46 protein-coding genes (1 of these 46 cut by a window edge) are annotated in these 57,671 nt (G+C 34.4%); 23 read left to right on the top strand and 23 right to left on the bottom strand.

Features of this window, described 5'->3' with window-relative positions:
- The 6 genes from ABEB31_RS07465 to ABEB31_RS07440 form a co-directional block, all read right to left on the bottom strand.
- Nucleotides 1–1,117 carry the 5' portion of a DUF2851 family protein gene (locus ABEB31_RS07465; RefSeq protein ID WP_347050719.1) on the bottom strand. The gene continues 155 nt to the left of window position 1, outside the view, so only the first 1,117 of its 1,272 coding nucleotides appear in the window; its start codon is at nucleotides 1,115–1,117; its stop codon lies beyond the left edge, outside the window.
- 75 nt (nucleotides 1,118–1,192) lie between these two features.
- Nucleotides 1,193–1,675 carry a 3'-5' exonuclease gene (locus ABEB31_RS07460; RefSeq protein WP_347050718.1) on the bottom strand — a complete coding sequence of 161 codons (483 nt, stop codon included), beginning with the start codon at nucleotides 1,673–1,675 and terminating at the stop codon, nucleotides 1,193–1,195.
- Between the two features lie 75 nt (nucleotides 1,676–1,750).
- Nucleotides 1,751–3,112 (bottom strand): pyridoxal-phosphate dependent enzyme, encoded by a 1,362-nt coding sequence (locus ABEB31_RS07455; RefSeq protein WP_347050717.1) that lies wholly within the window; start codon nucleotides 3,110–3,112, stop codon nucleotides 1,751–1,753.
- A gap of 39 nt (nucleotides 3,113–3,151) precedes the next feature.
- The gene (locus ABEB31_RS07450; protein ID WP_347050716.1) at nucleotides 3,152–5,137 is read right to left on the bottom strand and encodes a putative porin; all 1,986 of its coding nucleotides are present in this window, start codon (nucleotides 5,135–5,137) and stop codon (nucleotides 3,152–3,154) included.
- 230 nt (nucleotides 5,138–5,367) lie between these two features.
- Nucleotides 5,368–6,882: a SusD/RagB family nutrient-binding outer membrane lipoprotein gene (locus tag ABEB31_RS07445; protein ID WP_347050715.1), complete on the bottom strand. Its 1,515-nt coding sequence runs from the start codon at nucleotides 6,880–6,882 to the stop codon at nucleotides 5,368–5,370.
- Nucleotides 6,883–6,885: 3 nt separating this feature from the next.
- Nucleotides 6,886–10,173: a SusC/RagA family TonB-linked outer membrane protein gene (locus ABEB31_RS07440; RefSeq protein WP_347050714.1), complete on the bottom strand. Its 3,288-nt coding sequence runs from the start codon at nucleotides 10,171–10,173 to the stop codon at nucleotides 6,886–6,888.
- A gap of 439 nt (nucleotides 10,174–10,612) precedes the next feature.
- Here ABEB31_RS07440 and rnhB point away from each other — a divergent pair, with 439 nt between their 5' ends.
- Nucleotides 10,613–11,281, top strand: a complete 669-nt coding sequence (rnhB, locus tag ABEB31_RS07435; protein WP_347050713.1) for a ribonuclease HII — start codon at nucleotides 10,613–10,615, stop codon at nucleotides 11,279–11,281.
- A gap of 55 nt (nucleotides 11,282–11,336) precedes the next feature.
- Here the strand turns inward: rnhB and lipB are convergent, their stop codons facing one another.
- Both lipB and ABEB31_RS07425 read right to left on the bottom strand, forming a co-directional pair.
- Nucleotides 11,337–12,035, bottom strand: coding sequence for a lipoyl(octanoyl) transferase LipB (lipB, locus tag ABEB31_RS07430; RefSeq protein WP_347050712.1), 699 nt, complete (start codon nucleotides 12,033–12,035; stop codon nucleotides 11,337–11,339).
- A gap of 5 nt (nucleotides 12,036–12,040) precedes the next feature.
- Complete coding sequence (locus tag ABEB31_RS07425; protein WP_347050711.1) at nucleotides 12,041–12,793, bottom strand: hypothetical protein; 753 nt, start codon at nucleotides 12,791–12,793, stop codon at nucleotides 12,041–12,043.
- Nucleotides 12,794–13,132: 339 nt separating this feature from the next.
- Between ABEB31_RS07425 and lysS the strand changes: the two genes are divergently transcribed.
- The 3 genes from lysS (at nucleotide 13,133) to ABEB31_RS07410 (ending at nucleotide 15,456) form a co-directional block, all read left to right on the top strand.
- Nucleotides 13,133–14,836 carry a lysine--tRNA ligase gene (lysS, locus tag ABEB31_RS07420; RefSeq protein ID WP_347050710.1) on the top strand — a complete coding sequence of 568 codons (1,704 nt, stop codon included), beginning with the start codon at nucleotides 13,133–13,135 and terminating at the stop codon, nucleotides 14,834–14,836.
- A gap of 96 nt (nucleotides 14,837–14,932) precedes the next feature.
- Complete coding sequence (locus ABEB31_RS07415; RefSeq protein ID WP_347050709.1) at nucleotides 14,933–15,166, top strand: hypothetical protein; 234 nt, start codon at nucleotides 14,933–14,935, stop codon at nucleotides 15,164–15,166.
- Complete coding sequence (locus tag ABEB31_RS07410; protein WP_347050708.1) at nucleotides 15,151–15,456, top strand: type II toxin-antitoxin system RelE/ParE family toxin; 306 nt, start codon at nucleotides 15,151–15,153, stop codon at nucleotides 15,454–15,456. Before ABEB31_RS07415 ends, ABEB31_RS07410 begins: the two co-directional genes overlap by 16 nt.
- 36 nt (nucleotides 15,457–15,492) lie before the next feature.
- On the opposite strand, the gene ABEB31_RS07405 is transcribed toward ABEB31_RS07410, so the two are convergent.
- A complete protein-coding gene (locus ABEB31_RS07405; RefSeq protein WP_347050707.1) occupies nucleotides 15,493–16,092 on the bottom strand; it encodes a hypothetical protein in 600 nt (199 codons plus the stop codon).
- Nucleotides 16,093–16,162: 70 nt separating this feature from the next.
- Nucleotides 16,163–17,185 carry a 2-hydroxyacid dehydrogenase gene (locus ABEB31_RS07400; RefSeq protein WP_347050706.1) on the bottom strand — a complete coding sequence of 341 codons (1,023 nt, stop codon included), beginning with the start codon at nucleotides 17,183–17,185 and terminating at the stop codon, nucleotides 16,163–16,165.
- A 189-nt stretch (nucleotides 17,186–17,374) separates the two neighbouring features.
- Between ABEB31_RS07400 and ABEB31_RS07395 the strand changes: the two genes are divergently transcribed.
- Nucleotides 17,375–17,812, top strand: a complete 438-nt coding sequence (locus tag ABEB31_RS07395; protein ID WP_347050705.1) for a DUF4890 domain-containing protein — start codon at nucleotides 17,375–17,377, stop codon at nucleotides 17,810–17,812.
- Nucleotides 17,813–17,854: 42 nt separating this feature from the next.
- Here ABEB31_RS07395 and hemL read toward each other — a convergent pair whose 3' ends face one another.
- From hemL to ABEB31_RS07370, 5 genes are read right to left on the bottom strand one after another with little or no spacing between them, the layout of a single operon-like run.
- On the bottom strand, nucleotides 17,855–19,141 hold the full coding sequence (gene hemL / locus ABEB31_RS07390) for a glutamate-1-semialdehyde 2,1-aminomutase (RefSeq protein WP_347050704.1): 1,287 nt from the start codon (nucleotides 19,139–19,141) through the stop codon (nucleotides 17,855–17,857).
- Between the two features lie 46 nt (nucleotides 19,142–19,187).
- Complete coding sequence (locus ABEB31_RS07385) at nucleotides 19,188–19,439, bottom strand: hypothetical protein (RefSeq protein WP_347050703.1); 252 nt, start codon at nucleotides 19,437–19,439, stop codon at nucleotides 19,188–19,190.
- Nucleotides 19,440–19,457: 18 nt separating this feature from the next.
- Nucleotides 19,458–20,351, bottom strand: coding sequence for a glucosaminidase domain-containing protein (locus ABEB31_RS07380; protein ID WP_347050702.1), 894 nt, complete (start codon nucleotides 20,349–20,351; stop codon nucleotides 19,458–19,460).
- On the bottom strand, nucleotides 20,344–21,252 hold the full coding sequence (locus tag ABEB31_RS07375) for a 1-aminocyclopropane-1-carboxylate deaminase/D-cysteine desulfhydrase (protein WP_347050701.1): 909 nt from the start codon (nucleotides 21,250–21,252) through the stop codon (nucleotides 20,344–20,346). The genes ABEB31_RS07380 and ABEB31_RS07375 overlap by 8 nt, the downstream gene beginning before the upstream one ends.
- Entirely contained in the window at nucleotides 21,249–21,584 is a 336-nt protein-coding gene (locus ABEB31_RS07370; RefSeq protein ID WP_347050700.1) for a hypothetical protein, read from the bottom strand. Before ABEB31_RS07370 ends, ABEB31_RS07375 begins: the two co-directional genes overlap by 4 nt.
- Nucleotides 21,585–21,699: 115 nt before the next feature.
- Here ABEB31_RS07370 and ABEB31_RS07365 point away from each other — a divergent pair, with 115 nt between their 5' ends.
- From ABEB31_RS07365 to ABEB31_RS07330, 8 genes are all read left to right on the top strand, one after another.
- The gene (locus tag ABEB31_RS07365) at nucleotides 21,700–21,882 is read left to right on the top strand and encodes a C1orf53 family protein (RefSeq protein WP_347050699.1); all 183 of its coding nucleotides are present in this window, start codon (nucleotides 21,700–21,702) and stop codon (nucleotides 21,880–21,882) included.
- A 14-nt stretch (nucleotides 21,883–21,896) separates the two neighbouring features.
- The gene (locus tag ABEB31_RS07360; protein ID WP_347050698.1) at nucleotides 21,897–22,871 is read left to right on the top strand and encodes a 2-hydroxyacid dehydrogenase; all 975 of its coding nucleotides are present in this window, start codon (nucleotides 21,897–21,899) and stop codon (nucleotides 22,869–22,871) included.
- Nucleotides 22,872–23,221: 350 nt separating this feature from the next.
- Entirely contained in the window at nucleotides 23,222–25,198 is a 1,977-nt protein-coding gene (gene hutU / locus ABEB31_RS07355; RefSeq protein ID WP_347050697.1) for a urocanate hydratase, read from the top strand.
- Nucleotides 25,199–25,228: 30 nt separating this feature from the next.
- Nucleotides 25,229–25,768, top strand: a complete 540-nt coding sequence (locus tag ABEB31_RS07350; protein WP_347050696.1) for a DUF4136 domain-containing protein — start codon at nucleotides 25,229–25,231, stop codon at nucleotides 25,766–25,768.
- Between the two features lie 263 nt (nucleotides 25,769–26,031).
- Nucleotides 26,032–27,276, top strand: a complete 1,245-nt coding sequence (gene ilvA / locus ABEB31_RS07345) for a threonine ammonia-lyase IlvA (RefSeq protein ID WP_347050695.1) — start codon at nucleotides 26,032–26,034, stop codon at nucleotides 27,274–27,276.
- 62 nt (nucleotides 27,277–27,338) lie between these two features.
- On the top strand, nucleotides 27,339–27,755 hold the full coding sequence (locus tag ABEB31_RS07340) for a group III truncated hemoglobin (protein ID WP_347050694.1): 417 nt from the start codon (nucleotides 27,339–27,341) through the stop codon (nucleotides 27,753–27,755).
- An 87-nt stretch (nucleotides 27,756–27,842) separates the two neighbouring features.
- Nucleotides 27,843–28,289, top strand: a complete 447-nt coding sequence (locus ABEB31_RS07335) for a hypothetical protein (protein WP_347050693.1) — start codon at nucleotides 27,843–27,845, stop codon at nucleotides 28,287–28,289.
- A gap of 128 nt (nucleotides 28,290–28,417) precedes the next feature.
- Complete coding sequence (locus ABEB31_RS07330) at nucleotides 28,418–30,172, top strand: aromatic amino acid hydroxylase (RefSeq protein ID WP_347050692.1); 1,755 nt, start codon at nucleotides 28,418–28,420, stop codon at nucleotides 30,170–30,172.
- A gap of 160 nt (nucleotides 30,173–30,332) precedes the next feature.
- Here the strand turns inward: ABEB31_RS07330 and ABEB31_RS07325 are convergent, their stop codons facing one another.
- The 5 genes from ABEB31_RS07325 to ABEB31_RS07305 all read right to left on the bottom strand — a co-directional run bounded on the left by ABEB31_RS07325 (nucleotide 30,333) and on the right by ABEB31_RS07305 (nucleotide 40,598).
- On the bottom strand, nucleotides 30,333–30,962 hold the full coding sequence (locus tag ABEB31_RS07325; RefSeq protein ID WP_347050691.1) for a DUF4230 domain-containing protein: 630 nt from the start codon (nucleotides 30,960–30,962) through the stop codon (nucleotides 30,333–30,335).
- A 149-nt stretch (nucleotides 30,963–31,111) separates the two neighbouring features.
- A complete protein-coding gene (gene tamL / locus ABEB31_RS07320) occupies nucleotides 31,112–33,430 on the bottom strand; it encodes a translocation and assembly module lipoprotein TamL (RefSeq protein WP_347050690.1) in 2,319 nt (772 codons plus the stop codon).
- Nucleotides 33,414–38,525, bottom strand: a complete 5,112-nt coding sequence (locus ABEB31_RS07315) for a translocation/assembly module TamB domain-containing protein (RefSeq protein ID WP_347050689.1) — start codon at nucleotides 38,523–38,525, stop codon at nucleotides 33,414–33,416. The genes tamL and ABEB31_RS07315 overlap by 17 nt, the downstream gene beginning before the upstream one ends.
- 209 nt (nucleotides 38,526–38,734) lie before the next feature.
- The gene (locus tag ABEB31_RS07310) at nucleotides 38,735–39,685 is read right to left on the bottom strand and encodes a GSCFA domain-containing protein (protein ID WP_347050688.1); all 951 of its coding nucleotides are present in this window, start codon (nucleotides 39,683–39,685) and stop codon (nucleotides 38,735–38,737) included.
- A 136-nt stretch (nucleotides 39,686–39,821) separates the two neighbouring features.
- On the bottom strand, nucleotides 39,822–40,598 hold the full coding sequence (locus ABEB31_RS07305) for a hypothetical protein (RefSeq protein ID WP_347050687.1): 777 nt from the start codon (nucleotides 40,596–40,598) through the stop codon (nucleotides 39,822–39,824).
- Between the two features lie 367 nt (nucleotides 40,599–40,965).
- Here ABEB31_RS07305 and ABEB31_RS07300 point away from each other — a divergent pair, with 367 nt between their 5' ends.
- Nucleotides 40,966–42,711 carry an ABC transporter ATP-binding protein gene (locus ABEB31_RS07300; RefSeq protein WP_347050686.1) on the top strand — a complete coding sequence of 582 codons (1,746 nt, stop codon included), beginning with the start codon at nucleotides 40,966–40,968 and terminating at the stop codon, nucleotides 42,709–42,711.
- A 108-nt stretch (nucleotides 42,712–42,819) separates the two neighbouring features.
- On the opposite strand, the gene ABEB31_RS07295 is transcribed toward ABEB31_RS07300, so the two are convergent.
- Together ABEB31_RS07295 and alaS are read right to left on the bottom strand one after the other, a co-directional pair.
- A complete protein-coding gene (locus tag ABEB31_RS07295; RefSeq protein ID WP_347050685.1) occupies nucleotides 42,820–43,197 on the bottom strand; it encodes a GxxExxY protein in 378 nt (125 codons plus the stop codon).
- Between the two features lie 105 nt (nucleotides 43,198–43,302).
- Nucleotides 43,303–45,939, bottom strand: a complete 2,637-nt coding sequence (gene alaS / locus ABEB31_RS07290) for an alanine--tRNA ligase (protein ID WP_347050684.1) — start codon at nucleotides 45,937–45,939, stop codon at nucleotides 43,303–43,305.
- Between the two features lie 278 nt (nucleotides 45,940–46,217).
- Between alaS and ABEB31_RS07285 the strand changes: the two genes are divergently transcribed.
- From ABEB31_RS07285 to ABEB31_RS07245, 9 genes are all read left to right on the top strand, one after another.
- On the top strand, nucleotides 46,218–47,195 hold the full coding sequence (locus ABEB31_RS07285) for a peptidoglycan DD-metalloendopeptidase family protein (RefSeq protein ID WP_347050683.1): 978 nt from the start codon (nucleotides 46,218–46,220) through the stop codon (nucleotides 47,193–47,195).
- Nucleotides 47,196–47,242: 47 nt separating this feature from the next.
- A complete protein-coding gene (locus ABEB31_RS07280; RefSeq protein WP_347050682.1) occupies nucleotides 47,243–47,575 on the top strand; it encodes a MerR family transcriptional regulator in 333 nt (110 codons plus the stop codon).
- A 34-nt stretch (nucleotides 47,576–47,609) separates the two neighbouring features.
- Nucleotides 47,610–48,194: a LemA family protein gene (locus ABEB31_RS07275; RefSeq protein WP_347050681.1), complete on the top strand. Its 585-nt coding sequence runs from the start codon at nucleotides 47,610–47,612 to the stop codon at nucleotides 48,192–48,194.
- A 23-nt stretch (nucleotides 48,195–48,217) separates the two neighbouring features.
- The gene (locus tag ABEB31_RS07270) at nucleotides 48,218–48,655 is read left to right on the top strand and encodes a TPM domain-containing protein (RefSeq protein WP_347050680.1); all 438 of its coding nucleotides are present in this window, start codon (nucleotides 48,218–48,220) and stop codon (nucleotides 48,653–48,655) included.
- Between the two features lie 2 nt (nucleotides 48,656–48,657).
- The gene (locus ABEB31_RS07265) at nucleotides 48,658–49,485 is read left to right on the top strand and encodes a TPM domain-containing protein (RefSeq protein WP_347050679.1); all 828 of its coding nucleotides are present in this window, start codon (nucleotides 48,658–48,660) and stop codon (nucleotides 49,483–49,485) included.
- 155 nt (nucleotides 49,486–49,640) lie between these two features.
- On the top strand, nucleotides 49,641–50,054 hold the full coding sequence (locus ABEB31_RS07260) for an RrF2 family transcriptional regulator (RefSeq protein ID WP_347050678.1): 414 nt from the start codon (nucleotides 49,641–49,643) through the stop codon (nucleotides 50,052–50,054).
- Between the two features lie 248 nt (nucleotides 50,055–50,302).
- Complete coding sequence (locus ABEB31_RS07255) at nucleotides 50,303–52,864, top strand: TonB-dependent receptor (RefSeq protein ID WP_347050677.1); 2,562 nt, start codon at nucleotides 50,303–50,305, stop codon at nucleotides 52,862–52,864.
- A gap of 152 nt (nucleotides 52,865–53,016) precedes the next feature.
- The gene (locus ABEB31_RS07250) at nucleotides 53,017–53,763 is read left to right on the top strand and encodes a DUF2490 domain-containing protein (protein WP_347050676.1); all 747 of its coding nucleotides are present in this window, start codon (nucleotides 53,017–53,019) and stop codon (nucleotides 53,761–53,763) included.
- 115 nt (nucleotides 53,764–53,878) lie between these two features.
- Nucleotides 53,879–54,895: a hypothetical protein gene (locus ABEB31_RS07245; RefSeq protein WP_347050675.1), complete on the top strand. Its 1,017-nt coding sequence runs from the start codon at nucleotides 53,879–53,881 to the stop codon at nucleotides 54,893–54,895.
- Between the two features lie 4 nt (nucleotides 54,896–54,899).
- On the opposite strand, the gene ABEB31_RS07240 is transcribed toward ABEB31_RS07245, so the two are convergent.
- Entirely contained in the window at nucleotides 54,900–57,659 is a 2,760-nt protein-coding gene (locus ABEB31_RS07240; protein WP_347050674.1) for an outer membrane beta-barrel protein, read from the bottom strand.
- Between the last annotated feature and the right edge of the window lie 12 nt (nucleotides 57,660–57,671).

Here is a 57,671-nt window from a genome sequence, read left to right as displayed (position 1 = left end):
CAGATGCAACTTCATTAATAAAATCAATTAAATCTTCTGCGTGCGATTCTCCGATCATGTTTGAATAGGCAAACTGAAGCGGAATAATAGTATTTATAATGAGTAAATCTAAAAATGATTTTGACAGCGTTTTTGATTTCTTCGGACTTTCTTTATCAAACTGATAATGGCAATGCCAGTATGAACTTGCAGACACACTTAGCAAATCATACACACTTTTAACCGACTTTAAATCTATAATTTTCGAAAATAAATTTTGATATTTATGGTATAATCCAGCCAATTGTGATAGTCGGATTGTTGGAAAATTATCCGGACGGAGTTTAAAAAACTGCACAGGATCTATATAGGTTTTTTCGATTTGATATTTGTGAAGCAGATAAAAATAACGAAACTTTAAATCTTTATGATAGACATCTTCTTTTTCTGTTTCTAACAAACCCGAAATTCCAAAAAACAATGCTTCCAAATTCTCGTTTTCGAAACTTTCTTTTCTTATTACAGAGAACGGAATTGCCTTAGAAATCTGAAAAAAAGAAGTTCCGTTTGTATTTAGACCAAAATTCTTAGCCAGAAGGCAAAATAACACAGCTTCCCAATCCTGATTGGTTTCTTCCAGTAATTGAAATATAAATTTTGATTTACGCTCTAAACGTTCAAAAAACAATCTTTCCTGCCAGTTTTTAAAAACAAAATCATCTATTCTCTTTAATTGTCTTTCGCAGAAAATCCATGATTTTGGATAAACAAGTGCATTATAGCTGTCTATTGTCTCTTTGGAAACATAATCTTTAAGAACCAAAACCGGAATTTCGGTATTGTCTTCTCTAAAGATAGCCGTGTCATTTTCCCAAACAACATGTAAAATAACATTTGCATAGGCAGGATCTTTTTCGTGATTGTGTAAATACCAATCAGAAGATTTAAGATGGATTTCAATATTTCCAGCCCATTTCTGATTTCCTATTGTTATCAAAGAATTAAAAAAGTCAGGGCCTGAAAGCTCTAAATAATCACCGGTTTTAATAATGGTAATTAATTCTCCCTGAGCAGTTTTCAAATTTAAGGCATCAAATTTTCTGAATTTCCAGATGTAATGAAGGAAGTCTTCTTTCATTTAGATTTATGGTATAAATTTCAAAATCTAAAAATAATAAAAATTTAATACTATTCTTACAAATAAAGATAATTATTATCTCATCAAATATAATTTTGCACAGGCTCTGGCATCCGACAATGCTTCATGGTGATTTAGTATAATTTTCATTTCGCGACAACAATCGCTTAACTTTGTTGGTTTAAAACCTTTTGCTTTATAGATTTTGACGGTACACTCCCACTTCAAAGCAATATTTAAATCCTCATAACTTAAGCCATGAAGCAACATTGTTTTCATTAAAACATTTCGGTCAAAACTCTCGTTATGTGCTACAACCACGCGGTTTTTTAGTCTTTTTTCAATTTCGGGATATACCTGAAAAAAGGATTTCGCATTGGCAGTATCTTTAGGATAAATTCCGTGAACACGAATTGTAAACGGATTATATTCATTATTTGGAGGTTTAATTAAAGTGACATATTCGTCAACTATTACTCCGTTTTCTACTGTCACAATTCCAACCGAACAAGGATGATATCCGGTGGCCGTTTCAAAATCAATAGCGGTAAAATTCATTTTATGTTTTTAAAGAAAAATCCATAAACCTTACTATTACAATAAGATTTATGGATTAAATTTATTTGAAAAGGTTTATTTTATTGATCCAATAATATCATATTTGGTAATAATGTGATGATGACCGTTTCCTAAATCTACCAAAACAGCATCATTTTCTTTACTGAAAAGTTTAGAAACTTCTTCTATTGGAGTTCCCATTTTAACAATTGGGAAAGGTTTTCCCATTACTTCTTTAATTGGTTTCTCGGCTACATTTTTATCTGCTACATAACTTCTAAATAAGTCTGTTTCATCAACAGAACCAACAAAACCATTAATATCTACTACCGGAATTTGAGAAATTTTATATTTACGCATACGTTCAATTGCATGCGAAACCAATTCTTCTGTGCGAACCACAATCAGTTCTTTATCGATATGATCTTTAATAACGTCTTCTGCCTTTGTAACATTTTCTTCTAGGAAACCACGCTCCCGCATCCAGTCATCGTTAAACATTTTTCCGACGTAACGGCTTCCTGAATCGTGAAATAATACCACCACAACATCATCTGGCTTAAAATGCTCTTTCAATTGAAGCAGTCCTTTGATACAAGCTCCTGCAGAATTCCCAACAAAAATAGCTTCTTCAAGTGCAATTTTTCTGGTATAAACCGCCGCATCTTTATCGGTAACTTTTGTAAAACCATCAATCAGAGAGAAATCAACATTTTTTGGCAGAATATCTTCTCCAATACCTTCTGTAATATAAGAATAGATTTCATTCTCATCAAAAATCCCGGTTTCATGATATTTTTTAAAAACAGAACCGTATGTATCAATTCCCCAAATTTTAATATTGGGATTTTTCTCTTTTAAATATTTTCCAACTCCCGAAATGGTTCCTCCGGTTCCAACTCCAACAACAAAGTGCGTAATTTTTCCTTCAGTCTGTTTCCATATTTCCGGCCCTGTTTGTTCGTAATGTGCCAGAGAATTTGACATATTATCGTATTGATTTACATACCATGAATTAGGGGTTTCTTCTGCCAGACGTTTTGATACGGAATAATAAGAACGCGGATCTGTAGGCTCTACATCTGTAGGACAAACCACAACCTTTGCACCAACGGCACGGAGAATATCCATTTTTTCTTTGGACTGTTTGTCTGAGATTACGCAAATTAATTTATAGCCTTTTACAATGGCAACAAGAGCAAGTCCCATTCCTGTATTTCCTGAAGTTCCCTCAATAATAGTTCCTCCCGGTTTTAATCTTCCATCAGCTTCTGCATCTTCAATCATTTTTACAGCCATTCTATCTTTTACAGAATTACCGGGATTAAAGGTTTCGACTTTTGCCAATACTAACGCATCAATTTCAGCAACAATTTTGTTGAGTTTTACCAATGGCGTGTTACCAATTGTTTCTAAAATATTTTTTGAAAAGTCCATCTTGTTTAAGTTTTAATATGTGGTAATATAGTAAGTTTTTTATTGGAAGAAATTCCAAACTAAACCAAAACGCAATACAAAATCACGGTAAGGATTATTGGGCGCAGCATAATAGTTACTTTGCGTAAAAGCAGCATTAAAATGTTCTGCTTTCAGATAAAAACGGGTTTGACGAATTCTCGCATTTACGAAGAAATCGAACGTTGCAAAACCACCTATTTTTTTATCCTGCTGTACAAAAAATTCTGCAATAACAGGGTTATAATCATCTCCGTAGTATTTAGTTAGATAATTAAATACAAGGCCTGTTTGAATGTATAACGCTTTTTTAAAGAAATAACTGGAATAGTAAAAAGTGTTTCTGGTTACAAAATCAGGAACATTTAAAATTAAATCGGACTGATCTACTTTTTGATATAAAAGGGTGTTATCCAGAGCAAATTTTCCAAATTTAAATTCACGACTTGCCTTTATTTCCAAATAATTAATTGCGTTTCCGTACTGAAATGGTTTAACAATCTGCTCATTTGCCGCCAATTGCTCGGCATTTGCAGCATCTTTGAAATACAAATGATCTTTTAAAACCGTATACTGCACCTGACCCGTTAACCATGGAGTGGTAATTTCTGCGCTTAACGAATTTATTTTTTCGTTTTTAAAATCATTGGACCAATTGTATGAGATCCAACTGCTTTGATACAGATTATAGTTATTATTGGGTAATTTGTTGATGTTACGATACCTGAAGTCAAATTTAATCTTTTCGTTCATGTCGTATCTCAGCTTAGCATCTAAATCTGACAGGGACTGATTTGTTATAGATCTGGAATATAAAAATCTACCATTCCACTTGTTTTTCTGGTACTCGTACTGACCTCCAATATTATTAATCTGAAGAAACAAATTATCCGGAACAGCTTTGCCTAAACTATCAACAATAACTCTTGAATATTGATAGTTCGAACGGTAATCATCAACAAAAAATATAAATTTTCCTAACAGAACATTTTCGTAAGCTGCACCAACTTTATTATAAAGTCTTTCGTATTTAGTTTGATCGTTTATCCCGCTTACCACATACGAATCTCCAAAACGCTGGACTTGTGAACTCACATTATTATTGTCTGTAACTGTAGAGAGAACTGTTGGCTGTTTGTATTCGTAGCTTTTATTTTCGTAATTAAATTGATGTGTCAGGTACAAATTATTGCTTCCATCATTCGGGTTTATTCTAAAAGCATGATCAAAAAATAATCTTCTTCCTCTTAACATAGATTCTGCGTCTGTCAAATAAACCTGAAGTCTTTGTCTGTTTTTATAATCCTGATTATCACTTTCAAAATTCGAATCGTTTGTAATTCCGCCATTCTCTTCATTCAGAATATCCTGAAAAGCATAGTGGGCGTTTATCGCATAACGTTTATCAGTTGTAGCATAACTGGTTGTCATCCTGAAATTTCCGGCACTTACTAATTGATTGATATAATCACCTTCTGATCTAAGTCCCTTATAAGCAATCGAAAAATTAAGATTTTTAGATACATTTAATGTTAGAAAAGAATCAACATTTTGTCCCTTATTAATTGTTGTATTAAAAAACAGCTCTGTAAAAGGTGTCGCTGCAGAATAATATCTAATTTGATCTGCCTCCATATAATTAAAGTGCTTTCCCCTGAAACCAATTTCAGGGTAGGGAGAAAAACTCGTTAAACTATATTGTAATGTATTTAAAGGCTGCCCGATATTCGAAAATTCCAACAGTCCAAAGAGATCTTTCCTAAGATGGTTTTGCCTGTAAGCACTTTTAATTGTAAGCGAAGTATCTGCATAAATAGTATCATGCTCAAGTGTAACAATTTTATACTGATCTATTGTTGCTATTTTGGCCTTTTTCTTCTTTACGGTATCTGTTATGCTTGAATATTGCGTATTCATATCTAAATTATTTTTAGAGGCTGGCTTTTTTTCTTGAGAAAACAATAAAGTAGGTACTACTAATAGATATAAAAAAATGAATATTCTCATTTGATGGCTTTGTATAAATTTATTTTGACAAATTTGCTAAGCAAAGGTAAGATAAAAAGGTATAAACGAAAAAACATAATATAGAATATGAAACTGAAATAGTTTAGGTGTTTTAAAAACGAAAACCCCGTATACAAAAGTATACGGGGCTCTCAAAAAAAAATCAAAATATTTATTGTTCTTATTCCCAAACCGGGTATAATTTATCTTGAATGATTACCTTAAACTGATTAGAATTTATCCCAGAACAATTTAGTATTTAATAAATCTCCACCAATATCAGAAGCAGCTTTAGTATAATTTGCTTTGTTGATGTTTGCCTCTGCACCTGGATAAGTGTATCTGACAGGAACAGTAAAAATAAGTTTGTTAATAGCTGCCTGAGGCGCTTTCAAGACTGGGAAGTCTAATCTTCTGTAAGATGTCCATGCTTCGAATCCTCTATTGTACAGAGCAAACCAAGCCTGGTTACCAATTTTTTCTTTATAAGTTGCCCCACTTAATGGATTGTTGTAATCCACTTTTGGACTTGCAATATAAGCATCAATGGCAGTAGTGTTAGTTACTCCCCAATCTGCCATAGAAGCTCTAATACCAGCGTCGTAATACACTTTTGCCTGGGCAGAACCACCTGGAATTAAACTTTTCTCAGCAGCTTCTGCTAATAAAAACTGTAATTCAGCATAATCAAAGATAGTTCCAGGAAAAGCCGGATTGTTTAATGTTGCTGAAATTTGTGAATATGCTGTATAAACGTTTCCTGCACCATAAGTACCTCCTACAAAAGTTCTTCCGGCTGGAATAACAGGAGCTGGAGCAGTAAGGTTTGTAAAATACTTAGCCATTCTTGGATCTCCTCCTGGAACAATAGCGTCCATTGCAGAAACAAAAGGCTCAGCAGGAATAAAATCAAATCTCTGACTTGTCACTAAATCCGCATACAATGGATTTTGATTTCCTGATGTAGTTAAATAAGTCAACTTTGTATTATCAACATTACCAGCAAGAGCACCAGAAGCAAGAGCTGCCTGAACCTGAGTAGTTGCATAAGCCGGATCAACATCTGACATATTAACTGCCATTCTGATAATTAATGAGTTTGCAAATTTATACCATTTAACTGTACTTGCAGCAGTTCCACCATAAACAATATCTGCTGCACCAAAGTTAGCTGCTGTACTGTTTGCTTTTAAAACGGCAACATCTGCATTCAATCTTTTAATAAGATCCTGGTAAATCGTTTTTGCATCATCGTAAGCTGGTAAAGGATATTTTTCAATATCGATTGCCTGTGAATAAGGAACGTTTCCGAAGGTATCTACTAATACACTATAAGCATAAGCTTCCAGAATATCTATAAGAGCTAATTTATTTTGCTTAACCGCTTCATCTGCCGGAGTTGCAGGAGCAGTTGCTAAAATCATCACTTTTGAATCATGCAAATCGGCTAAAACATCTCTGTATAAAACAAGGAAATGCTGATCTGGAATTTTTCTATTTGTAATATTATACTGACTTTCATCCGGATAAGTGGTTTCTGTCCATTGCTGTGCGAATAATCTAAAAACGTTATTATTTACACTGGTACTCACCATTTGATCGACTAATTTTTTCTCAGCATTTGAAAACAAATATTCCGATCTGGTAATTATTGGTTTTTTCGGATCAACGTTCATATCTGTAATGTCCTGGCTGCACGAAACCGTCATAGCTACCATAGACATTAATAAAAGTATTTTTTTCATGATTTAGAATTTTAATGTTAGGTTACAACCAATATTTCTTGTTGTAGGAAGTGATCCTCCTGAATAACCTGCAGATAGATTACCTGAACTTAGACCACTTTCCGGATCTGCGTCTGGAAGGTTTTTGCTGATGATCCATAAGTTAGAACCTACCAAAGAAAAACGCAAGTCATTCAAACCTGCTTTAGCAATGAATTGTTTAGGAAAACTATATGTAATACTTACTTCTCTAAGTTTTACATAACTTGCATCGTAAACAAATGCTTTTTGTGGGTTATTATTATAACCATAGATACTTCCTGCTACTTCTGGATTTGGTGTCCTTGTAGTGTTTGGAGTTCCATCTTCATTTACTCCAGGCAATATAACACCTCCCCCATTAGCAAGTGTATTTCTTACAGGATTTCCAAGCTCATTATTTCCTGCTGTAGAAGCAAATAAACCAGAACTTTGTCCGTAATATTGATCAAGAGAGAAAATATCTCCTCCTTTTTGAACATCAATTAAGAAACCTAAAGAAACTTGTTTGTAAGTAAATTTGTTACGAACACCGCCAATCCAATCCGGAGTAACATTTCCAATTACACTTGTAGCAGTTGCAGTTTGTAAGTACACTCCATTTTTAGTTACTTTTTGTCCGTCCTCGTTATAGATATAATCTTTACCAAGGATATCTCCATAAGGATTTCCTTTCGTACCAACAATACTAACCCCTCCTTGTAATGAACCTAGTGTTAAAACATCAACCCCTGGTCTTAAAGCTACAACTGTGTTCTCATTTTTAGACCAGTTCAAGTTAATATCCCAGGAAAAGTCATTTGTTCTTACAGGTGTTATATTGAAGATTACCTCAACACCTTTGTTTTCAACTGATCCGGCATTTACATATTTAGAAGAATAACCTGTTGCTGTAGAATAATCTACAGGGAAGATTTGATCTTCACTTAAACTTTTATAAACACTCACATCAAAACCTAATCTTCTGTCAAAGAATTGCATTTCTAAACCTAGCTCTTCAGATGAAGTTTTTACAGGATGTAAATCTGGATTATTACCCGTGTTTGGTCTTGAATAAAGCTGATTTGAACCAAATGGATTAAATTTAGTATATGCATCTTGTAAGGCATAAGGATCAACACCTCCTTGTGGATTCTCAGCGTAACTTGCTCTTAATTTACCGAAAGTTAACCATGGTCTGTTAATATGCTGTGTAAAAACATAACTTCCAGAAACCGAGTATGTATTAACATCATTGTTCCCTTCTGGCAACACAGAAAATGCATCATTACGCACCGTTCCTTCTATAAAAAGAAAATCTCTAAATCCAACTGAAGCAGAAGCATAAACACTGTTCACAGCTGTATTTTCTTCAACCTCAACTGGGAATGGGGAAGCATTTACTGAATTTGATAATGCATAGATTCCCGGTATAATAAGTCCCCCATCTGTAGAAGCTAATGTAGATGTACGTCGGCTTCTTAAAGCATTATAACCAACCAAACCTGTCAGGGCGAAATCTTCTGTAATTTTTTTATTGAAGTTCAATGTAAACTGATAGTTCTGTTCAGAAAACATACCAGTATATTTTTGGTATCCGGACCCTACAGCCAAACGGTTAATTCCAAATGTTCCGGCTAAAGAACCTACAGCTTTTCTTTCTTCACGTAATTCTGAATAAGAATCATTACTGATTTTTCCTGTAGCGTTTAACCAATCTGTAAATTTATAATCTAACTGACCATAACCGATGAAACGATTTCTTTCGTCTGTCTGGTAATTTTTATATCTTGTAAAGTATGGGTTATCCCAATATTTAGGATTTGTATTTCCATTAGCAGGATCTGCCATATTCCATGAAATATTTTGTCCGCCTGAATTTTGAAAAGCTTCTTTTTGAGATTGAATATCTACGTTAGTTCCCCACCACTGACGGAACAGACCAGCAACGTTATCACCACCATAACCGGTAGTATTTCTACCTTGTGTAGTTTGTGCTAAATAATTTGCAAAAACAGTTGCAGATAATTTATCAGTCAATTTGTGGTTGAATTTAATACTTGCATTATTTTTCTTCAATTCACTATTTGGTAAAATACCTGTCTCTTTATAATTGTTATAGTTGATTACGAAGTTACTTTTATCTGAACCGCCTTCAAAAGATATAGAGTTATTGAATGTCTGAGCTGTTTGAAAAAATGTAATTGGACCATTTTTTGCAGCTACCCATGGAGATTTTTGCCCAAATTTTGAAGAATATGGCGAATAAGTTTCCCAAGTATTAACCATAAGATTTGGATCAAAAGCAACACCGTAAGAAGCATCATCTGTTGTGCTTACTACTTGGTTACCATTTTTATCGATAACAAAAAATGCACCTGTTGGCCCAACCGGAGTACCTTTTGGATTTCCCGCCTGATCATAAGTTGGCCCATAACCTTGTCCGTATTTATTTTGGTAATCAGGAAAAGTATTTTTATCAACCGAACCTACTCCAAACTGACTAGATATAGTCACACCCATACCTTTTTGAGCTCTTCCTTTTTTAGTTGTGATCATAAGTACGCCATTACCAGCCTGAAACCCATATAAAGCAGACGCAGCCGCTCCTTTTAATACGTTTACCGATTCGATATCATCAGGATTAATATCCATACCAGCGTTACCATAATCGTAGGTATTACGTGCTCCGGATGTTTGTAATCCATTGCTTGAATTAACATTTTTATTGTTAATTGGCATACCATCAACAACGATAAGCATTTGGTTATCTCCTGTAAGGTTTTTAACCCCTCTCGAAACTACGTTTGTAGATCCTCCAAAGTTTGTGTTTTTTCTAATATAAACTCCGGCAGCTTTACCAGAAAGATCGTTAAGGAAGTTACCACTTGCAACCCCTCCAACCAAATCTTGTCCTTTTATTTGTTGAGTAGAATATCCTAGGGCTTTTTTCTCTCTTTTAATACCCAGGGCGGTAACAACTACACCTTCTAATTCTGTAGTGTTGCTAACTAATTTTACATTTAATGTGGTTGAACTAGCTGCAACTTCTTGCGTTTTCATTCCAATGTAAGTAAAAATCAAGACTTCGCTTGATGCTGCTTTGACGGAGAATTTCCCATCAAAATCTGTTTGCGTTCCGGTTTTAGTTCCTTTAACTAACACACTAACACCTGGAAGAGGCATCCCTGCATTATCGGAAACCATACCCGAAACAGTTCTTTCTTGCGCAAAGGTTAGTTGCGTAATCAGCGCCACTAACAGCACTAAGAATCCATTTAACTTTAGTTTCATTTTTTAAAATTTTGAATTAGTATCCGGCAAACATCTTAATATTTTCTTAAAATTACAAGACACCTTTTTAACGCGATAACGATTTCGCTTTAAAGATAGTTTAAAATTCTTGCCAAAAATTAGAATTTATTTAAACAAACTACAACAATATCAGACACATACATAAAATCAACCAATTAAACATTATGTATAATTTAACAAATATTTAACTTTTATTTATTAGGGTGCATTTTTTATTTTATAAAAAATGTCGTATATAGTAAATTAAAACTGACAATTTGAAGATGATTTTCATGTAATGCTTTTACTTAATTGTTAATAAATATTACTTAAAAGCTAATTCTAAACTTTTTTAACATTTAATTAAACTTTTCTTATAATTAAAATATTTGTTTATTTGAATAAAAAAATACAATATTTGTCATTAAAAAATTTAAAAATGCTTCAGTTAAACCACTCCGGATTTGTTTTAGAAACTGGCACCGATGAAGCTGGAAGAGGCTGCCTGGCTGGCCCGGTAACTGCCGCTGCAGTAATTTTACCGGCGAAGTTTGAAAATAGCTTTTTAAACGACAGTAAACAATTATCTGAAAAAACAAGAGCATTTTTAAGACCAATTATAGAAGAACAGGCTGTGTGCTACGCTGTAACGCATTTGCATGCGGATGAAATTGACGAAATAAATATTTTAAACGCGTCAATGAAAGGGATGCAGGAATGCATTTTAAAACTAAAACATGTTCCCGAATTTATAATTGTCGATGGAAACCGTGCTATAAATGCAAAATTGGGGCTTAAAAATACTTTTGGAAGACAATTTTCTCCAGATGAGATTTCACTGCTGAAATCTATCCCAAATCAAAGTATCATTAAGGGAGACGGAAAATATCTGAGTATCGCCGCTGCTTCTGTTTTAGCTAAAACATATCGTGATGAATTCATGGATCAGATTCATGAAGAATTTCCTATGTACAACTGGAAACAAAATAAGGGATACCCAACAAGAGAGCATCGGGAAGCCATTAAAGAATACGGAACTACAAAATATCACCGAATGAGTTTTAGACTTTTACCAGAACAATTAGAACTCGATTTTTTAGAAATATAAAAAGAAACCCGAATAAAAGATTTTATTCGGGTTTTAATTTTTCGGAAAACTATATTTAAACAAATTCGGCTTCAAATAAATTAGTTAAATGTTTCAGAATTCTAGACTTTACTTCCTCCTGATCTACTTTTTCTACACCAAGCTCTACATTTAAGGAAGTAACTCCTTTACCGCGGATTCCACACGGAATTATATTGTCAAAATATCCTAAATCAACATTTACGTTTAAGGCAAATCCGTGCATGGTTACCCATCTTGAGGCACGTACACCCATCGCGCAGATTTTACGTGCAAAAGGTGTTCCGGCACCAAGCCAGACTCCGGTTTCACCGTCACTTCTGCCCGATTCTAAACCGTAATCTGCTAAAGTTAGAATAATAGATTCCTCCAGTAAACGCAGGTATTTATGAATATCCGTAAAGAAATTTTCTAAATCCAAAATTGGATACCCTACAATTTGCCCTGGCCCGTGATACGTGATATCACCGCCACGGTTGATTTTGTAAAAAGTTGCTCCTTTGGCTTCGAGTTGCTTTTCGTTTAATAATAAATTATCAAGATCTCCGCTTTTTCCTAATGTATACACATGCGGATGCTCTACAAATAAAAGGTAATTTGGAGTTGGCAGATCAAGTTCTTCTCTTCTGTTTCTGATTTTTAAATCGACTATGTCTTTAAAAATTTCTTCCTGATATTCCCAGGTCGATTTATAATCCTTATTACCCAGATCCTGAAGTTGGATTTTTTTATTCATTTTGGTTATTTTTCAAACTCAACATCAAAGTTAAGTTTTTCTGGATTCTCCATATAATCCGTAAAGGTGTATTGAATTGTAATTGATTTTCTGTCGTCGCTGAACAGAGCGTTTGAATTAGAAACTTTCTTAATCTTTTTTGGAAAATTGTATTTTATAACATAATTAGATGAGGCAAACATCATTTTTGACATGTCTCCCGCAGAATCTTTTTTTACCTGAGCCAGTTTCTGCTGATCTATTACGGCTTTTCGTGTAAATTTCTTTCCGTCGTAGGTATAACTCAGCTTACTTTTATTATCTCCAAAACCGTTTCCAAGAGGATTTGCTCCTGCAGGGCCCTCTAATTTTTGAAGTGCACTCGCGGTCTGTAAAATATCCTGCAGTTCGTTTACATTCTTAAAATCAGTTTTCATTGTCATTAAGAATTGTTTTTTTTCTGCACTCATTTTGGTTGTCACTACAAAATTCTCCAGCTTTTTTAGTTCTTTTTGTGCTTCTGGAGATAATTTTGCGATACTGTCTTTTTTCTCTTCAAAAAGTTGTTTAAAGGTAAAAGTAGAATCGATCTCTTTTTTTGCATCGGCTCCCATTTGATTTCCGATTTGGTCTCCGGCCATTTCCATCAAAGCAGATCCGTCAATGTCTACGGAAAATTTTCCGGTTCCGTTTTCATTAATTGTAATGTTTTCTGTAAAGGTACAGCTTGTTAATGTAGCTAGTAAAAAAGAAAAACTTAGTAGTTTGTATAATTTCATCGTAGTTATTTTTATCAAAGATACGAAGACTAATTTATTTTGAAGCCACTAAAGTTTTGAGATGCTGCTCTTAAATTTCGGATTGTTTTTTTGCTTGTTTAGTTTTAACACTCCAACCCCGGAGTCTTATGAAAATTAAAATCTCTGTCTAGCCCGGATCAAAGCGGTACCTCTTTGTGCCTTTTATAGGGAGAAAAAGATACAAGTGTTCCGAAGCTTCGGTAGCGAACCGAACCTCATTGAAATACAATAAATTGTTGCTTCAAAAAATCTAAAAACTGGATTCTAAAATCTACTTTCTTTTCTTTATCTTTGCGCACTTAAAAAACAGAGCACAAAATGGCATTATCAGAACAAGAAATCATTAGAAGAGAAAAACTTCAAAACTTACGCAACCTGGGAATCAATCCTTATCCGGCAAATCTTTTTCCTGTAGATCATACATCTAAGCAGATAAAGGAAACTTTTGAAGAGGGTAAAAAGGTCATCGTTGCGGGACGTTTAATGAGTGTTCGTGATCAGGGTAAAGCTTGTTTTGCTGAATTACAAGACAGCGAAGGACGTATTCAATTGTATGTTACCCGAGATGTTTTGTGTGAAGGCGATGATAAAACTTTGTACAATACGGTTTTTAAAAAGCTAACCGATTTAGGAGATTTTATTGGTATTGAAGGTGAATTGTTTACTACACAAGTTGGTGCACAATGTATTCGCGTTAAAGGTTTTACCTTCTTGAGTAAAACGTTACGTCCGCTTCCTTTGCCAAGAGTTGATATTGACGGAAATGTACACGATGCTTTTAAAGATGCTGAATTGCGTTACAGAATGCGTTATGTAGATTTAACTGTGAATCCGCAGGTTAAAGAAACTTTCATTAAACGTACAAAATTGTTTACTGCAATGCGTGGTTATTTTAACGACGCTGGATATTTGGAGGTTGATACTCCGGTTTTACAATCGATTCCGGGTGGAGCTTCTGCGCGTCCGTTTATTACCCACCATAATTCGCTTGATATTCCGCTTTACATGCGTATTGCAAACGAATTGTATTTAAAAAGATTAATTGTTGGTGGGTTTGAAGGTGTTTATGAATTCTCTCGTAACTTTAGAAATGAAGGTATGGACAGAACCCATAATCCTGAATTTACCGCAATGGAAATATATGTAGCCTACAAAGACTACAATTGGATGATGGAATTTGCTGAAGGTTTGCTTGAACATTGCGCTATTGCTGTAAACGGAACAAGTGAGGTTACTTTTGGCGAACACCAAATTAACTTTAAAGCGCCTTATGCGCGTGTTACAATGACCGATTCTATTAAACATTTTACTGGTTTTGATATTTCAGGTAAAACAGAAGAAGAATTGTTTGAAGCTGCCAGAGGAATGGGAATTGAGGTTGATAAAACAATGGGTAAAGGAAAATTGATTGACGAAATTTTTGGAGCGAAATGCGAGGGAAATTACATTCAGCCAACTTTTATTACCGATTACCCAAAAGAAATGTCACCGCTTTGCAAAGAGCACCGTGATAATCCTGATTTGACGGAGCGTTTTGAATTAATGGTTTGCGGAAAAGAAATTGCAAATGCATATTCTGAATTGAATGACCCAATTGATCAGAGAGAGCGTTTTGAAGATCAAATGCGTCTGGCTGCAAAAGGTGATGACGAAGCAAACGGAATTATCGATGAAGACTTCTTAAGAGCGCTTGAATACGGTATGCCGCCAACATCAGGAATGGGAATTGGAATGGATCGTTTGATTATGTATTTGACAAACAACGCTTCTATACAGGAAGTTTTATTGTTCCCACAAATGCGTCCGGAGAAAAAACTTTCTCAAATTGAATTAAATGATGAAGAGAAAATAATTATCACTCTTTTAAAAGCCAACGAAAATAAAATGGAATTGGCACAATTAAAAGTTGCTGCTAATCTAAGTGGTAAAAAATGGGATTCTTCTATGAAAAACTTATCTAAACACGGTTTGACTAAAGTTGCCGTTGATGGTGAGTTTAAGTTTGTGGAATTGGTGGGGTAATTTGTCTTATCTTATTATATTTATAGCCCGACAGATTAATTCTGACGGGCTTTTTTATTAACTTTACATAACTGCGAATAATCAAAAATTTTAATTATGGGTACTCTGGAAATAAAACTGGAAATATTTGATAAACTTAAAAATATTGAAGATGTAAGTTTGTTGGAAAAGATTAGAAACCTTCTAAAAACTGCAGATGCTTCTGATGTTTATGAATTTGAATCATATGAATTGGATATGCTTAAGGAAAGCGAAGATGATATAAAATACGGAAGAGTAATATCTCAAGAAGATTTAGACAAAGAAGATTTAGAATGGCTGTCAAAATAATTTGGACTAAAACTGCTTCTTCACAAAGAAGAAAAATTTTATATTACTGGAAAGAAAGAAATAAATCAGCAACTTATTCAAAAAAATTACTTGCTGAAATATCAGAAAGAGTTCAATTTTTAGTTAGTAATCCTGAAATATACATTAAAACAAGTTTTCCTGATATTAGAGCATCCACTTTGGGACATTATAACATTTTTTATAAGTCAACCTCAACAGAGCTTATCATAGTAGCATTTTGGGATAATCGTAGAAATCCAAAAACACTTTCTAAAATATTAAAGAAATAACATTATTTAAACCCTGTCAGGTTTTGTATTTTAATTCTAAAACGAATACCTCTCCAACTTATTCTCATAAATATCCAAAACCTTTGTAGTTTCTTTCGGAACTTCACCTTTCCATTTTTCTTCTATTGAAGGGTTTGATGGATATTTTCCGCTTTTTATTTTTACGAGATGATATAAACCCCCGCTTTTCATTAAAAGATCATAAAATTTTTCGGTAGAAGTTGTCGTAACTAAAATCGGAAAATCGGTTACTGTAAATTTGTTGATTAAACTTCCGTCATTATTTAAAATAAAACCTGAGCAACCGCCGCTTCCGCAGAAATAGGAATTAGAGAAGCCAACAAAATATTCGTCTTTTTTATCATTATTTAAATCGAAAGCTTCATAAAAGAAAAAACGATCTTCTTTTGTCATCGCTGAAAGATCATTTTTAAGTAAAATTAAAAGCTGTTTTCTAATCAATTTAACTGTTTTATTGTCATTTTCTTCAACCTCACTTAAATCAGCGGTTCCTGCAACTGTTTTAGAAAGCGTATCCAGTGCAATCGCTTTTACAATATTCTGTTTGGTTTTATCTTTATTTTGACAGGAAGAAAAGGCTAGAATTCCAACCATCAGCAAGATTATATTTTTCATAATTTGATATTTACATTTGCATAAAAAATTTCATCATTAAATTACAAAAAATATATGACAAACTCTTATGTTAAACCAACAGTGCTGCTTTATTGTCAATATCATTCTCAATTAGCAGTGATTTTATATTATTAAAAGTGACCAATGCGATCTGTGTTAAAGCTTCATTGGTAAAAAATGCCTGATGCGCCGTTACCAATACATTCGGAAAACTCATTAATCGCTGGATATTATCATCCTGAATAATATCGGCAGAAAGATCTCTGAAAAAAAGTTTTTCTTCCTGTTCATAAACATCAATTCCGAGATAAGCTATTTTACCTTCTTTAAGGCCTTCAATTACCGAAGAGGTTTCTATTAATCCGCCACGGCTTGTATTGATGATTATAACGTGGTCTTTCATAAAATTAATGGAAGTTTTATTGATGATATGTTTTGTCTGATCATTTAGAGGACAATGAAGCGAAATAATATCACTTGACTTAAATATTTCTTCCAGAGAAACAAAACTCACACCATCGCTAATCATTTCATCGTTTTGAACAATATCATAAGCCAAAACTTTACAGCCAAAACCTAAGGCTATTTTTGCGAAAGCTTTACCGATATTTCCGGTTCCGATAATTCCGATTGTTTTTCCAAACAAATCAAAACCCAATAAACCGTTTAACGCAAAATTCTGTTCGCGAACTCTGTTATAAGCTTTATGCGTTTTTCTGTTTAAGGTCAAGATCATTGCCATAGCATGTTCGGCAACTGCCTGAGGTGAATATGCGGGCACACGGCAAACTTTTATTCCGTATTTTTTTGCGGCTTCCAGATCGACATTATTAAATCCGGCACAACGCAAAGCAATTATTTTTACATCTTTTTCTGAAAGTTGTTTAATAACACTTTCATTGACGATATCATTTACAAAAACGCATACAATTTCGCATTTTTCGATCAAAGCCACCGTCTGCGGATTGAGCTGTGTTTCGAAAAAATCCAATTGAAAACCAAAGTCAGCATTATAAGTATTGAAAAAAGCTCTGTCATAAGGCTGAGTAGAGAAAAAAGCGATTTTATTGTTTTTTAAAATATTTAGTTCCATAATATCCTGTTTTCAATTGTAATTAGTTGATAGTCTAAAAATAAACAAATAAATACTTACTTTTATATTGTGATGTTATTTTAAAATATTAGCTTTCAATTTGTTAAATATTTTATAAATCTCAGCTTGTCATTAAACCAATTAATAGAGATAAAGTCTAATTGCTATAAACAATTAAAAAAACTTAAAATGAAAAAATTATTTATCGCAGCTTTGTTATTCGTTGGAATGGCAGGTTTTGCACAAGACATGGATCAAAAAGAGACCCGTGATCATAAAGAAAGAATGACTCCTGAACAAAGAAATGAAAAACAATTGCAAAAATTGACTTCAGAACTAACTCTGGATGCTAACCAACAAGTACAGGTAAAACAACTTCTGGCCGAAAGAAGCGCTAAAGCTGAAAAATTCAGAGAGGCCCGCAAAGACAGAAAAGACAACAATGTAAAACCTACTGCTGAAGAAAAAGTCGCTTTCAAAAAACAAATGGAAGATGAAGTTGCTGCAAACGATGCCAAAATGAAATCTATCTTAAAAGCAGACCAATATACAAAATGGAAAACTTTACAAGAGGAGAAAAAAGAGAAGATGAAGGATAAAATGAAAGAACGAAAAGAAAAAATCTAATAAAAAAGAGGCCTTGTAAGGCCTCTTTTTTTTATCATTAAATTAAAACGTTTTCGAAACTTTATCGATCGCATTAATTGTAAAGTCTAAATCCTCATAAGTCAGTGCATCTGTAATAAACCAGGTTTCATAAGCAGATGGTGCAATATAAACACCTTCATTTAATAATCCGTGGAAGAATTTCTTAAAGGTTTCGTTATCTCCTTTTGCGGCTGTTTGAAAATCGGTAACCGGATTTGCATCAAAATGTACAGAAATCATAGAACCTACCCTGTTAATCGTAAATTCAACATTATTGGCTTTTAAAACCTTGTCAATTCCTGCTTCAAGATATGCTGTTTTTTCTTCTAAACGGCTGAAGATTGCTGCATCATTATTTAATGCCTGTAACATTGCCAATCCAGCAGCCATCGCCAGAGGATTTCCAGACAATGTTCCGGCCTGATAAACCGGTCCTAATGGAGCAAGATGGTTCATAATCTCTTCTCTTGCTGCAAAGGCTCCAACAGGAAGTCCCCCGCCTATTACTTTTCCGAAAGTCACAATATCGGCAGCAATATTAAATAATTCCTGAACACCTCCTTTTGCCAGACGGAAACCCGTCATAACCTCATCAAAAATTAATAAAATTCCGTTTGCAGAACATAAATCCCTTAAACCTTGCAGGAAACCTTTTTGAGGTGGAATACAACCCATATTTCCGGCAACTGGTTCGATAATAATAGCAGCAATTTCGTTTTGATTCGCTTCTATTAAAGTTTTTACATTCTCTAAATCATTGTATTTTGCCAGCAAAGTATCTTTTGCAGTTCCTTCTGTAACACCCGGACTATTTGGAGCCCCAAAAGTTACGGCGCCACTTCCGGCCTGAATCAAAAATGAATCTGAATGTCCGTGATAACAGCCGGCAAATTTAATTATTTTATCTCTTTTTGTAAATCCTCTCGCCAGACGAATCGCGCTCATACAAGCTTCTGTACCTGAATTTACAAAACGAATTTTATCTATATTTGGAACCATTGAAACGGCCAAAGCAGCAATTTCAGTTTCCAGTTCCGTCGGCATTCCAAATGAAGTTCCCAGTTTTGCCTTTTCAATAACAGCATCTACAACTGGCTGATAAGCATGTCCCAAAACCATTGGTCCCCAGGAATTGATGTAATCAATTAATTTATTTCCGTCTTCATCATACAAATAAGCACCTTTGGCACTTTTTACAAAAATCGGAGTTCCACCAACAGCTTTAAATGCACGAACCGGCGAATTTACTCCCCCCGGAATAACTTTTTCTGCTTCAGCAAAAAGCTGACTACTTCTTTTATATAACATTTTTATTTTAGATTTTAGATTTATGAGCTTAGATTTTAGATTTATGCTATCTGCTTAAACCTTGATCTCGTACAAACTCATTAAAATATTTTTGTTCTATTTGTTCATTTTTAGAAAGTTCTTCAACTTTCATATCAGACATTCCTTTAGGAGAATAAAATCTCCATTTTAAAGTCGGTCGGTGTTTTATAAAAAAATGATTATCTGCAAATTCATCATGAACATAAACGCCGCAAAAAAGCCTTATACTTAAAAACAATACGAAAGTGAAAATTGCAATCGAAATTTTCTTTCTCATAACTTATAACTCATAACTCTACTTCACTTTTAATTTTTGCCCAATAGAAATTGCATTATCGGAGAGATTATTCTTTTGTTTCAAATCGTCGACTAGTAAGTTGAATTTTTTCGAGATCGAATACAAGGTATCTCCTTTTTGAACTTCATACAAATTAGGATCGTTAGAATTTGCTTTTGTATTGGAATATGACCCTGAAGATGAACTTTTTGACGGAGTCGTTTTGCTAATTGCAACATAAGTCTTTCCGGTAACCTGACAATCGTACTGGTGCAAATTATATCGTTCTATGTAGCTGATTAATTTATCCGGATAATTGGGATCGGTTGCATAACCGCAGGCTCTTAATCCTTTTGCCCAGGATTTATAATCGTCTTTTTCATAGGTAAAAAGCGATTCATATCTTTTTTTTCCAACCAAAAATAAAGCGTGATCTCTGTAAGATTCTGATGCCTGAGGATATTTTCTAAAACACTCCTGAGCCGAATCATCGTCATGACGAACACTTTCGCCAAGCCAGTCTTTATGACATTTTATTCCGAAGTGATTATTGGCTTCTACTGCCAAATCACCTTTTCCTGCACCCGATTCCAAAATTCCCTGTGCCAGAATAATGCTGGCCGGAATTCCGTATGTTTTCATATTGCCAACAGCAATGTCTTTGTACTGTAAAATATAATTATTGATTAAATCGCTGGTTACAACAGTTTTGGAAGTCGACTGAATAACCTCTGTTGTATTATTTGTAGAAGGATAATTTTTACCGATTGGTTTTACGGGAGTGCTTCTTTTTGTTGAGGCGGTTCTGGTCTGGACGGCAGCCGCTTTTTTAGTCGTCGCTATGGCAGGCTTGCTCGAAGAACAACTTGCTAAAGCTAATATTACAAGAAGTAATACAATTTTTTTAATCATTGGTTTTGAGTATTGGTAATTTCTTCTGCTTCAATTTCAAATTCATACCTTCAATTCCCTGCAGTCCGCCGGTGTGAATGAGTAAAATTTTTGAATTTTCAGGAAAATATTTTTTGTTTATTAAGTCTATAACGCCAAAAACCATCTTTCCTGTATAAATTGGATCTAAAGGCACATTTGTTTCTTCAAAAAAAGAATTGATAAATTCAATTAATTCTAAATTTACCTTGCCATAACCTCCAAAATGATAGTCAGAAATTAAATTCCAGTTATCTTTTTTTGCAAAAATACGAATTTCATCTTGTAAAAAGTCACCTTTTAACGCCGGAAAGCCTAAAATTCTCTGATTTTCCTTTGCGCTTTTTATCAAACCCGAAATTGTTCCGCCGGTTCCGACTGCACAGCAAACATAATTAAAATCTGAATCTTCCTCTGTTAAAATTTCTTCGCATCCTTTTACAGCCAGTTCGTTTGTGCCGCCTTCGGGAACCAAATAAAAGTCTCCAAACTTTTGCTTTAATTTTTCTATAAATGAAATTTCACTCTTTAATCGATAATCTTCTCTCGAAACAAATTCGAAATGCATTCCGTTTTCATGAGCAAATTTTAGTGTCGGATTTTCCTCCCATTTATCTAAAAGTTCGTCACCCCGAATGATTCCGATTGTTTTAAAATCCTGCTCCTTTCCCGCATACGCCACAGCGGCAATATGATTGGAAAATGCCCCGCCAAAAGTCAGAACAATTTCTTTATTCTCGGCTTTCGCCTGAAGTAAATTGTATTTGAGTTTTCTGAATTTATTTCCCGAAACAAAAGGATGAATCAAATCTTCCCGCTTGATAACCAGCGAAATATTATTTGGAAACTTAATATTTATTTTTTGATTGAAAACAGAATTCATTTTAATTTGATATAGTTTAAAAACTGAAAAAAAGTTCTGTTTTTTAAATATTGCAAGTTCGTTTCATTTGCATAAGCTTCTCTCTCAAAACTCAAATTTCTATAGGCAAGATCGGTATTTCTATATTGAAATAAACGAATGGCATATTCTAAAAAGTACCAAATAAAAAACGGGATTACAAGCATCTCTAACTGCTGTTGCAAATGTATTTTTTCATGATTAATAAAAACTTCGTTCTTTTTATCAAAATCATATTTCATCAAAACAAACGGAAATACAGCCATTCCACGATACCCTTTAGGAATTAAATATTTAGCAACAATCAGAAACATTAGCTGTAAAATTTATAAATTTGTAGTTATAAAATTGTTTGATTTCAATAAAATCACAATCAGATATTCTTATTTTTGATTTTAAATTTATTAAAATGAAACTTTAAAATGGTTTATGAAAGAGCAAAGTAATGAAAATAAATTAATCGAAGGCGAAGATTTCTACTATACTCCCGAAGGTTACAAATGCTTTACCGAAAAACACCACTTAAAACGGGGATATTGTTGTAAAAGCGGCTGCCGTCACTGTCCGTACGGATATGATAAGAGAACGGGGCAAATTAGAAAATCGTTATAAAGAATAAATCAATTATGAAGGTTTTTATAAATAAATATATACCCGAAGCAGGCTTAAAACTCCTTCAGAAAAAAGGAATTGACCTTACTATAAATCCAACAGAAAATATTTTATCCAGAGAAGAATTTATAAAAATCTGTCAGGAAAATGATGTTCTTTTAAATGTTGGAACCAATAAATTAGACGAATTTTTTTTTGAACAATGTCCGAATTTAAAAGGTATTGCCTTGTTTTCAGTAGGATTTGATTCAGTAAATATCCCATCTGCAAACAGCCGCAAAATTCCTGTTGGAAATACTCCGGATGTTTTAAGTCGGGCAACTTCAGATATAGCTTTCTTGTTGATGCAGAGTGTGGCGAGAAAATCATTTTTTAATCACAAAAAAATTTTAAACGACGAATGGGGAAGTTTTGATCCATTAGCACATTTAGGTCAGGAACTTTACGGCAAAACCCTTGGGATTTTTGGTTTAGGAAGAATTGGTTTTGAAATGGCTAAAAAGTGCAAAGCTGCATTTGAAATGAACATTATTTATCACAATCGTTCTCATAACGAAGAAGCTGAGAAAGAACTGGACGCAAAATATGTGGATTTTGAAACCTTACTTTCACAAAGTGATGTTTTAAGTGTTCATTCCAATTACACTGAAGAAAACAATGAGATTTTCAATAAAAAAACTTTTGCCAAAATGAAATCTAATGCGATTTTTATCAATACAGCAAGAGGAAAATTTCAAAATGAAAATGATCTATTTCACGCTTTAACAAATGATATAATCTGGGGCGCCGGACTCGATGTTAGCAATCCGGAACCGATGAAAGCAGATAACCCTTTATTGTCACTTCCAAATTGTTGTGTTTTACCACATATAGGTTCCGCGACATATGAGGCAAGAAATGGAATGGCAATTTGTGCTGCACAAAATATTATAGCGCTTTTTGAAAATAAAAAAATGCCGTTTTGTGTCAATGAAGAAGTTTATTCTTAAGTGATAACGTGGCAATTTGAGAATTAGAAAATTGAATTAAATTCCAATTTTATAATTCCAATCTAAAATCAGAAATCTAAAATATACAAAATGGATATTCGTTCAAGAAAATTTAGAATTACGATTCATAAATCGTATCATCGGTCGGATATCCGTTATCCTTAGTTTTTTTAATTGGAAAATGTGCCAATTTGAAAATTAGATAATTTAAATAAATTCCAATTTCCAATTTCATTAATTAAAATTTTGGTCGCATTTGAACCAAAGAACAGAAAAATTAATCTGCTGATAATCTGTCTAAAACACCTTAGCAACTCAGAATCTCAGTAACTTAGCACCTTGAAAAAAAAATGACCTTTCAACAAGAAATACAGCAGGGAATTCCTTCAATATTACCTCCTAAAAAAGAATACGATCCTACTATAAATCATGCTCCGAAACGAAAAGAAATCCTTTCGGCAGAAGAAAAAAAACTGGCATTAAAAAATGCTCTGCGCTATTTTGAACCTAAACATCAGGCCGAATTAATTCCTGAATTTTCGGAAGAATTAGAAAAATACGGACGTATTTATATGTACCGGTTTCGTCCGGAATACAAAATGTATGCGAGACCAATTGACGAATATCCGGGAAAATCGCTGCAGGCAAAAGCCATCATGCACATGATTCAGAACAATCTGGACTATGCTGTGGCGCAACATCCGCACGAATTGATTACATACGGAGGAAACGGCGCTGTTTTCCAGAACTGGGCACAATATTTACTAACGATGCAATATTTGTCTGAAATGACAGACGAGCAGACGTTAACAATGTATTCAGGACATCCCATGGGATTATTTCCTTCCCACAAAGAAGCGCCGAGAGTCGTGGTAACTAACGGAATGGTAATTCCGAATTATTCTAAACCCGATGATTGGGAAAAAATGAATGCTTTGGGCGTTTCGCAATACGGGCAAATGACCGCAGGAAGTTATATGTATATTGGCCCTCAGGGAATTGTGCACGGAACCACAATTACGGTTTTAAATGGTTTCAGAAAAATAAAACTGAATCCGGAAGGAAATTTGTTCGTAACTTCTGGTTTGGGCGGAATGTCTGGCGCACAGCCAAAAGCAGGAAATATTGCCGGTTGTATTACGGTCTGCGCCGAAGTGAATCCAAAAATTACTAAAATTCGCCACGAGCAGGGATGGATAAACGAGATTGTAACTTCGACCGAAGAATTAGTAGCCAGGGTAAATTCGGCGAAAGCCAAAAAAGAAACTGTCTCTATTGCTTATTTAGGAAATGTGGTAGATGTCTGGGAATGTTTTGATAAGGAAAACATCAAAATCGATTTGGGTTCAGACCAGACTTCGCTTCATAATCCCTGGGCGGGAGGTTATTATCCTGTCGGAATTTCTTTTGAAGAGGCTAACAAAATGATGGCCGAAAATCCGGCATTATTTAAAGAAAAAGTGCAGCAAACGTTACGCCGACACGCCGATGCAATCAACAAACACACTGCAAAAGGAACTTATTTCTTCGATTACGGAAATGCCTTTTTATTAGAAGCTTCGCGCGCCGGAGCTGATGTAATGGCTGAAAATAATATCGATTTTAAATATCCGAGTTACGTTCAGGATATTATGGGGCCAATGTGTTTTGATTATGGTTTTGGGCCTTTTCGTTGGGTTTGTACTTCTGGAAAACCGGAAGATCTGTTAAAGACTGATGCGATTGCTTCTCAGGTTTTAGAAGAAATGGCTAAAACCGCTCCATCTGAAATTCAGCAGCAAATGCAGGATAACATTAAATGGATAAAAGGCGCGCAGGAAAACAAATTGGTTGTTGGCTCTCAGGCACGTATTTTATACGCTGATGCAGAAGGCAGAATTAAAATTGCAGAAGCATTTAATCAGGCGATTTCTAAAGGCGAAATTGGAACGGTTGTATTAGGACGCGATCATCACGATGTTTCGGGAACGGATTCTCCTTACAGAGAAACTTCAAATATCTACGATGGCTCCCGTTTTACGGCAGATATGGCCATTCAGAACGTTATTGGAGACAGTTTTAGAGGTGCCACCTGGGTATCTATTCATAACGGCGGAGGCGTTGGCTGGGGAGAGGTTATAAATGGTGGTTTTGGTATGGTTCTTGATGGTTCTAAAGAAGCATCAAAACGCTTAGCATCAATGCTTTTCTGGGATGTTAACAACGGAATTTCAAGACGAAGCTGGGCTCGAAATCAAGGTGCTGTTTTTGCTATAAAACGTGCAATGGAAATTGAACCTTTACTAAAAGTTACCTTGCCGAATACGGTTGATGAGCGTTTGCTTTAACAGAATCGAGAACATTTAATATCTAACTATATGAGAACTTTCAAATTAATTCCAATCTTTTTGCTTTTGGTACTTGCCTCCTGCAGCAGTGTTACAGTATATTCTGATTACGATAAAAATGTAGATTTTGCGCCTTATAAAACTTATGCTTTCTTTAAGCCCGGAATTGATAAGGTTGAGATCTCAGATTTGGATAAAAGAAGAATTTTAAAAGCCATAGATACAGAAATGCAGGCAAAAGGTCTGACCAAAAGTGAAAACCCGGATTTACTGGTTAACATTTTTACTAAATCCCGCGAGCAGGTTAATGTAAACCAGTTTAATGCAGGATGGGGTTACGGATGGGGATGGGGCTGGAACCCATGGATGATGTACGGAGGCAACCAGACAACTGTTTCTACCTCAACCGAAGGAACTTTATTTATCGATTTAATCGATGCTAAAAAGAAAGAAATGATCTGGCAAGGCGAAGGTCAGGGTACTTTGACTAAAAACATCGATAAAAAAGATCAAAAAGTGGCAGAGTTTGTAAACAAAATTTTGGCACAATATCCGCCGGTAAAAAAATAATTTAAGTACATTTGTTTTTCAAACAAGAAAAAATGACGAATTTTAGTAACATTATTATCGCTATTATCAGCATTATTGCAATTGAGCAGTAATGGCGAGGTGTTATATAAATAAGTAAACATACAATTTATGAAACCTCCCAAAATGGGAGGTTTTTTTATTTTAAGCCGCTACGAATTACCCAAATAACTCGAATTTATGCTTTGTTTGAGCTAAAAAAAGTAGTGTTATTTTGTGTAATTCATGGCAAAAAACACACCATTATGGAATTATTTAACGAAGTACTCTCCGCCAAAAAACAACTGGAAAATGTAGTTGCTGCTACCCCACTTACGCAAAACCTTAATCTCTCAGACGAGTTTGAAGCAAATATTCTGCTGAAAAGAGAAGATTTGCAAATTGTAAGATCCTATAAAATTAGAGGAGCTTATAATAAAATTTCTTCCCTGAATGAAAAGGAAAAAGCAAACGGAATTGTTTGTGCTTCTGCCGGAAACCATGCGCAGGGTGTTGCTTATTCCTGTAATCTTCTAAATATCCATGGAAAAATTTACATGCCTAAAACAACTCCAAAACAAAAAGTAAAACAAGTTCAGTTGTTCGGAAAATCTTTTGTTGAAATTGTGCTGACAGGTGATACTTTTGATGATGCTTATGCCTCCGCAACAGCAGATGCAATCAAAAATCATAAAACATTTGTACATCCTTTTGATGATGAAAAAGTAATTGCCGGACAAGGGACTGTGGGTTTGGAAATTTTAGAAACTTACAAGGACCCGATCGATTTTGTATTTGTTCCAATTGGCGGCGGCGGACTTGCATCTGGTTTATCTGAAGTTTTTAAACACTTAAGTCCGCATACCAAAATAATCGGTGTTGAGCCAAAAGGTGCTCCTTCGATGAAAACTTCTATTGAAGAAAACAAAAATACTGTTCTTAAAACTATTGATAAATTTGTTGATGGTGCAGCCGTTAAACAAGTTGGGGATAAGACTTTTGAAATTTGTAAACTCAATCTTGAAGATATTATTCTCGTTCCCGAAGGAAAAGTCTGTACTACGATTTTACGGTTATACAATGAAGAAGCGATGGTTGTAGAGCCCGCCGGAGCATTGACTATCGCAGCTTTAGACTTTTATGCAGAAAAAATAAAAGGAAAAACAGTGGTTTGTATTGTGAGCGGAAGCAATAATGATATTGAACGAACGGCAGAAATTAAAGAACGCTCTTTATTGTACGAAGGTTTAATGCATTATTTTATGATTCAGTTTCCACAGCGTCCAGGCGCATTGAAAGAATTTGTAAATAACATTTTAGGTCCGGATGATGATATTACTTATTTTCAGTTTCATAAAAAAAACAATCGTGAAGTGGGTTCGGTTGTGGTGGGTTTAGAATTAAAAAATAAAGATGATATCATGTCCATCAAAATAAATATGACCCAAAACGGATTTGAATTTCAATATCTGAATGATAATCAGGATTTGTTTACGCAGTTAATTGGATGATAAATATCATTTAGAAAAAAAGAAGTTGTTGTATTTTTGCATTTCAATTTAATTACAATACAATGGAAGCGCTTAAGGATATCACCACAATAGACGACATTAAGCAAATGGTCGACAGTTTTTATGGAAATGTTAGAAAAGACGACCTCATTGGACCGATTTTTAATGACAAACTTCAGGGTCGCTGGGAACCGCATTTACAGAAAATGTATAATTTCTGGCAGACTATTTTGTTTGATGTTCGTGCTTATTCGGGCACGCCTTTTCCGCCGCACAAGCAATTACCAGTCGACAAAACACATTTTGACCGCTGGATTAGCATTTTTAATTCCACAATCGACGCGCAATTTTCAGGTCCGCTTACCGAAGAGGCTAAAATGCGCGCAACTAATATGGCTTTTATGTTTAGTCATAAAATTGAGTATTTTAGAAATGCCGAAAACGAATTAAAAAACCAAACCGGTAATCTTAATAATTAGTAACAGATTAAATTGGAATTTTCTTTTAATTAAATAAATTTGATTGGTTAAAACCATATAAGTCCTCAACCACTTAATATTTTATTTATGAAGAAAATAATCCTGTCTTTTTTAATTTGCCTGTCTTTTCTAAATCATTTAAATGCACAATCGCAAGCTCCTGTATCAAATTTATATAAAGGAACTCTTGACGGAAAAACACCCGTTACCATTTATATAAAAACAGAAGAAAATCCATGTACTGCAGATTTAATGTACACCGCAATGTATCGCTACAACAAATCTAACAATTGGATACAGCTGGACATTACCCAAAATATAAAAAAAGAAAATCAGTTTATAATGGTGGAACATGGTTTTACCGGAGTTTTAATTTTATCTAAAACCGGAAATACTTTTACAGGTTTATGGATAAGCCCTGATACAAAAAAACAGCTAAATGTTGATTTAAAAGAAGTTTCAATAACTAAAAAAGATGTTGAAAACTATGAAAAGATAATGGATAGCGTGAATTACAATAATAACGATTGTTAAATTCGCTCTTGGAGAAAAATCTATAAAAATGCAATAAATTATACTTTAGGATAAAAATATTGTGATGAATGATCCATTATAGGTTCATAAATTCGTAATTTTACATTTTAACCTACAACGTTTTCGAAATGAATCCAAATATTGAAACCAATCCGTTATTAGAAAGACTTCCGAAGCATTTAAAGCAATTTATCAAACCTCAGGATTATAGCGATTATACGCCAATTAATCAGGCCGTTTGGAGATACGTTATGCGAAAAAATGTCGATTATCTTTCTAAAGTTGCGCATCATTCTTATTTGGATGGACTAAAGAAAACCGGAATCGAAATTGATTCGATTCCAAGTATGTATGGTATGAACCGAATCCTGACCGAAATTGGATGGGCGGCAGTTGCTGTCGACGGATTTATTCCTCCTAATGCTTTTATGGAATTTCAGGCTTACAATGTTCTGGTTATTGCTTCAGATATCAGACAATTGGAACATATCGAATATACTCCCGCTCCGGATATCATTCACGAAGGTGCCGGCCACGCTCCTATTATTGCCAATCCCGAATATGCTGAATATTTAAGACGTTTTGGTGAGATTGGCTGTAAAGCAATTTCTTCTCATAAAGATTACCAAATGTACGAAGCAATTCGACTATTGTCTATTTTAAAAGAAGCTGAAGATACGCCTCAGGAAAAAATTGATATTGCCGAAAAAGCAGTTTCAGATTTACAAAATGATATGGGCGAATTGTCTGAGATGGCTCAAATACGAAACCTTCATTGGTGGACAGTAGAATACGGACTAATTGGTACAGTAGAAGATCCTAAAATCTACGGCGCAGGTTTGCTTTCCTCAATTGGTGAAAGTGCCTGGTGCATGACCGATAATGTAAAGAAAATCCCTTATGATATTTCGGCTGCTAATCAGAATTTTGATATCACACAACTGCAGCCACAGCTCTATGTAACACCAACATTTTCTCATTTGAGTTTGATTTTGGAAGAATTTGCCAACAAAATGGCTTTACGAACAGGCGGATTATCCGGAATTAAAAAACTGATTCAGTCCAATGCTTTGGGAACAATCGAATTAAGTACAGGATTACAGATTTCAGGCATTTTTACGAATGTTATTGAAGAAGACGGAAAACCGGTTTACATTCAGACCAATGGGAAAACTGCTTTAGCTTACCGCGAAAAAGAACTGGTTGGTCATGGAACGCTGACACATCCTCACGGATTTGGTAGTCCTATTGGTAAACTGAAAGGTTTTAATCTCGCAATTGAAGATATGAGCCCGAAGGATTTGCAGGCTTACAGTATCGTTGAAAATGAAACTGTAAAATTAGAATTTGAAGGCAATATTGTTGTCGAAGGTGAAATTATAACAGGTTCGAGAAATCTTCACGGAGAAATTATTTTAATAAGTTTTAGAAATTGTACCGTGACCCATGGCGAAACTATTTTGTTTCAGCCTGACTGGGGCAATTACGATATGGCAATCGGCAAAAAAGTTGTTTCGGCTTTTTCCGGGCCTGCCGATGTAAATAGTTTTGATTTAATAAACATTGTTCCGACATCACAAACCATTAAAGCAAAACATACCAACGAACGTGATGAATTGGAAAATTTATATGCACGTATTCGTGATATCCGTACGAATAAAAAATCCAAGGAAGAACTTCAGGATATCTTTATCAATCTAAAAGAAAACCATAAAAATGACTGGCTGCTTTCTGTTGAAATAGCAGAACTTTTAAAAGATTCTAATAGTTCTCTTTTAGAGGAAGTGGTAAGTTATTTAGAAGAGTTGAAAGTCAGACGTCCTGAAATTGCACATTTAATTTCCGGCGGTTTGGAGTTGATTTTTTCTACAGAAAAGGTATAACTGTTTTTTTTTGAAAACATATTTGTCACGAAGACACTAAGACACAGAGTGTTTTTCTTTTCTGCTGAGAGTAAAATTCAAACTAAATAAAATCCTTTTAATCCTAATAATCTTCGGATAAATTAATTAACCTTATTGTCTTAGCATTTTGTGGCAAAAACTAAAGCTTCAAATCATCAGTAAACTCTTTTTCAGACTCAACAGTTTTGCCATTGTATTGGAGTTTCCACCCCATAGAATTTGTCAATATAAGGATCTTCGACAATTCGCTTATTAAACGGTTTTGAGCGTTGGTTTTAAGCGATGATTTCTCGATTTTTTTTGCCAGATTTGCTTTCACCGATTTGTTGATCTTATTATAATCGTCTCCCGTAAAAGGGTTTAATTTACTTTGTTCGACGTCATAAAATTTGATATCGGGATTTATCTTAATTTCTTCTTTTGGAATATTCAGAATAGTTATTGTCTTATTTTTTTCGTCTATATCGTATTTCATTTGATGCAAATCGTACGCCACCGTAACATCAGCATTTACAACAATCAGGGCTTTTTTCTCAAAAGAAACCATGTTCATTAAATATTTTTGCTGATTTTTATAGGTAATTACTTCTGAAAAATGTCCTTCTGTAACAACGAGCTTCCCAACATTAAGAATCTGCTGCTGAATTAAACTGGTGTCGTATTCTATACCTGAATCATCATTTTTTTTGAAATCGCAATACTTAAATGCCAATACAATTAGTAAAACAATGACACAGACTCCTAAAACTCTTTTAATTAAATTTTGCATTCTCCTAAAATATTTTAGACCAATTTACTTCTTTTTTTAGTTTTGTCTGCCACGAATTGCGCTAATTTTATCTAATCTTTGATATTGTGCATTCAGTTCAGCGACAAATAAAAGTTCAGGCTAATTTGCGAAATTAGCTGTAAAGAAATTTAAAAAGGATATCCGATGGCAATATTCAGAATCAAATTGTCTTTTCTCCATGCACCGTCTCCAAAATCGATTTTATCAATTACCCATCTTTGTCCGTCTGGAAGAGCCGGATTTCTAAGCGGGATTGCCAAATCTGTGCGCAAAACGAGAAATGACAAATCGAATCTAAGACCAACTCCCGCACCAATCGCAAGTTCCTTCATAAAATCTTTGGAAATTTCTGCTCCGGGTTTATTCGGGTCAGCATTTAAAAGCCAGATATTTCCCGCATCAAAAAATACTGCACCTCTAACAACACTAAAAAGCTTTGCGCGATATTCGGTATTAAACTCTAATTTTAAATCTGCAGACTGGTCTGGTGTATAATTTTCGTTTGTTCCAGGCGGAATCACATAACTACCCGGCCCTAATGTTCGTGCCCTAAATGCACGAATACTATTGGTTCCCCCGACAACAAATTGTTTGGATGTAGGAAGGGTATTGGAATTTCCGTAAGCAAATCCGGCGCCGACAATTAACCTGCTTGCCAATTCACTTTCTTTACTCAGCTTTAAATAATGTCTAAAATCAGATTTAATCTTCACATATTGACTAAACGGAACATCAAATATGGTTTTTACATTATCTTTCTTATAACTTGCACCTGTTACCAAACCGGTAATATTACCTGCTAAATCTAATTCTCCATTAAAATAAATGGTGTTTTTTCTGCGTTTTTGCATCGTATTGGTATAGGTATACGAATACGTTGGTCCAAAAATCAATTGTTTTTCTATCACTTTTCCTAAAGCTGGATCTTTATCTATATCCGCGAGATATTCATCTGTTACATGATTCGGACTTACATATGTAATGTCAATTACATTTAACTGATGATCTTTTCGAATATTTTCTTTCCATAAATAGCCAAACGTACCATTAAAAGAATTTAAAGCATATAGTTGTGTTCGTTTTTGATATTCATAGCGCAAAGTTGCTTTTGTTCTGGGTACAAATTCGCTGTTTCCCTGTATATTAAATGGCGAAATAAACCGTGGCCAGGTCAAACTTGTTTCTGCTCCCAGTTTATAGATATTCTTTCCCCTGTTTACACCGCCCATTTGAAAATCTGCGCCACCAAAAACAGAAAATGTGAACAATTCTGCGCCTCTGAAAAAGTTTCTGTTATTCCAGTTTACATTTAATTCTGTTCCTGTATAACTGGCAGAATTTGTTTTTCCGATTACCTCTACCCTAATAAATTTCTTTGGAAGAAGTGTCAGGTAATAATAGGAATTTAACGCATTGTCAATACTATCAGAAGGTCTGAATTCATTTTTAACAAAACTGAAGGTTCCTAAATTTACAAATCGGTTTAAAGTTAAATTATGATCTTTTCTATTGTATAAATCTCCTTTTTTAAAGTAAATGGTTCTGTCGAAAATTCGCGGTTTAAAAGTATCCGCTGTATCAATAATGGTAAAATCTTTGTATTGTTTAATGTCTTTTTGTCGATACACCATGCTGTCATTTCCAAGCGCATAATTTGGATAGACAAAAATTTTATCAATTTTATAAGCTCTTAAAGCTTTTGCAGGCGTTTCATTTTTTATTACCAATCGAATTTTTACTTCATGATCGCCTTTGCTGCTGTCAACTTGTGCCAAAAGATAATCGGGATTAAAATAGTAATATCCTTTCTCTTTTAATCTTGCATCTATACGTTCTCTTTCTGCTTTTATTAAATCCAGATCATAAGGTTTGCCAACTTTTAGTAAGCTTCTGCGGCTGGATCTGCCAATTATTTTGGACATCTTAAGAGAATCATCCGGAAAGATGACGCTTTTAATTATATACCTTTTTTTAGGTGTAACCGTATATTCTGCAGTTACTCTTTTATTTCTAACGGTAGAATCTGCACTAACGCGGGTCTTAAAATATCCTTTATTTTCTGCATAATTTCGTAATACAGACGCATTATAATCCAGATCAACCTTGCTAAAAAGAACCGGTTCTTCTCCAACTTTATTGCGCAGCCAGTATCTAAAACCTTTTTGTTTTTTTGGCTCACCCGCAATATTATAAATCCATAATTTCGGACGTAAACCTAAAATCGATTTGTTGGGTTTTGGCCTTAATAAACCTTCTAATTCTTTTGCCAGTTCTTTTCTTTCTTTCTTTTTAAGAATGGAATCTTTTACTTCTACCGAACCACCTGTGTATAACAAATCTCCTTCAGGGAGATATTTTGTATTACTGCATCCTAAAACAAAAAACAGGCAAAGCAGTGTCACACACTTAATATAATAATGGGTTATATGATTATGTTTTTTGCTCATTTCCTTCAATTTGCTGTTCTTGCTGATCTTCCTGCTGTTTTTCTTTTTCTTTCTTTTCTTTATCCTTTTGTTTCTTTTTTTCTTTTCGGATTTTCTCTTCTTTTAATAACTCCTTTTCCTCCTCCGAACGATGAAATAATTCTCTGAATTTATTGTAACTCATCGTGATCACAAAAGCAACTCCTGTCTCTACAACCTGCCCTTCGACCGCGACCTGATATTGATTTTTTCTGTAGGCGCGAACCGTATAACGGCCATCTTTTGTTAATTGATAATCCAATGCAACATCGCCGGCAATATTCGTACTTTCTTCATTGGCGCGTTCCTGGCCTTCAACACCAAAACTGCTTCCTACTGTCACTTTTAATCTGTCGTCGAGTAATCTTTTGGAAACTGCCACATTCAGATCTGTACGGTTTTCCATAGTTCCCGTAGTGTAATCTTCTGTAGATTCTAAGTCAAAATTTACTTCAACACCTTTAATTAATTCGCCGGCCAGATTGTTTAATTGCTGCGAAAGAATTTTACTTACACTTTGTCGTGCCAGGGTCTCTGCGCTTGTTCCGCCGCTTTCACTGGCAAACGGATTTTCACCCACAAATCGACCTAATAATAAAAGTGCAAAAACCTGTTTATTTAACTCTGCCGGATCTTGTTCTAATTGTTTCAGTTTTGTCTGAGTAAGCTCTACAACGTCTGATGAAACATCGTAATTTCCTTCCGGCAATACAATTCCAAACGAGATTTCAGGCTTCATTAACTCCCCTTTCATTTTCAATAAAGTCTGAAATGGAAGTTTTTGCTTATATATATTTCTTCTCGATGCATCATCTGTTCCCAACTGATTGCCCAGCAAATCGATTGGAGCAGCACTTATTTTATAGATGGCTGTAATGTTTACGTTTGCCATTGTCGGCTCGCCATTCCAGGTAATAAAGCTTCCTTTCTGCAAATCGAATTTTCTTCTTATTCCATTGAAATTCATCTCATAAGCACCCTCACTAAACTCGTATTTCCCTGTCAAAGTCGTTTTCCCGGACTGGTCAATTCCGCCCACAAGTTCAGCTTCTCCCTTCAATTTCAAATAATCACCATTTCCTTTATCAATAATCAGATTCAGTTCGGCTTCCTTGTCAATTGTTATGGCTACATTGACATTCATGCCTTTTAATTCAGACTGATTCAGTTGATTCTGCATTGCTACAGTTTGTTTGAGATACATATTATCTTCGTCTACAAACTCTACAATACCTTCACGATCGGCAATCGAAGGATCTGATTGTGGCAATACAACAGAGAACTTGGTTTCTTTATTGATTTTAACAGTTCCGTCAATCACCGGACTATCAAGATTTCCTTTTATATTTAGTTTCGTATCTAAAAATAAATCTCCATAAAACAAATCGTTGTCTGCCGCTTTAGAATTTATAGCTCTAAAATCGTTAGCTTCTACAAGTAAACTAAAATCATAATTTCTAAAATCTGCCGATTTGATAGTACCGTCTACAAACAGTTCGTTGTCATTTTCGTCTAAAAGCGAGAATTTATCAAATGAAATTGTTTCATTGTTAAAAGTGATTTTTTCATTTTTTACTTTAAAATACGAGTTGAGCTGTGTAACCCTGAAAGCGGCATCATTAAAGACTAATTCACCATTAATTTTTGGCGCAGCAGTATTTCCTGTAATTTTAAAATTACCAGATAAGTAACCGCTTCCTTCTTTGATATTATCCATCGTAAAGCCCTGAATACTTTTTATATTCAGTTTGTTTATCGCTACATCAAAATCAAAAGTGCCGGCGTCTAATTTATAATCTCCGGTTAATTTTAAATCATTTCCTTCGTCGCTTAATGCTACATTCGCCGCAAGTGTATTGGCTGTTTTATTGTCAACTTTTATTTCAAGATCTCCAACTTTTTCACCTTTAAAAGTAAAATCATCAATTTTTAAATCTGAAGTAAACGTTGGGTTTGTCATTACGTTTTCTACCAGCGCATTACCGTTTATCAAACCTTTCATCAACAGCTCATCCTTTTTAACGATGTTCATAATGGTTTCTATATCAAAATTGACAAAGTCAACTTTAAGCGGCGCATTATTTCCTGTTCCCTCCGACTGCACTTTCAATTCGTTCCCGGCATTACTCAGGAAAAATTTATTGATGTAAAGTCTTTTATCTCCAAACTCAATACTATTTTCAGGGTCTACCGTCCAATTTTCATAATTTAAAAGAAAGTTTTCAGCATCTATTTTAAATATATTTTTAGCAGATTCATGCGTCAGATTTCCTGCAATATAATATTGTTGTTTTTCTTTTGCATCCTGAACCTCAAGAGCATAAGTCAGGATATTATTTTGTACGTTTCCGGAAAGGCTTGTATACGGGATTTTTAAGGAACCGCTTTCAATAGTCGCTACAGAAACCGAATATTCTAAAGCTTCTTCTTTTGCTTCAATATTTATTTTTCCGTCGGCAATTGTATTATTGGCATACACAATTCGCGGAATCGTTCCTTTTACAGACAGCGAATCTGTTTGGTTATTGTAATTTCCCGTAATCGTAAAAGGCTCTAAACCGGTAAGTTTTGGCAGGAGTTTTAAAAGAACAGGATCATTATCTACTTTTAAAGTAAATGCCAGTCTTTGCTCATCTGATTCTGCATTTACTTTCGGATTTTTAAGATCTATGTATTTTGATAAAGAATTCTGAATAGAATTGGCCAGAGTGGTTAACTTATATTTCCCTGTAACTTCTGCTTTTAAAAACTGAGATGAAATTTTTACGGAGTTGCTGTCCTTATCAGCAAAAGCAAAAACACGAATTGAATCTAAAACAATCGGTTCTGCATCTTTCAAAATTTGAATATTTGAAAGGAAAACTTTTCCGTTAAGAAAATCCGGATTACTATTTGCTACATCGGCATCTACATTTCCACGTAATTTCATTGGCCCTGCATGCAGATTCAGTTTTTCTAAATCGGCAATATCAAGATTCAGTTTTAATTTGATAGAAGGATATTTGTTTTTTGTACTTCCGCTTGCTACCAGATCAAAATTTAGATTTGGATCTTTCATTCCGGACTTTACTGCAAAAGAACCGTTATCTATATTTCCTTTTAAGGCTAAGTTTTTGTACGTATATCGATTAAAAACGGCTTTCTTTACCAAACCATTAATCGCTGCATTTGCCGTTTTTGGGTCAAGACCTGTTCCTTTTACTTTTGCTGTAAGCGAAATTTTACCAATTGAATCGTTTTTGATTAATCGTCCTAAATCAAAATCTGCAAAGCTTACTGTAGCGTCATAACGTTCTCGTTTTTTAACACGCTGGTCAAACATTCCGTTTACTTTTGCGTTTCCGAAACTGCTGTTTAATGCCAGATTTGTTTTAAAATTCTGCACAGAACCCTTAAATTTTCCGGTTAAACCGATTTGCGACGGAAGGTGAATATTTTTCGGAATTGTTCCCGAAGGTACCAACGAATTAATATCTTTTGAAGTGCTCGACAGCTTTTTGATATCCAGATCGTAATACGCTTTTTGTGCATCAGGAAGTCCTTTTATGTTCCCCGAAAGGGAAACTTTTGTAGATCCGAGTCCGCTCAATTCAAATTTGGAAATATTAAGGTCTTTGACTTTTCCATTCACGCGGGTATCAACCAGCAAAATGGCATTTGGATTGCTCTTAAACGGATTTTGTTTTTGAAGATCAGGCACAAAAAGTAAAATATCCTTAAAACCAATTTTTGATTGCTTTAAATTGGCATCGACAGTTAGATTTCCAAGATCTTTCTGAAGCGACTCCAGAGATTGATAAGACGCCTTAATTTTATCCTGAACCAAAGTTTGCGGTGTTTTGAGATACAAATTATCCAGCGACGCATTTTTTGGTCCGTAAAATAAATCTGTTTTTAAAGACTGAATTTGCAGACCGCTCTTATCATTGACAGTCAATTTCTGAATTTTTCCGGAAATAGTATCATTTCCATAATACAATTCTTCTGCTTTAAAATTGAATTTATTAAGATCCAAATGCTTGTAATCAATTCCCTTCGCAACGGGTTTTGACTGCATGTCATCAAATTTAAAGGCGATGTCCTGAAGATCAACTTCGTTGAGTTTAACTTTCCAGCCCGATTGCTTTATCGCTGTGCTGTCGAGGCTTGGGGCTTGGATTTGCTTATCTTTTGCACCCAGACGTAAATTTCCTTTAAGATTTTTAACTTCAAAAGTATCAAAATCCAAAAGCTGTTTTGTAAGATCGATTTCATTTACTGCTAAATTTAAGTTTCCTAAACGGATTCCGGAATCTAATCCGGAATCTTTATTATCATATAATATGTCAATTTTTGACAGCGCAATTTTGCCAAGTTTTAATTTAAAATCCTTTCTCTTTGAAATGGTATCAACTGTTTCCACCGATACCTGTGCAATTCTTTCGACCACATCCTGATTCAAAACCAATTTTAATCCGTCGAGATTTATGGTCGGAATATTAAAATCCATTTTATCCAGATCGAATTTTTTAAATTTAGTATCGAAATGTGTCAGGTTAACCCGAATATCATTTTTAGAATAGTCATCTTTAAAATTAAATTTGACATGATCTAAATTGACTTTTACAACCGAGATTTTAAATGGTTTGCTATCCGGATCTTCTACTTTCGGCTCTTTAGATTCAAAAGCTTTGATGATATAATCGAAATTAAAAACACCATCTTTATTTCTTGAAATGTTGGCTTTAACATTTTCAAGAGAAACCGAATTAATTTCCAGTTCGCTGCTAATCAATTTAAAAAGATCGACATCTACTTCTAAACGTTTACCTGCCAGCAAAGTATCTTTTTTCTGGTCTTCAAAATAAAAACCTTCCAGAACTACATCTTTTGGAAATTTAATTGCAATGCGATCTAAGGAAACTTTGGTTTTTATCTTGTTATGAAGATACGTAATCGCTTTGTCCTTAACGAAATTCTGAACAGAAGGAACCTGAATTAAAATAATGATAAGTAATAATAACGCAACCACAGAACCCACGCACCAAAGGAGAATACGAAGCGTCTTTTTTATATAATGAATGGGTTTCTTATTCATATTTCAATAAAAAAACTGGATTTAATTGCTACTGAAAAAGCATAATTTGACATTCTACAAAAATGTAAAATTTAAACTATAACAATTTACATAATTTTAGAGGATTATTCTAAAATTTTACGGACAAATGGAATTTTTCTTACTTATTTTTAAAAAATAATAGCTGTCACTAATTTTCTTATACAATCCCTAGTTGTTGTAAATAAAATTCAAAACTTTATATACGGCAGTTTTTCTCCTAAAAGATTTATTTTCTGATTTAGTTTGAATAAGAATTTTTGATGCTGCTCAGATTCGGGATTGAAGCTTCGATGACGCAGACTTTTCTGAATTTCGTCTACCTCTTTCATTGTAGAAATGCTACTTTCTGAGATATAATTTTCGCTAAAAAGCTTCCAGATATAATCGATCGCAATTTGGTTTGGATGCAGCATATCTTCTGTATAAAAACGATAATCGCGAAGCTCGTCCATCATGATTTCGTACGATGGAAAATACTCCAGATGCGAAATCCCTGATCTGAAATTGGAATGTAAACCTGCAAACAAATGCGACTTGCTAAGCTGATTTTCTATAAAACCGTCTTTAATATGACGCACCGGAGAAACCGTAAAAATGAAGTTGATATCAGAATTTAAATCCTGAATTAATTTGATCGTATTTTGAATACTTTTCTCAATGATTTCTATTGACAATAATTCTTTAGAAAATTGTTTTTGAGGGACTTTATGGCAATTTGCCACAATCTCGTTACTTTCCAGACTTCTGTAAATCCACGAAGTCCCGTAGGTAATAATGATATGAGTTGCTTCCTTTATTCGCTTATGAGTTTCTTTGATAGCTTTATTTAAAGATTCCAGTAATTCTTCGCGATCCGGATTACTTAAATCAGAATGCACTTCAAAACTATGCCAGCGTTCATTATAAAAAAACACATCTTTTTCTCCAAATAATTCCTGTTTACAAACTCTCTCCAATATTTTCTCAATCGAAACAGGATTAAAGATTATCCCGAATGGATTTGTTTCATTTTGAAATTTAAAAAAATCAAATTTCGCTGCCATATTCTCTGCAAAACAGGAACCGACAGAAAGTATTTTAGAATGATAATCAATCTGACTATTACTTTTCTGAATTGGGATTTGAGTTCTGAATTGCATTATATGTAGTTTTACACAAATTTCGTTTATTTTCTTCAACAAAAAAAAACTCAAATGCAATTGTTTAAATGCATTTGAGTTTTGATCCTAGCAATCATTAGCAGAAAACTAGGACACTTGAAAAAGTTTCAAATTATTAGTAAGTAATTTGAATTTTAAAAGAATCATTAGCATCTCCAGCGAATACTTCACTTAAAAAGTTGCTAGCGTTGTATTTATTTTTAAAGTCTACACTTGCGGTCTGAACAACTTTACCCTCTCCATCATAAGTTACTGTTACACTAGTTAATGCATTATTTGTAGAATAAAAATCAAATTCATTGTCTAAGTCTAATAGAAGTTTTAATCCAGTAATGTTAACGAAAGGACTCTTTTTATCATCAAATGTACTAGTAATTTTTTCTTTTACTCCATCATAATATTCAGAGGAAATCATGTTTCCATTTGCAAATGTATAAAGTGTCGTAGTATCGTATTTAATTTCCTGCTTGTTTATTATTTCTGACTGGTTTACGTTTACAGTTCCATTTGCGTTGTAAACAAATGTTAATTTTTCCTGAGATGTAGCATTAAAAGCGTTTGTTGTAATTTTAGAAATCAATTTACCATTTTCATATGCATAAACGTCAGTAGAAAATAAAACCCCTGATTTATAAGATTCTACCTTTGTAATTAAATCACCTGTATAAGTATATACAGATTTTGAAGCATCAGATAGTGAAATTTGTTTTAATTTGTTGCCATCATAAGTAAATGTGTAATCAAGACTTCCTGATTTTCCATTTTCAACGATAGTTTCAGTAATTTTTGTTGGCAATGCATTTGCAGTCCCTGGGTCAGAACTATTATCATCACTTGAACAAGAAGTTAGCGATAAAGCTAACGCTCCAAAAAGGCATAAAATTTTTTTCATTTTAAATAGGTTAAATTATTATTACCGCAAACGTAGTGTAAGGTTAATTCATAACCTTACGGTATTCCACATTGAGACAAATAATAGCATATAAAAAACAACTAAAATATTGTTAAACAACACAATAGATGCTAAAATATTTATAAAAAAAGTAAAACAAAACAAAAAAAACAAATCACATAAACACTTTTTTGCTTCTTTATTTTGAAATGTCTGAAAATATTGTGATGAAAATCTAAGTGACAGATTTTCAAAAACAGATTCGTAATTTCAATTACAGAAAATTTACATTTTTAATAACTAAAAACTAATTCACAAACCATAACAATTCCTTACTTTTGCATCTTCCATTTTTCTAAAAATTTATATGAAATTACTATATACTTACATTATCAAACATAAAATGCTTTTGTTTTTTGCTTTGATAATGGCTACTATCAACATTTGTTTCAGTTTATCAGATTCGGTTATTACCGGAAAATTAATGCAGGACTGCGGAGTTGGCCTTGCAAAATACAAAGGAAACGAACTGGGTTTCATCAAATCATTGGCTTTCTGGCTGGGTCTTTCGCTTGGAGCGGCAATGATTTCAAGAATTACTAAAAACTTTCAGGATTATTTCACGAACGTTGTCATTCAGAGAACGGGTGCTCAAATGTATACAGACGGTATCAAAAAATCTCTTGATCTGCCATATGCAGAATTTGAAGATCAACGAAGTGGTGAAACTTTAAGTAAACTTACCAAAGTCAGAATTGATTCTGAAAAATTAATTACCCTTTCGATTTCTTTGATCTTTCAAACCATTATCGGGTTTGTTTTCGTTATTGTGTATGTGGCAAGAATCGATTTGCGAATTTCTCTTATTTTTCTAATTACAGCGCCAATTATTGCTTTAATCAGTTTGTATTTAGGAAAGAAGATTAAAATCGTATCGAGAAAAATTGTCAATCAGACCAATGCACTGGCTGGTTCTACAACCGAAAGTTTACGAAATATAGAATTGGTAAAAAGTTTAGGATTAACTTACCAGGAAGAAAAACGTCTCAATTTAAATACGTTTAAAATTCTTCAGCTGGAATTGGAGAAAATCCGTTTTATCAGAAGTTTGAGTTTTATTCAGGGAACAACAGTTCACTTTTTGAGAACCTGTGTTGTTTTCGCTTTATACTATTTCTTGTTTGGAGGAAAAATTATCGTCGGAGATTTATTAACGATGGTATTTTTTACTTTCTTCATTTTCGGACCTTTACAAGAACTTGGAAACTTTATCATTGCGCTTAATGAAACGAAAGTCTCAATGGAGAACTTCAGAAATTTACTAAACGCTCCAAAAGAATTTCGTCCTCAAACTCCGGAACATGTTGGTGCTATTCAGAAATTACTTTTCAGGAATGTTAGTTTTCAGCACAGGACCGCAAAATTTAAAGCTGTAGAAAACATTAATTTCGAAATCAAACAAGGCCAAACTGTTGCTTTTGTTGGTCCGTCTGGATCTGGGAAAACAACTTTGGTAAAACTTTTGGTTGGATTGTACACACCAGCAGAAGGAGAAATTCTTTATAACGATATCGATTCCACCGAAATTGATTTATTAGATTTAAGAAAACAATTAGGTTTTGTCACGCAGGATGCACAATTATTTTCGGGTACCATTCGTGAAAATTTATTATTTGTTAAGCCAAATGCAACCGACGAGGATTTATATGATGCCTTAAAGCGTGCAAGCTGCGACAAACTTCTCAGACGTGCCGAAGATGGTTTAAATACCACAATCGGAGAAGGCGGAATTAAAGTTTCGGGAGGAGAAAAACAACGTTTATCTATTGCAAGAGCTATTTTAAGAAATCCAAATTTATTGATTTTTGATGAAGCTACTTCTGCGTTGGATTCTATTACTGAGGAAGAAATAAATGCGACAATCAGAAACATCTCAGATAAAAACAGAATCACCGTTCTAATCGCGCACCGTTTGTCTACTGTAATGCACGCTGACAGAATTTTTGTACTGGAACAGGGAAAAATTATCGAACACGGTAAACACGAAGATTTAATTGTAGAGAAAGGTTTGTATTACGCTATGTGGCGCCAGCAGATTGGAGAGCGTAAGTAAATTAAGTGATTAGATTTTTTCTTTGCGCAGAATTAATCTCGCAAAGTCGCAGAGTCGCAAAGTTTTTTTTAACACTTTGCGACTCTGCTTTTTATTTAAGTTTTTTTATTAGAGATTACATACTACTCTTTTTATACCAAATTTTATTATTGGCACATTAAAATTTATTAGTAAACCTAATTTCATTTTTGTGATTTTGAGATAAGTCAATACTTGTTTTGCGTGAATATCTGTCAGTTGTTCTATTGATTTTATTTCTAATATTACTTTATTCTCAACTATTAAATCAGCACGAAAACCAATATCCAAATTTATTTGATCCCAAATTACAGGTAACACTTTTTGTCTTTCTGCATTTAAACCTCTTTTAGTTAATTCGTGAAATAAAATAGCTTCATAAACAGACTCCAATAATCCAGGCCCCAATTTTACATGTATCTTATAACAAACATCAACTATAATAGCTGAAATTTCATTCTCATTCATAATTAATTTTTAAAGTATAAACTTACAAAATTTAAAAACTTAAAAATAAAAAAACGCAAAGCTTAAAAAAACTTTGCGCCTTTGCATCTTTGCGAGATTAAAAAATTATTTCACAAACTCAATTGCTTTATTAAGTGCCTCAGCAATTCCACCAGCATTTTTACCTTTACCTGAAGCGAAGAAAGGCTGTCCTCCTCCATTTCCTTCAATGTACTTTCCTAATTCCTTAATAACTGCATTTGCATTTAAGCTTTTGCTTGAAACTAATTCTTTAGAAATATAACAATGAATATTTGGCTGACCCTCTTCTACAGAAGCTAAAAACACAAACGAATCCGGTTTTGAACTTCCTAATGCAGAAGCTAATTCTTTCGTAGATGCCATGCTCAAATCTACTTGTTTGGCAAGGAAATTTACTCCGTTTACTTCTGTAAAATCTTTTTCCAATTCTGATTTTAATGCCCCTACTTTTTCTTTAAGTAATTGCTCAATTTGTTTTTTCAGTTTGGCATTATCATCCTGAAGCGAAGTAACAGATTTTAAAATATCCTGAGGATTTTTAAGCGTTTCTTTTATTTCTGCTAATGTATTTTCCTGATTTACATAGAAGTTTTTCACAGCATCTCCTGTAATTGCTTCAATACGACGGATTCCGGCTGCAACAGCACCTTCAGAAATAATTTTGAAATGCCAGATCTCAGCCGTATTTTTTACGTGAATACCACCGCATAATTCTTTACTATCTCCAAATTCGATCATACGAACATTATCTCCGTATTTTTCTCCAAACAAAGCCATTGCGCCTTTATCCAAAGCTTCTTTAATCGGAATATTTCTATGTTCAACCAATTGCAATTGCGCTTCAATCTGAGCGTTTACAGAAGCTTCAACTTGTTTAATTTCTTCATCAGAAACTTTGCTGAAATGAGAAAAGTCAAAACGTAAATAATTCGGATTTACCAACGATCCTTTTTGCTCAACATGCGTTCCTAAAATACTTCTCAAAGCCAAATGCATCAAGTGCGTAGCCGAGTGATTTTTTGATGTTGATGTTCTTAAATCTGTATTTACTTTTGCCACAAAACCTGCTTCAACATTTTCCGGAAGCTGTTTTGCAAAATGCAGGATTAAGTTATTTTCTTTCTTCGTGTCAATAATTTCGATTGTCTCGTTTGCAGAAACAAGCGTTCCTTTATCGCCGACTTGTCCTCCTCCTTCTGGATAAAATGGCGTATTGTCTAAAACAATTTGGTACAAAATACCATCTTTTTTAGAATCCACTTTTCTGATACGCGTAATCTTTACTTCGTTGTCCGTTTTATCATAACCAACAAATGTTTCCACATTTCCGGGAATCAAAACTTTCCAGTCTTCTGTAGAAACTTCAGAAGCGGCACGAGAACGCGCTTTTTGTTTTTGCAATTCAACTTCGAATTCTTCTTCATTATAAGAGAAACCTTTTTCTTTCAGAATCAAAGCCGTTAAATCTTTTGGAAATCCGAAAGTATCGTATAATTCAAAAACTTTAGCGCCCAAAACTTCTTGTCCTTTGGTTTCTGCAATTACATTATCCAGTAATTGTAATCCCTGATCTAAAGTTCTTAAGAAAGAAGCTTCTTCTTCACGAATTACATTCGTAACCAATTGTTGCTGTGATTTGATTTCCGGGAAAAATTCTCCCATTTGGTTTGCCAGAACTTCTACCAGTTTATTGATAAAAGGTTCTTTGGTTCCCAAAAATGTAAATCCGTAACGAATAGCACGACGCAAAATTCTACGAATTACATAACCCGCTCCCGTGTTAGATGGCAATTGTCCGTCTCCAATTGCAAAAGCAACCGCACGCACGTGATCTACCACAACACGAATTGCGATGTTAGTTTTGTTTTGTTCTTCGCTGATGTTTTTAATTTCATCAGACGTATATCTTAAACCTGTAATTTGTTCTACTTTCTCGATAAGCGGTGTAAAAACATCGGTATCATAGTTTGATGTTTTTCCTTGTAAAGCCATACACAAACGCTCAAATCCCATTCCGGTATCAACGTGTTGTGCAGGAAGTTTTTCAAGAGAACCATCTGCTTTACGGTTGAATTCCATGAATACATTATTCCAGATTTCAACTACTTGCGGGTGATCATTATTCACTAAACTTTTTCCTGAAACCAACGCTTTTTCAGCTTCCGGACGTAAATCAACGTGAATTTCAGAACAAGGTCCGCATGGTCCCTGATCGCCCATTTCCCAGAAATTGTCTTTTTTATTTCCAAGAATAATTCGGTCTTCATCGATTAAGGTTTTCCAAATATCCCAGGCTTCCTGATCAAACGGAACATTATCTTCTTTACTTCCTTCGAAAACAGAAACATACAAATTTTCTTTTGGAATTTTATACACTTCTGTCAATAATTGCCAAGCCCAGTTAATGGCTTCTTTTTTGAAATAATCACCAAAAGACCAGTTACCAAGCATCTCAAACATAGTATGATGATAGGTATCAAAACCTACATCTTCAAGATCATTATGTTTTCCTGAAACACGAAGACATTTTTGCGTATCGGCTATTCTTTTGCTTTTTGGAGTTCCGTTTCCTAAGAAAAATTCTTTGAACTGGGCCATTCCCGAGTTGTTGAACATTAAGGTTGGATCGTCTTTAAGCACAATAGGAGCCGACGGAACGATTAGGTGTCCGTTGCTTTTAAAAAAATCTAAAAATTGTTTACGTACGTCTTGTGATTTCATGTTTTATTTAAAAAATGTATCTGTTTTTAATGTGTCAATTTGATAATTAAACAATTAGAAAAATTGTCAATCAGAAAATGGGATAATTATATGATTTTAAATTAAAAAACTTTAAGTTAGCGACAATAAAATCATTGATTTATACATTATCTAATTATCTAATTGCCTCAATTATCTAATTAATTTTGTATTGTAAAAAAGTCTAAACCTCTGAAACATTTAACCGTTTTGCGCGTCTAACTGATTTTACAAGCTGCAAAAATAGCGTATTTTAAAATATGGCGAAAGTAAAATATTATTACGACTCAGAAAATCTGGCTTATACGAAAATTAAAACCAGAAAAAGAATTAAAATCGGTTATGCTTTACTGTTTTTAGTGGCTTCGGCCTTGTTTGGTTTTTTAGTTTTTGTGCTTTTACTTAATACACCCTATTTTGAAACGCCAAAAGACCGTTTGCAAGCCCGTGAAATTGAGAATTTAAAACTGCAGTATGCCATTTTAAATAAAAAGCTGGATGAAATAGATGATGCCGCAGACGCACTGGAAGAAAGAGATAACAATATTTACCGCGTTTATTTTAATAAAGCTGAAATTCCGGATTCTATCAGAAAAGCCGGTTTTAGAAATTCTGAACGTTATAAGGATTTAGAAGGATACAACAACTCGCAATTGGTATTAAACACAACAAAAAGAGTAGATAAACTTTCGAAGCAATTGGCAATTCAGTCGCAATCACTGGATGAAATTTTGAAATTGGCCGGGGCCAAAGAGAATTTACTTTTAGCAATTCCGGCAATTCAGCCGGTACAGAATGAAAATCTGAAACGTGTGGCTTCCGGATTTGGGTATCGCATTGACCCTTTCACGAAAGTGCGAAAAATGCACAACGGAATGGATTTTACCGCCAATACCGGTGCGCCAATCTACGCTACGGGAGACGGCGTTGTAGATAGAGCCGATAACACGGCATCAGGATACGGAAATCATATCGTAATCAGGCATGGTTTTGGATATGAAAGTTTGTATGCGCATTTAAGCAAATACAACTGCCGAGCGGGACAGCGGGTAAAACGCGGAGATGTAATTGGTTATGTTGGAAGCACAGGAAGATCTGAAGGTCCGCATTGTCATTATGAAGTACATAAAGATGGAAAAGTAGTGAATCCGCTGAATTTTTATTATGGAAATATTTCTGCTGTAGAATACGTGGCAATTTCTCATATGGCAAATCAAGAAAACCAATCATTAGATTAATCGCCCGAAAAATAGTATTTTTGAAATAAAATAGAAAAAAACAAACCATGCATATTGAACTTTCTAAAGATAAAAGATATTACAGTATTGGCGAAGTGGCCAGGGCTTTTAATGTCAATGCCTCTTTGATACGATTCTGGGACAGCGAATTTGATATTCTAAAACCTAAAAAAAATGCAAAGGGAAACAGGATGTTTACACCGGAAGATATTACAAATCTTCAATTAATTTATCACCTGGTTAAGGAAAGAGGTTTTACGCTTGAAGGTGCCAAAATACATTTAAAGGAAGGTCAGAAGAAAACGCTGGATAAATTCGAAATAATACGTAAATTAGAGTCGATAAAAATGCAGCTCAATGACATCAAAAACGAATTGTAATTAAAAATTGAAATAAACTTAAATTAAAACAAATATGAAAAAATGGTTAATCCCCGTAGGAATTATTGTGGCCCTAATTGCAATAATTGCTTTTTGGTCAATTGGTATTAAAAATACTGCTTTACAACACAGCCAGGCTGTAAATAAAGAATGGGGAAATGTGCAGACGGCTTACCAAAGACGTAATGATCTTATCGGGAATTTAGTAAACACGGTAAAAGGTGCGGCAGATTTTGAAAAAGGAACACTTACAGCTGTAATCGAAGCGCGTGCAAAAGCAACCTCTGTTACTATTGATCCAAGTAATGTTACACCAGAACAACTGGCACAATTCAACCAGGCACAAAGCGGAGTATCTTCTTCATTATCAAGATTATTGGTTTCTGTTGAACAATATCCGAATTTAAAGGCAAATGAAAATTTCCTGAAGCTGCAAGATGAACTGGCAAGTACAGAAAATCAGATTCTTACTGCGAGAACACGTTTTAACGAAGCTGTACAGGTTTACAATGGCTATATCTTGGCTATTCCTAACAATTGGTTCTTAAGCAAGTACAAAGAAAAACCATACTTTGAAGCGACTACAGGAGCTGATAAACCAGTTGAAGTAAAATTCTAAATCTTAACTCTAAAATAATTTCAATGTCAAAAGTAGAAGATTTTTTAACCAAAGAAGAAGAACAGGCAATTGTTGAAGCTATTCGCGTGGCCGAAAATAATACTTCTGGCGAAATTAGAGTGCATATAGAAAAAACATCTTCTAAAGCCCATTTTGACCGGGCTTTAGAAGTTTTTCATGAATTGCGAATGGATGAAACACATCTTAAAAATGGTGTGCTTCTTTATTTTGCTGTTGAAGATAAAAACTTTGTAATTTGTGGCGATAAAGGAATTAATGATTTGGTTTCTGATGATTTTTGGGATTGTACCAAAGATATAATGACCAACCATTTTAAAGCCGGAAATTTTAAACAGGGAATTGTTGATGGTATTTTGAATGCCGGCGAACAATTGAAAAAATATTTCCCTTCATCTGAAGATGATGTAAACGAATTATCTAATGAAATCTCTAAAGGTTAACTATGAAAATTTCCAATATTAAAACCCCAAATTCTAAAGGAATTTTTCGACTATCCTTTTTGTTAATCGCTTTTTTTACCTTCTCAAATGTATTTGCACAATTTGAGATTCCTAAGGTTCCGAGCCTGCAAACTTCTGTTTATGATTATGCAAATGTTTTAAGCACTACTGAAAAAGCCCAGCTTGAAGAAAAACTTATTCGTTATGCAGATTCTACCACAACACAAATTGTAGTAATTACAATTGAAAGTCTGAAAGGAGAAGACGTAAGTCAACTGGCGACAAAATGGGGACAAACCTGGGGAATTGGCGGTACAAAACAAGATGACAACGGAGTAATCATTTTATTGGCAAAAAACGAAAAGAAAATTGCTATTAATCCGGGATACGGTGTTGAAGATCGTCTGACCGCAGGAATTGGCGGAACGATTATAAGAAACATTATTATACCTGAATTTAAAGCGGGAAGCTTTTATAATGGTCTTGATAAAGGAACGGATGCGATTATCGACGTTTTTAAAGGAAAATTTAAAGGCGAACGTAAAGCAGCTAAAGGAAAAGACTTTCCTATTCTACCCTTTATTGTTATAGTTGTCATTGTATTAATCTTACTTGCCCGTAATAAAAAAGGCGGAGGAGGAAATTCTGGCAACAATGGCGGAGGAGGCCCAAGTCTTCTTGACGTTATTATTTTAAGTAATCTTGGAAGAAGCGGTGGTGGCGGTTTCGGAGGATCATCAGGAGGTGGTTTCGGCGGAGGCGGTGGAGGCTTCGGCGGCGGATTTGGCGGCGGAGGTTTCTCTGGCGGAGGTTCAAGCGGTGGCTGGTAATTCATTTTGTTTCAGGTTTCAGGTCCGAGGTTTACTGTATCGGAATTAACTATGATCAGCCTGACCAATTTAATCAGTGTCACATAAAAATCAACTGTCACTATTTCCGACTCCAGAGACAATTTATAATTTACAATTCATAATAAAAAAAATAGATGTTATCACATAAAGCAAAATACGCCCTTAAGGCCTTACTTTATTTAGCAGAACAAGACGAAAATCACATTTCAAGAACAATTGAAATAGCTGATGGAGCCAATATTCCTAAAAAGTTTTTAGAACAGATTTTACTGGATCTGAAACGTGGCCGTTTTGTAAGCAGTAAGCAGGGAAAATTTGGCGGTTATTATCTGATAAAATCCAAACACGACATTACGCTGGCAGAAATTCATCGGCTTTTTGATGGTGCAATTGCACTTTTGCCTTGCGCTTCCTTAAATTTTTACGAGCCTTGTTCCGATTGCAAAACCGAAGATGAATGCAGTCTGCGACACGGTTTAATGCTTATTCGCGACAAAACTCTGTTGGCAATGGAAGGCATTACAATTGCCTCGCTGGTAAAAAAATAAAAAAATATTTTATATACCCTAGTAAATCGATAGAATTTATGTTGTATGTTTGCAAAAACATTTAACTAATAATCATTTACTAAATTTTAACTCATGAAAGTACATTCTAGTCAATCAGGTGTAGCAAAGCTTTTAAAAATTACTCTTTCTCCTTTCACAACTGTGAAAACCTCTTCATTTGTAATGTGCATGTGCTGGTAAAAAAATTTTATTTTAAATTCTACTAATCACATATACTTACTATAAAAATGAAAACATCTATAAAAAATATCTTTACCATAATTGCCGTTTTAACATTCTCAATCTCATTCGCACAAAGCATTGAAGGTGTTGTAACAACTGATCAAAATGTACCTGTAGAAGCAGCCAATGTTGTTATTAAGGGAACAACGTTAAGCACCATTACAAACTCTGAAGGACGATTCACTATAGAATCTCAGGGAGAATTACCTGTTACACTTTTAATTCAGTACACAGGATATAAAACAAATGAATTGGAGATTACTGCTATTCCCGCTTCACCTCTATTGATAACATTACGCGAAGAAAACCAATTGGTTGAGGTTGTGGTTTCTTCAAGAAGAAGAATTGAAAAAGTTCAGGACGTGCCCATTGCAGTTTCTGTTATTACCGGAAAACAAGCGGAACAGGCAGGAGCTTTTAACGTAAATCGTATTAAAGAACTGGTGCCTTCTGTACAATTGTATTCTTCAAATCCAAGAAATACCGGAATTAACATCAGAAGTTTAGGTTCGCCTTTCGGACTAACAAATGACGGAATTGATCCTGGAGTTGGTTTTTATGTTGATGGTGTATATTATGCGCGTCCGGCAGCAACAACTTTAGATTTTATTGATGTTGAACAGATAGAAGTTTTACGCGGACCACAAGGTTCGCTATTTGGAAAAAATACAACTTCTGGAGCATTTAATATTACAACGCGTAAACCCAGTTTTACTTCTGGAGCCGATTTTGAAGTAAGTTACGGGAATTATAATTTCCTGCAGGCTAAAGCTTCTGTTACCGGTGCTTTAGGGAAAAAATTGGCCGGAAGAATTTCTTTCTCAGGTACACAAAGAGATGGTCTGATTGATAATGTAGTAACCGGAAGACCTACAAATACCCTAAACAATCAGGGTCTTAGAGGTCAATTGCTTTGGACTCCGACAGAAAATACAAATATTATACTTGCAGGTGATATTACAACACAGCGTCCGGATGGATATGCACAAGTAGTTGCAGGTGTCGCGCCAACGCAAAGAGCAGCGTACCGTCAATTTAATGCTATTATAGCTGATTTAAATTATCAGCTCCCAAGTTTAAATGCTTTTGATCGTAAAATAGATCATGATACACCTTGGCGTTCTAATCAGGATATGGGAGGAATTTCACTTAACATTGACACTAAAATTGGTGGAGGAACTTTAACTTCCACGACAGCCTGGCGTTTTTGGAACTGGGATCCGTCAAATGACAGGGATTTTACAGGATTACAGGTTTTGGCAAAATCTCAAAACCCTACAAGACAAACTCAAATTACACAAGAAGTTCGATATGCAGGACAGCTAAGTTCTAAAATTAGTGGGGTTGTGGGAGCGTTCTTCATCGATCAGACTTCGCAAACTGATGGTACAGAGGAATCCGGAAATGCACAATGGCGATTTGCACAAAGTTCTACAAGTTCACTTTGGAAAACTCCGGGTCTTTTTGAAGGATACGGAATCAAAACCGATGCAAACATCAGAGCTTCAAGTGCAGCAGTATTTGGACAATTAGACTGGGCAATTACAGAACGTTTCCACGTATTACCAGGGTTGAGATATAACTTTGACAAAAAAGATGCTCATTATTCCCGTACAACATACGGAGGTCTTCAAACAACAGATCCGGCTCTTTTGGCTTTAAAGAAATCCGTTTATTCTGATCAGGCATTTGATTCAAATACTGACAACACCGATTTTTCAGGAAACATCACGCTTACTTATAAGGCTTCAGATAAAATTAATGTTTACGGAACTTATGCTAAAAGTTACAAACCAGTTGGCGTAAATGTAGCCGGACTTCCAACAAATGCGGCAGGACAGCCATTAACTGAGCTTGCTGTTGTAAAACCAGAAAAAGTGAATCATTATGAAGTTGGTGTAAAAACATCTCCGTTTAAAAACTCCATTTTCAATTTAACGTTCTTTAATACCGAAATCAAAGATTTTCAGACCAACGTTCAGGCAGCTGAATTAGGCGTAAACCGCGGTTATTTAGCCAATGCAGATAAAGTACGTGTGAGAGGTGCCGAGCTGGACGCCAGCTTTGTTATTAGTTCTCACCTTACTATCAATGGTGCGGCAACATATACAGACGGCACATATGTAAAATTCACAAATGCACCACTTCCCCTGGAAGAAACAGGACAAACGATTGATGGAGTTCAGGTGGCTTTTAAAGATGTGTCAGGAACCGATCTTCCGGGGGTATCAAGATGGGCAGGTTCACTTGGCGGAGAGCTTTCAGACAGAGCTAAGTTTTTTGGAAATGCCGGAAAAATTTACTTTGCTGCTGATGGTTATGCACGTTCTGAATTTTCTTCAAGCCCTTCGGCTTCAAAATATTTGGTTGTTCAGGGTTACGCTATTTTCAACGCTCGTTTAGGTTTCCGCGCTTCGCAGGGATTATCTGTTCAGTTTTGGGGAAGAAACCTTTTAAATAAAGATTACTACGAGCAATTATTGCCTGCAGGTGGTAACACAGGTCAATACGCAGGAGTTATTGGTGATCAAAGGACTTACGGGGTTACACTTAAGTATTCATTGTAAGCGGTAGTTAGTTTAGTATTAAAAACGAGATGCATTTAAAAATGTATCTCGTTTTTATTTTATTCAAATCACAAAAAAAAAATTAAAACATATTTTTTAAGTGAAAACAATTGAGATCATTTGTATAAATTGGCAACCTGAATTTATATCGCTTGAAAAGATCTTTCATTTCTCTTATTGTTATATTCTGTGTTAGTCAGTTAATTACAGGACAAGGCCAAAGAAAAATCGACCAGCAGACTTTGACCTGGATCCGATATTATAATATAATTCCTTTAACTGAAAAATGGGCTATTCATTCTGAATTGGACAACAGAAATTTTGTAAATCCAATTCACGAGAATCTCTTCGTCATTCGCTCTCAGGCACGTTACAGAATCAATAAGATGATGGAAGCCGGCGCCGGTTTTGCTTACTTTAATGTAAATACTCAAAATCCGAAGGCAGATCCTGATTCTTCTGTACCTGAATATCGCGCACAGCAAGATTTGACCTTAATAAATGATGTTGCTAAAATTACCTTTCATAATCGTTTTCAAATTGAAGAACGCTTTATTCAAAAAACAGACATAAACGGACTTTTAAATGAATTCTCTTTTGCATTTCGATTTAGATATCGTTTACAATCTACCTTTACAATTTGGGAAAAAGAAAACCATAATATAAAAGGAACTGTTTCAGATGAAATTTTATTCAATCAGGGGAAAGACAATCGCAAAAATACTTTCGATCAAAATAGATTCTATTTTGCATTACGTTATAATTTTAACCCCAATATTGGTTTGGAATTAGGTTATTTGAAGAGCTTTCAGAGACGTTCCAGCGGCCTGGATTTTTACGATCGTGATATCATACGGTTTACATTCTATCATAGAATAAACCGAAACTTTAGAAATTAGAATGCTTAATTTAAGAAATTCTTTTAATTTATTTTGACTTACTTTTTTTATTTAAACTTTTAATGTCGGAAAGTTATCCTTAAATTCGTCTGATTTTAATCCTAAAACACTGACAATGAAAATCGTAAGGCGCATCTTATTTTTAATTCTATTTCAATTATCTTTTGTCCAGACTTCACAAGCGCAATTTGGCGGTTTAACCGATAAAATATTGGAGGCTGGAGCTTCTATGGCATCTAAAAAACTTGGGATTGATAAAATTTTAAAACAGCCGGCAGCCATTACAACTTCATTTGAAGATGTGAATATGGAAGGTTCAAAAATGCCTGACTTTTCAATAAGTGAAAAAGCGCAACCACTATATTTATTACCGAAAGCACCCGATGGTGGTTTTGTACTTTGTGCAGGTTTGTATGAAATGACCAGTAAAAGCTATTGCCTGCATGCCGGAACATTTGCCCCGTCTAAAGGAGATGGTTACATGTACGCGCCAGTTCTGGGTCCTAAAGAAGAAATTGTGACAGCAATTTTGAAAAGTGCAGAGCGTCATCCTGAAATTAGTCAGCATGATATCCAGATATTATTATGGACCATAATCGCGAGAACGAAATTTGCAGATTATAATGGAAATGTAAAACTAACAGCCATTGCATTGCTGACACCGATGCAGTTAACGCAACTTGAGGGTGGTGTATTGGGCGTGTTGCCAGGTAATTTAATGGAAAAAGCAAAAGATAAACTTCCTGATAATTTAAAGGCAATTTTTGAGGCCGAAAATAAAATTCGTCAACTGGTAGCTTCAGGAAATTATTCTTATGCAGAAATGGAACAATATGCCATAATAGCAGGAATTGCGCCTGCAAGAACCGATGTACCAAGTGGTATCTGGACGCTTCATCCCGATGGATATTATGTGCGATATTTCCCTTCGGGTTATTCTAAGACTCATGTTCAGGTATATGTTCCGAAACAATTAATGTTAACTCAAAATGGAAAGCGAATTATATTTGATGCTACAAATGATATTGCATGCCCTGCAAATGTTGGCTCTCAGAGATTAGCTCAAACAAACGAACCTCTGGAGCCGGATTATAGTATTAAATTGAAAACAATGTGTGTTGGAATAAAATAAACGATTATCCTCGCTGTCTCTTTCCTCCTTTTTCAGCTCCGGAAAAATTTCCAATTTTATACGCTAAAGAAAACATAACATAACGCTGTAAAACCGTATTTTCTTCATCCCGAATTGAGGTTGCAGATATAGTTCTTGTGGCACTAAGGTTTTGATTTAAAACATCGTAAACCTTAACTTTTGCGTAAAGTGTTTTGTTTAAAAAGCCATAAGACAAACTGGTATTCCAGAGGTAGAAATCTTTTTTAAATCCGTCAGAAATATTAGAATTATACGTATATCCAAAGTCATTTCCGAAAATTAAATTTGCCGGCCAGTACGTTGTAGTCTGCAAATTAATTCTGTGTACAACATTTGAAGTGGCATCTCTGGAATAATTCTCATATTTTGACTGATTGTAGGATAAATTATATGATGGTGCAATAGTCAAAACCTCTCCGTAATCGTAGGACATATATACCTTTGGAGTAATTCCGGTTGATTTTGCGTAGTATAATATATCATTAGTAAATCCTTTATCAAAGGAGTAATTCGCATTTAACCCTAAACCATAACGTAGTGTATGCGCATCGAATTTTACTGACTGACTCCAGTTTGCTCCAATAGAAGCATTGTAAACTCCTGAAATATTTACATAAGTGGTTTCTCTTGTCCCGTCATCTCTATAATTAGAAATCGATACGATATCATTGTTATAATAATCTCCTTTTAAATAAACGCTATAGCCTGAACGGGATCTGAAATCATAATTTCTGAAATTAAAGTTGATGCTGTTCTTTTCGACCGGATTTAAATCAGGATTTCCTACAATCGTATTTAACGGATTATTCAGATTCACAACCGGCATTAACTGAGTAGCAGAAGGCAATGCATTGGAATAATCATATTTAAATGATAAATTTTTAGATCGGCTGAATTTATATCTCAACAAAGCTGTTGCAAATGGTAAGGCATATTTTTTGTTTAAATCTGTAGCTACATCCTGGTATAAAGAATAGTTGTCAAAACTCACAATAGAGGTACGACTGTCCAGATTGATCGTAAATTTATTTTTCTGAAGCGTAATTCCAACCTTTGGCGTTACCGAATTTTGAGTTGAGCTCGTGTAATTACTAAATCTCGAACTATAATCTGTGTATTCTTGTGTATCGGCATTAAAATCGAATGTCTTTTGATCGTTACTCGTGCTTTTCCAATCCAAATCTGATCCAAATCTGATTCGTAGTGAATCTGTAATCGGTTCTGTATATTCTAAATCGACAGAATAAGAATCGCTGGTATTCTTCTTTAATGTTTTTTGATTTCTTAAATCATTTGGTTTTGCTCCTTCGTAAAAAATAGTTTCAGAAATATTGATTCCATCAGAATCATTATCTGTATTATTATTTGAGAAAACAAAACTTAAGTTTCGTGATTTACGTTCAAAAGCTTTGTTGAAGTTAATTGTATTTCCAAAATTAGTATTATTACCTTCAGAAAAAGAACTTGAAGCACTAGTATTAAGCAAATTGCCTTCTTCATCTTCTGTTTGGCTGGAAGAAATAGCACTACTATTAGTTCTGGACTGGTTTACTTTTGGGACAAAAACAATGCGTGTTTTGGGATCAATTCTGTATTCCAATTCAAAATTAGCATTATTCCCGGTACTTTCATTCCTGGTTTTAGAATCAGACTCCACAGTGTTATTTCCGGTTGGCAAAAAATTAAGCTCATTTACCTTACTCTCATTTTTATTCACTGTATTAGAAAAATTATAACTTCCCATGGCGAGAAGCTTCTCCGTCCAGTCGTCAGAATAATTTACCCCCACGAGATTCGATTGTGTAATTCCTTTTCCACTGCCAGAATTTGAATTTCCGCCTCCTCTTCCGCTGCTGTTCCTTCCTCCTCCCATATTATCAAAAACATCATCCATAGAAAAACCAGTTGAATTGATATTATTAGAAGAAGCAAGCAGACTTATTTTCTGCTTATTATTAAAATAATTCAAATTTATATTAGCTTCATAACGGTCATCAGTTCCGTAACCTCCCATTATTTTTCCAAAATAACCTTTGTTTTTCTTTTCATCTATTGTGATATTAATACTCGAAAAATCTGAAGTTGATTCCTGTTTAGAAAGCTCTTCTTTTTTGGTTTTAAAATCAGAAACCTGGATTTTTTTTATAATATCTGCCGGAAGATTTTTAATAGCTATCGCTCCGTCTTTATCAAAGAAAGTTTTTCCGTTCACCAGAACCTGGTTAACTTCGCGTCCATTTACGGTAATTTTCCCATCATTATCCACATCAAAACCGGGAAGCTGTTTTAATAATGTTTCTACATTAGAATCCGGTCGGACTTTATAAGAATTTGCATTAAACTCCAGAGTATCTTTTTTGATCGTTATCGGTGCCGCTTCTGTTTTAATGACAACATCGTTTAAGGCGTTTACATTTTCAATTAGATACAATTTGCCAAAATCCTTGCTTTCAGAAAGGTTTTTATATTCTTCATAATAAGTTTGATATCCCATGTAGTTCACTTTTAAGAACACAGGTCGGTCAAACTTTTTAATATTCATTCTAAATGCCCCGTTTTTGTCTGTGGTAGCATATTCAAGTACAGTCGAATCTTTAACGGTTGTAAAATAGACTGTAGCAAGTTCTAAAGGTAATTGTGTGTTTACATCTAAAACGGTTCCTTTAACTGTAATGTCGTTTTGTGCATTTGCTGCCAAAACAAAAAGAAAGAAAAATGATAAAAATGAAAATAATTTGGTCATAAAAAAATAGTT

Source organism: Flavobacterium olei (assembly GCF_039749035.1).
GTDB lineage: Bacteria > Bacteroidota > Bacteroidia > Flavobacteriales > Flavobacteriaceae > Flavobacterium > Flavobacterium olei.
This window is presented reverse-complemented; position numbering and strand designations above follow the sequence as displayed.

Coding starts and splice junctions, on each gene's coding strand:
- ABEB31_RS07265 (WP_347050679.1), top strand. CDS start 48,658: ATGAAAATTTCCAATATTAAAACCCCAAATTCTAAAGGAATTTTTCGA.
- ABEB31_RS07340 (WP_347050694.1), top strand. CDS start 27,339: ATGGAAGCGCTTAAGGATATCACCACAATAGACGACATTAAGCAAATG.
- hutU (WP_347050697.1), top strand. CDS start 23,222: ATGACCTTTCAACAAGAAATACAGCAGGGAATTCCTTCAATATTACCT.
- ABEB31_RS07335 (WP_347050693.1), top strand. CDS start 27,843: ATGAAGAAAATAATCCTGTCTTTTTTAATTTGCCTGTCTTTTCTAAAT.
- ABEB31_RS07425 (WP_347050711.1), bottom strand. CDS start 12,793: ATGAAATTATACAAACTACTAAGTTTTTCTTTTTTACTAGCTACATTA.
- ABEB31_RS07315 (WP_347050689.1), bottom strand. CDS start 38,525: ATGAATAAGAAACCCATTCATTATATAAAAAAGACGCTTCGTATTCTC.
- ABEB31_RS07455 (WP_347050717.1), bottom strand. CDS start 3,112: ATGGACTTTTCAAAAAATATTTTAGAAACAATTGGTAACACGCCATTG.
- tamL (WP_347050690.1), bottom strand. CDS start 33,430: ATGAGCAAAAAACATAATCATATAACCCATTATTATATTAAGTGTGTG.
- ABEB31_RS07385 (WP_347050703.1), bottom strand. CDS start 19,439: ATGAGAAAGAAAATTTCGATTGCAATTTTCACTTTCGTATTGTTTTTA.
- ABEB31_RS07405 (WP_347050707.1), bottom strand. CDS start 16,092: ATGAAAAATATAATCTTGCTGATGGTTGGAATTCTAGCCTTTTCTTCC.
- ABEB31_RS07450 (WP_347050716.1), bottom strand. CDS start 5,137: ATGAGAATATTCATTTTTTTATATCTATTAGTAGTACCTACTTTATTG.
- ABEB31_RS07325 (WP_347050691.1), bottom strand. CDS start 30,962: ATGCAAAATTTAATTAAAAGAGTTTTAGGAGTCTGTGTCATTGTTTTA.
- ABEB31_RS07365 (WP_347050699.1), top strand. CDS start 21,700: ATGAAAGAGCAAAGTAATGAAAATAAATTAATCGAAGGCGAAGATTTC.
- ABEB31_RS07460 (WP_347050718.1), bottom strand. CDS start 1,675: ATGAATTTTACCGCTATTGATTTTGAAACGGCCACCGGATATCATCCT.
- alaS (WP_347050684.1), bottom strand. CDS start 45,939: ATGAAATCACAAGACGTACGTAAACAATTTTTAGATTTTTTTAAAAGC.
- ABEB31_RS07280 (WP_347050682.1), top strand. CDS start 47,243: ATGCATATTGAACTTTCTAAAGATAAAAGATATTACAGTATTGGCGAA.
- ABEB31_RS07295 (WP_347050685.1), bottom strand. CDS start 43,197: ATGAATGAGAATGAAATTTCAGCTATTATAGTTGATGTTTGTTATAAG.
- ABEB31_RS07285 (WP_347050683.1), top strand. CDS start 46,218: ATGGCGAAAGTAAAATATTATTACGACTCAGAAAATCTGGCTTATACG.
- ABEB31_RS07445 (WP_347050715.1), bottom strand. CDS start 6,882: ATGAAAAAAATACTTTTATTAATGTCTATGGTAGCTATGACGGTTTCG.
- ABEB31_RS07350 (WP_347050696.1), top strand. CDS start 25,229: ATGAGAACTTTCAAATTAATTCCAATCTTTTTGCTTTTGGTACTTGCC.
- ABEB31_RS07440 (WP_347050714.1), bottom strand. CDS start 10,173: ATGAAACTAAAGTTAAATGGATTCTTAGTGCTGTTAGTGGCGCTGATT.
- ABEB31_RS07415 (WP_347050709.1), top strand. CDS start 14,933: ATGGGTACTCTGGAAATAAAACTGGAAATATTTGATAAACTTAAAAAT.
- ABEB31_RS07330 (WP_347050692.1), top strand. CDS start 28,418: ATGAATCCAAATATTGAAACCAATCCGTTATTAGAAAGACTTCCGAAG.
- ABEB31_RS07400 (WP_347050706.1), bottom strand. CDS start 17,185: ATGGAACTAAATATTTTAAAAAACAATAAAATCGCTTTTTTCTCTACT.
- ABEB31_RS07360 (WP_347050698.1), top strand. CDS start 21,897: ATGAAGGTTTTTATAAATAAATATATACCCGAAGCAGGCTTAAAACTC.
- rnhB (WP_347050713.1), top strand. CDS start 10,613: ATGCTTCAGTTAAACCACTCCGGATTTGTTTTAGAAACTGGCACCGAT.
- ABEB31_RS07395 (WP_347050705.1), top strand. CDS start 17,375: ATGAAAAAATTATTTATCGCAGCTTTGTTATTCGTTGGAATGGCAGGT.
- ABEB31_RS07245 (WP_347050675.1), top strand. CDS start 53,879: ATGAAAATCGTAAGGCGCATCTTATTTTTAATTCTATTTCAATTATCT.
- ABEB31_RS07260 (WP_347050678.1), top strand. CDS start 49,641: ATGTTATCACATAAAGCAAAATACGCCCTTAAGGCCTTACTTTATTTA.
- ABEB31_RS07310 (WP_347050688.1), bottom strand. CDS start 39,685: ATGCAATTCAGAACTCAAATCCCAATTCAGAAAAGTAATAGTCAGATT.
- ABEB31_RS07380 (WP_347050702.1), bottom strand. CDS start 20,351: ATGATTAAAAAAATTGTATTACTTCTTGTAATATTAGCTTTAGCAAGT.
- ABEB31_RS07370 (WP_347050700.1), bottom strand. CDS start 21,584: ATGTTTCTGATTGTTGCTAAATATTTAATTCCTAAAGGGTATCGTGGA.
- ABEB31_RS07240 (WP_347050674.1), bottom strand. CDS start 57,659: ATGACCAAATTATTTTCATTTTTATCATTTTTCTTTCTTTTTGTTTTG.
- lysS (WP_347050710.1), top strand. CDS start 13,133: ATGGCATTATCAGAACAAGAAATCATTAGAAGAGAAAAACTTCAAAAC.
- lipB (WP_347050712.1), bottom strand. CDS start 12,035: ATGAATAAAAAAATCCAACTTCAGGATCTGGGTAATAAGGATTATAAA.
- ABEB31_RS07305 (WP_347050687.1), bottom strand. CDS start 40,598: ATGAAAAAAATTTTATGCCTTTTTGGAGCGTTAGCTTTATCGCTAACT.
- ABEB31_RS07375 (WP_347050701.1), bottom strand. CDS start 21,252: ATGAATTCTGTTTTCAATCAAAAAATAAATATTAAGTTTCCAAATAAT.
- hemL (WP_347050704.1), bottom strand. CDS start 19,141: ATGTTATATAAAAGAAGTAGTCAGCTTTTTGCTGAAGCAGAAAAAGTT.
- ABEB31_RS07300 (WP_347050686.1), top strand. CDS start 40,966: ATGAAATTACTATATACTTACATTATCAAACATAAAATGCTTTTGTTT.
- ABEB31_RS07410 (WP_347050708.1), top strand. CDS start 15,151: ATGGCTGTCAAAATAATTTGGACTAAAACTGCTTCTTCACAAAGAAGA.
- ABEB31_RS07270 (WP_347050680.1), top strand. CDS start 48,218: ATGTCAAAAGTAGAAGATTTTTTAACCAAAGAAGAAGAACAGGCAATT.
- ilvA (WP_347050695.1), top strand. CDS start 26,032: ATGGAATTATTTAACGAAGTACTCTCCGCCAAAAAACAACTGGAAAAT.
- ABEB31_RS07255 (WP_347050677.1), top strand. CDS start 50,303: ATGAAAACATCTATAAAAAATATCTTTACCATAATTGCCGTTTTAACA.
- ABEB31_RS07275 (WP_347050681.1), top strand. CDS start 47,610: ATGAAAAAATGGTTAATCCCCGTAGGAATTATTGTGGCCCTAATTGCA.